Consider the following 57032-nt stretch of genomic DNA (forward strand, 5'->3'; position numbering starts at 1 on the left):
TGCGTACAGCAGTCCCACGGCCAGGAAGCCGAGGAAGATGAACATCTCGACCAGAGTCGCGGCGCCGTATCCGGCGGCGGCGAAGACCGTCGCCCACGGGAACAGGAAGATCGAGTCGACGGCGAAGATCACGTACAGGAAGGCGTAGACGTAGTAGCGGACCTGTGTGTGCGCCCAGCCCTCGCCGACCGGGTCCACTCCGCACTCGTACGTGAGCATCTTCTCCGGTGTCGGCACGACGGGCCGCAGCAGTCGCCCGGCCCCGAAGGCCACGGCGACGAACAGCACACCGACGACCGCGAGCAGCCCGACGACCGAGTAACTCTCGAAGTAGTCCGGGTACCCCGCCGCGAGATCCGTCGCGAGATCCGCGGCGGAATTCGTCGCAGAACTCGTCGCGGGATTTGTCGTGGGTTGCGCCGCAAGAACAGTCGATTCCGGCACGTCCGCCCCTCGCTCCCTGGCCTCGTTGCGTCCTGTTCGACGATCTGTACGCACGGGAGTCTAGGCCCTGGTAAAGACTCGGTAAGCAGCCGCGTCACACCGGGGTGGGGTTATCCCTACTTCCGTACACCCAGCCACCCCATGGCATCCCCGGCACCGGCCCGGCAGGCTGGGCATATGACCGCCAGCCCCAGCGACTTCCTCGCCCCGTCCGACCGGTCCGACCGGCCGCCGCCCGTGCGCTTCCCGTACGGGCCGCATGTCTGGAAGGAGATCGCGCATCTCCTTCTCAATCTGCCGATGGCCCTGCTCGGCTTCACGTTCGTCGTGGTGACCCTCCCTCTGGGCGGTGGTCTGTCCGTCACCGTCATCGGGCTGCCGCTGCTGGCCCTGAGCCTGCTGGGCGCGCGGTTCCTCGGCAGGATCGAGCGGGCACGCGCGCGTGCGCTGCTCGGCGAGTGGGTCGACGAGCCGAGTCCGGCCCAGGCGGGGCTGCGGGACCGCGGCTTCTTCCCGTGGCTGTGGGCGAGTCTGAAGGACCCGGTGGGCTGGCGGTCGGCGCTGTACGCGCTGGTCCGGCTGCCCTGGGGCGTACTGACGTTCGCGGTGGTCATGGTTGGTCTGTTCGCGCTCTGGCCGGTCCTGCCGTACCTCGTACGGGTCATAGCCAACGGCGACCGGGCGATGGTGCGGGGGCTGCTCTGCCCCTCCGACGAGTTGGAGCGGCGGATAGCCGAGCTGGAGTCGGACCGGGGCGTCGTCGTGGACACCGCCGCCGCCGACCTGCGGCGCATCGAGCGCGATCTGCACGACGGCGCGCAGGCAAGGCTCGTCGCCCTCGCCATCGGGCTCGGCATGGCCAAGGAGAAGCTGACCGGCGACTTCAAGGACCCGGTGGCCGCCGCGGCGATGGTCGACGAGGCGCACGGCGAGGTGAAGCTGGCCTTGCAGGAACTGCGGGACCTGGCGCGCGGCATCCACCCGGCCGTCCTGACCGACCGCGGTCTGGACGCGGCGCTTTCGTCCATCGCGTCGCGCTGCACGGCTCCGGTGAAGGTCACGGTCGAGCTGACCGGCCGCCCGGCCCAGGCCATCGAGGGCATCGCGTACTTCACCGTCTCCGAGCTCCTCCAGAACGTCAGCAAGCACAGCGGCGCGCGCACCGCGTCGGTCCACGTGTGGCGGTCCGGGGACCGGCTGCTGATCCAGGTGGAGGACGACGGGCGCGGCGGCGCGCGGCTGGACGGCGGCACCGGGATGTCCGGGCTCGCGGACCGGCTCGGCGCGGTCGACGGGGTCTTTGTCCTCGACTCTCCCGAGGGCGGGCCCACCACGGTCACCGCCGAACTGCCGTGGCGCGACCGCGAAGGTGACCGCGAAGGTGACCGCGAAGGTGAAGGTGAGAACACCCGTGGCCGCGAGAACACCCGTGATCACGGGGCCGGCGCGGCGAAGCGCGGTGCGGTGCGGGGGTAGGGAAAACCCCCGTTCACAAACGGTGACGGCCCTCATGGTCCCGGGCCTCGCGCCCCAGCATCCTTGAGGCAGACGCTCACTCAGGCTCCGCAGCAGCAGAGCAGAAACGGACGGCAGCGATGGCCACGGAGTACGCACCGCAGACCCGGGACCAGTGGCAGCCCGAGCACGGTTCCCCGCGAAGGCACCTGCTGCCTCCGGCGCTGCGTGCGCCCTTCGAGGCCCGCACCTGGCGCGAGCTCTGCTACCTCTTCCTCAGCGTGCCCATCAGCGGGCTGCTCTTCTCCTTCGCCGCCACGATGACCTCGCTCAGCGCGGGCCTGCTCGTCACCTTCGTCGGCGTGCCCGTGCTGGCGGCGACCCTGGCCTGCTGCCGGGGCTTCGGGGCGGTGGAGCGGGCCCGTGCCAAGGGCCTGCTGAGGGTGGACGTGGCCGATCCCGCTCCCGTACGCCCCAAGGCGAGCGGGGTGACGCCCTGGATCGGCGCGATGATCAAGAGCGGAGTGTCCTGGCGGCACCTGCTCTACGCGTTCCTGCACATGCCGTGGGCGCTCTTCGCCTTCACTCTCGCGGTGACTCTCTGGTCGTGCGGCTGGGCGCTGCTCACGTATCCGCTGTGGCAGTGGGTCTTCCCCGCGTACAGCGGGGTGGGCGGCATTCAGCTGTACGGCGACGGGGCGCACAACGTCTATCTCGACAGCTCCTTCGAGCTGGCTGTGACCAGTGCGTTCGGCCTGGTCGTCACGCTGATCGCCCCGTGGATCATCCGGGCCCTGGCCTCCGTGGACCGGGTGATGGTGACCGGGCTACTGGGCCCGTCCCGGCTCGCCAGCCGCGTCTCGGAGCTGGAGTCGGACCGGGGCGTCGTCGTGGACACCGCCGCCGCCGACCTGCGGCGCATCGAGCGCGATCTGCACGACGGCGCGCAGGCCAGGCTCGTCGCCCTCGCCATGGGCCTGGGTCTGGCGAAGGAGAAGCTGACGGAAGACCCCGAGGCCGCGGCCCGCATGGTGGACGAGGCGCACAGCGAGGTGAAGGTCGCCCTTCAGGAGCTGCGTGACCTCGCCCGCGGCATCCACCCGGCCGTCCTGACCGACCGGGGCCTGGACGCGGCGCTCTCCGCGGTCGCCTCCCGGTGCACGGTGCCGGTGCAGGTCGAGGTGGATCTGCCGACGCGGCCGGCCCAGGCCATCGAGGGAATCGCGTACTTCACCGTCTCCGAGCTCCTCCAGAACGTCAGCAAGCACGCTCGGGCGAGCCGGGCCCGGATCGACGTGTGGCAGTCGACGGACCGGCTGCTGCTTCAGGTGAGCGACGACGGGCAGGGCGGCGCGGACACCGCGTCCGGTTCCGGCCTGGCGGGGCTCACGGAGCGGCTCGACGCGGTCGACGGGATCCTGGTCATCGACTCCCCCGCGGGCGGGCCGACCACGGTCACGGCGGAGCTGCCCTGGCGCGGCTGACCCCGGCGCTCCCCGCGCAGGCTTCCCCGAGCCCCCGGCCCGAGTCGTACGCCACTATTCCCAATTCCCAACGCCCCGACGCACACCGGGTCGCGATACTGGGATGCTGGTGGGCGACGGGTGGGAAGCAAACAATTGCTGGGGGGCTACACGGTCGTGGAGGACAGAGTGCGAGTGGTCATCGCCGAGGATTCAGTGCTGCTTCGGGAGGGCCTCACTCGGCTGCTGACCGACCGCGGACTCGATGTCGTGGCGGGCGTCGGGGACGCGGAAGCGCTGATCAAGACCATCGCGGATCTGGCGGCGCAGGACGCCGTACCGGATGTGGTGGTCGCGGATGTGAGGATGCCGCCGACACACACCGACGAAGGGGTACGGGCAGCGGTGCAGCTGCGCCGGGACTACCCGGGGATCGGGGTGCTGGTGTTGTCGCAGTACGTCGAGGAGCAGTACGCGACAGAGTTGCTGGCCGGTTCGAGTCGCGGTGTCGGCTATCTGCTGAAGGACCGGGTAGCCGAGGTACGTGAATTCGTCGATGCCGTTGTCCGGGTGGCCCAGGGCGGAACCGCGCTCGACCCCGAGGTGGTGGCCCAGTTGCTGGGTCGCAGTCGCAAGCAGGACGTCCTGGCCGGACTGACCCCGCGCGAGCGGGAGGTCCTAGGACTGATGGCCGAGGGGCGGACCAACTCGGCGGTCGCCAAGCAGCTGGTGGTGAGCGACGGTGCGGTCGAGAAGCACGTCAGCAACATCTTCCTCAAGCTCGGGCTCTCGCCGAGCGTGGGAGACCACCGACGGGTGCTGGCCGTACTGACCTATCTGAATTCCTGATGAACTGACACCCTGTCAGATGCACTCGGAGCCGCGGACCGGAGACGATCCGGTCCGCGGGCCCAGAACCAAAGGATGAGTACGGAGCGTCTTCAAGGAGAGCGCCGGGGGGCGATGGAACCATGGCAAACCAGCACAATGGGTTATGTCAGAAGCAGGTCCGGATTACGAGCATCCCAGGGAACGCCACCCTCCCAGACGTAGGGTGGGCTCCAGGGCCGCCGGTGAGCCGGCCGGTCCGGAGCAGCCGCCTCAAGGGAGGTCCAGTTCAGTGACCAGCCAGGTCAGTAGCCCTACCGGGCAGACCGATGGAGCCGACGGAACCGACGAAGCCGGCGAGGCTGTCGTCGGAGAGCAGCGCGGCGCACCGACAGCGCAACCCGCGGAAAAAGAGGTCCGCCGCCTGAATCGGGTGATCATCCGGTTTGCGGGTGATTCGGGTGATGGGATGCAGCTGACGGGGGACCGGTTCACGTCGGAGACGGCGTCGTTCGGGAACGATCTGTCGACGCTGCCGAACTTTCCCGCGGAGATCCGTGCGCCGGCCGGGACGTTGCCGGGGGTTTCGAGTTTCCAGCTGCACTTCGCCGACCATGACATCCTCACCCCCGGTGACGCACCGAATGTGCTGGTGGCGATGAACCCGGCCGCGTTGAAGGCGAACATCGGGGATGTGCCGCGCGGTGCGGAGATCATTGTGAACACCGATGAGTTCACCAAACGTCCGATGGCCAAGGTCGGCTACGACACTTCTCCGCTGGAGGACGGGTCGCTGGAGGCCTACAGCGTGCATCGGGTGCCGCTGACGACGCTGACGATCGAGGCGCTGAAGGAGTTCGGGCTGTCGCGCAAGGAGGCCGAGCGCAGCAAGAATATGTTTGCGCTGGGGTTGCTGTCGTGGATGTATCACCGCCCGACGGACGGCACGGAGCGGTTTCTGCGGACGAAGTTCGCGAAGAAGCCGCAGATCGCCGAGGCGAATGTGGCCGCTTTCCGGGCGGGTTGGAACTTCGGGGAGACCACCGAGGACTTCGCGGTCTCCTATGAAGTCGCCCCGGCCACCAAGGCGTTCGGGGCGGGGACCTACCGCAGCATTTCCGGGAATCTGGCCCTGTCGTACGGGCTGATCGCGGCCGGGCAGCAGGCGGATCTGCCGCTGTATCTGGGCTCGTATCCGATCACTCCGGCCTCCGACATCCTGCACGAACTGTCGAAGCACAAGAACTTCGGGGTGCGGACCTTCCAGGCCGAGGACGAGATCGCCGCGATCGGCGCCGCCCTGGGGGCAGCGTTCGGCGGGCAGTTGGCCGTCACCACCACCTCCGGGCCGGGGGTGGCGCTGAAGTCGGAGACCATCGGGCTTGCGGTCTCCCTGGAGCTGCCTTTGCTGGTGGTGGCGATCCAGCGCGGTGGGCCCTCGACGGGGTTGCCGACCAAGACCGAGCAGGCCGACCTCTTGCAGGCCATGTATGGGCGCAACGGGGAAGCGCCGGTGCCGATCGTGGCACCCAGGACCCCGGCGGACTGCTTCGACGCCGTGATCGACGCCGCCCGCATCGCCCTGGCGTATCGGACCCCGGTGTTTTTGCTGTCCGACGGTTACCTCGCCAACGGCTCCGAACCATGGCGCATCCCCGAAGTCGACGAACTACCCGACCTGCGGGTGCAGTTCGCGAGCGGGCCCAACCACACGCTGGCCGATGGCACCGAGGTGTTCTGGCCCTACAAGCGCGATCCGCACACGCTGGCCCGCCCGTGGGCGGTGCCCGGCACCCCCGGCCTTGAGCACCGGATCGGGGGGATCGAGAAGCAGGACGGCACCGGGAACATTTCCTACGACCCGGCCAACCACGACTTCATGGTCCGCACCCGCCAGGCCAAAATCGACGGCATCGAAGTCCCCGACCTCGAAGTCGACGACCCCACCGGCGCCACAACCCTGGTCCTCGGCTGGGGATCGACCTACGGGCCGATCACCGCGGCCGTCCGCCGGCTGCGCACCGCCCAAATCCCCATCGCACAAGCCCACTTGCGCCACCTCAACCCCTTCCCCCGGAATCTCGGCGAGGTTCTGGGGCGTTACGAGAAAGTGGTCGTGCCCGAGATGAACCTCGGGCAGCTCGCCACCCTGCTCCGAGCCAAATACCTGGTCGACGCCCACTCGTACAACCAGGTCAACGGCATGCCGTTCAAGGCCGAGCAGCTCGCAGAGGCTCTCAAGGAGGCCATCAATGACTGAGGCGCTCTCGCTGGTGCCCAAGGCCGACGCCAAGCAATCCATGAAGGACTTCAAGTCCGATCAGGAAGTGCGCTGGTGCCCCGGCTGCGGCGACTACGCAGTCCTCGCCGCCGTCCAGGGCTTCATGCCCGAACTCGGCCTGGCCAAAGAAAACATCGTCTTCGTCTCCGGCATCGGCTGCTCATCGCGCTTCCCGTACTACATGAACACCTACGGGATGCACTCCATCCACGGCCGCGCCCCCGCCATCGCCACCGGACTGGCCTCCTCCCGCCGCGACTTGAGCGTCTGGGTCGTCACCGGCGACGGCGACGCCCTGTCCATCGGCGGCAACCACCTCATCCACGCCCTGCGCCGCAACGTCAACCTCAAGATCCTGCTGTTCAACAACCGGATCTACGGGCTGACCAAGGGCCAGTACTCCCCCACCTCGGAAGTCGGCAAAATCACCAAGTCGACCCCGATGGGCTCCCTCGACGCACCCTTCAACCCGGTGTCCCTGGCGATCGGCGCCGAAGCGAGCTTCGTCGCCCGCACCGTCGACTCCGACCGCAAACACCTCACCAGCGTCCTGCGCCAGGCCGCCGACCACCCGGGCACCGCCCTCGTCGAGATCTACCAGAACTGCAACATCTTCAACGACGGCGCCTTCGAAGCCCTCAAGGACAAGCAGCAGGCCGAAGAAGCCGTCATCCGACTCGAACACGGCGAGCAGATCCGCTTCGGCGCCGACCGCGCCAAGGGCGTCGTACGCGACCCGGCCACCGGCGACCTCAAAGTCATCGCCGTCACCCCGGACAACGAGTCCCAGGTCCTCATCCACGACGCCCACGCGACCAGCCCCACCACCGCCTTCGCACTCTCACGCCTCGCCGACCCCGACACGCTGCACCACACCCCCATCGGAGTGCTCCGCAGCATCCACCGGCCGGTCTACGACACGCTGATGTCGGAGCAGTTGGACGCCGCCATCGAAAGAGACGGCAAGGGCGACCTCGGCGCACTGCTCGCCGGCAACGACACCTGGACCGTGGTCGGCTGACCGCACGCAATTCCGCATAGCCCCACCACGAGGCCCGGCCCGGAGTTCACTTCAGGGCCGGGCCTCGTCGTACGTCTCACGCGCCCGGAGCACCAGTTCCATCCGTGCCTCGGCCCAGCGCGCCAGCTCCCACACCTGATCGGCCGCCTCCCGGCCGAGATCCGTCAGCGTGTAGTCGACGCGCGGCGGGATCACGGGCTTGGCGTCGCGGTCGACGAAGCCGTCGCGCTCCAGCGTCTGGAGGGTCTGGGCCAGCATTTTCTCGCTGACCCCGCCGATCTCGCGGCGGAGCTCACTGAAGCGGTACGAACGCTCAAGGAGGGTGGCGAGCACGAGCACGCCCCAGCGACTGGTGACGTGCTCCAGCACTTGCCGCGAAGGACAGGCAGCGTGATTGACGTTCGGCTCCATACATACTCCCATGGAGGTACCTTACTTTAAGGTGGGTACTTACTTCCAGTTAGTGCACATCGTAGGGTGAGTTCGCGAACCCCCGCGAACAGGAGAAAAGCACCCATGAGCATTGTTGTCACCGGAGCCACTGGCGCCCTGGGCCGTCTTGTCATCGACGAGCTGCTCGCCCAGATACCGGCGAGCACCGTCGCCGCCGTCGTACGCAGCAAGGAGAAGGCGGCGGACCTCGCGGCGCGTGGGGTGGAGATCCGGATCGCCGACTACAGCGAGCCCGCGACCCTGGTCGGCGCCTTCCGCCCCGGGGACCGCGTTCTGCTGATCTCCGGCAGCGAGGTCGGCCAGCGCGTCCCGCAGCACACCGCGGTGATCGACGCGGCCAAGGCGGCGGGGGTCGCGCAGCTCGCGTACACCGGCGTCCTCGGCGGGCCCGACGCCGACTTCCTGCTGGCCGACGACCACAAGGTCACCGAGCAGCTGATCCTCGACTCGGGACTGCCTTACACCTTCCTGCGCAACGGCTGGTACACCGAGAACTACACCGCCCAGCTGGGTGTGGTCCTTGAGCACGGCGCCGTCGTCACCAACGCGGGCGAGGGCCGGGTCGCCTCCGCGGCGCGCGCCGACTTCGCGGCCGGCGCCGCAGCCGTCCTGCTCGGCGACATCGGCACCCACCTGGGGCGCACGTACGAGCTGAGCGGCGACGTCGCCTGGAGCTTCAGCGAGTACGCGGCCGAGGTCGCCAAGGCCTCCGGCAAGGCCGTCTCGTACACCGGCGTCCCGGCCGCCGAGCACCAGAAGATCCTGGTCGGAGCCGGTCTCCCCGAGGGCTTCGCCGCGATCCTCGTCGACGTGGACGAGGCGATCGCGCGCGGGCGGCTCGCCGGGACGAGCGGCGATCTGGCACGGCTCATCGGCCGGCCCACCACCCCGCTCGCGGTATCCGTCGCCGCCGCGCTCGCCTGACCCGCGCCACAAACGGCCCCCTGTCATGACCGTCATGCGATACGGACATGACAGGCGGGCGGGGGCGGCGTTACCGTCGTCGCGACAACGGGTGCGGGGCAGGAGACTTATGAAGACGATCAGCGAGCAGCGGACCGGCCTGCTGTACGGCATCGCCGCCTACGGGATGTGGGGCCTGGTCCCGCTGTTCTGGCCGCTGCTCAAGCCGTCCGGCGCGATGGAGATCCTCGCCCACCGCATGGCCTGGTCGCTGGTCTTTGTCGCCGTCGCCCTGCTGGCGCTGCGCCGCTGGGCGTGGGTCGGCGAGCTGATACGCCAGCCCCGCCGGCTGGCGCTCATCGCCGTCGCCGCGGCGGTCATCACGGTCAACTGGGGCCTGTACATCTGGTCAGTCAACAACGGCCATGTCGTCGAGGCCTCCCTCGGCTACTTCATCAATCCGCTGGTCACCATCGCCATGGGCGTCCTGCTCCTCAAGGAACGCCTGCGGCTCGCCCAGTGGATCGCCGTCGGCATCGGCTTCGCGGCCGTGCTCGTGCTGGCCATCGGGTACGGGCAGCCGCCGTGGATCTCCCTGACGCTGGCGTTCTCGTTCGCGACGTACGGCCTGGTCAAGAAGAAGGTCAACCTCGGCGGGGTGGAGTCGCTCTCCGCCGAGACCGCGATCCTCTTCCTGCCCGCGCTCGGCTATCTGCTCTGGACGGGCTCGCAGGGCGGCTCCACGTTCGGCACGGAGGGCATGGGTCATGCGGCGCTGCTGGCCGCGACCGGGCTGGTGACGGCCGTCCCGCTGGTCTGTTTCGGCGCGGCGGCGATCAGAGTGCCGCTGTCGATGCTGGGGCTGCTGCAGTACCTCGCGCCGGTGTTCCAGTTCGTCCTGGGCATCACGTACTTCCACGAGGCCATGCCGCCCGAGCGGTGGGCGGGCTTCGCCCTGGTCTGGGCCGCGCTGGCCCTCCTGACCTGGGACGCGCTGCGTACGGCGCGACGCAGCAGGGCGGACGCGGTGCGGCTGCGGGCGGCGCGGGCGGCCACGGCCGCACTCGCGGACACCGTTTCCGCGGCCGGCCCCGAGGCTGTGGTCACGGACGGCGTGGTCACGGACGGCGTGGTCACCGAGGCCGTGGTCACGCCGCCTCGCGAGCCGGTGAAGTAGCAGCCCCGGTCAACTCCAGGCAGAGCGCGCCGGGATCGAAGACGACCGGACGGCCCTGCGGCCTACGCAGAGTCAGTCCTGGCGCGTCCATTGCGGCCGCCGCCAGGTAGCCAGTACATGTTGGTGCCATGACACTGCACTGGAAACTCGTCATCGACGCCGCCGACCCGCACGCCCAGGCCGACTTCTGGGCCGCCACCCTCGGCTACCAGGTGGAGGACAACAGCGCCCTCATCGAGCGCCTCCTCGGCCTCGGCGCCGTACCGCGTGAAGCCACGGTGAAATTCCACGGCCGCGACGCGTGGCGTGAACTGGTCGCCGTCCGGCATCCGGACGACCCGTACGACGCGGACAGCGGCACGGGCCTCGGCCGCCGTCTGCTGTTCCAGCACGTGCCGGAGGCGAAGACCGGCAAGAACCGGCTCCACATCGACGTACACACCGCCCAGGGCACCCGGGACGCCGAAGTCGCGCGCCTGGAAGGCCTCGGCGCGAGCGTCCTGCACCATGTCAAGGAGCCGGGCGGGGAGTGGCTCGTCATGGCCGATCCCGAGGGCAACGAGTTCTGCCTGCACTGACGCGGCCCACCGAGGACCCGGCGGCCCACCGGACACGACCGCCGGGGACCCGGCAGTCCGCTGAAAACGCACACAGTGCCGATATACGAACACCAGTGACCGGTTTCCGCTCTTGACTGGGCATCGGGCCCGCGCCGAATATGCAGCACGCACAGCGCACCACCAGTTCCAGTACAGCTCCTACGCCCCGCGTCACACCCATCGCGGGGCGTCTCGCACGTTCCGTCCTGTCCCCACGGAATCCGGAGCCCCCACATGAATCTCTCCACGTCCAGACGCACCGCAGCCGCGGCCGTACTCGCACTCGCCGGGCTGCTCGCCGCCACCGCGCCGTCGGCGTCCGCTGCCCCGCGGGCCGCGCTCGCCGCCCCCGACATACCGATAGCCAACGTCAAGGCGCACCTCAACCAGCTCCAGTCGATAGCCACCGCCAACGGCGGCAACCGCGCGCACGGCAGGCCCGGTTACAAGGCGTCCATCGACTATGTGAAGGCCAAGCTGGACGCCGCCGGATTCACCACCTCCGTGCAGCAGTTCACGTCCAGCGGCGCAACCGGCTACAACCTGATCGCCGACTGGCCGGGCGGTGACGCGAACCAGGTCCTGATGGCCGGCGCACACCTCGACTCGGTCACTTCGGGCGCCGGGATCAACGACAACGGGACCGGCTCGGCCGCCGTCCTGGAGACCGCGCTCGCCGTCTCCCGCGCCCAGCTCAAGCCCACGAAGCATCTGCGGTTCGGCTGGTGGGGCGCCGAGGAGCTCGGGCTCGTAGGCTCGAAGTACTACGTCAACAGCCTTCCCAGCACCGAGCGTTCGAAGTTCTCCGGATACCTGAACTTCGACATGATCGGCTCGCCGAACCCCGGCTACTTCGTCTACGACGACGACCCGGCCATCGAGAAGACCTTCAAGGACTTCTACACCGGCCTCGGCGTCCCGACCGAGATCGAGACCGAGGGCGACGGCCGCTCGGACCACGCCAGCTTCAAGAACGTCGGCATCCCGGTGGGCGGCCTCTTCACCGGCGCCAGCCGTACGAAGTCGAGCGCCCAGGCGCAGAAGTGGGGCGGCACCTCGGGCCAGGCCTTCGACCGCTGCTACCACTCCTCGTGCGACACCACGGCGAACATCAACGACACTGCCCTGGACCGCAACAGCGACGCGATCGCCCACGCGATCTGGACCCTGGGCACCGAGCCGACCACGCCGCCGGGTGACTCCTACGAGAACGCCGCCGATGTCGCCATTCCCGACAACGGCGCGGCCGTCACCTCGTCCGTCACCATCGCCGGCCGTACGGGCAACGCTCCCGCCGCGCTCAAGGTCGGCGTGGACGTCAAGCACACCTGGCGCGGCGATGTGGTGCTCGACCTGCTGGCGCCCGACGGAACGGCGTACCGGCTGAAGAACTCCAGCAGCAACGACTCGGCGGACAACGTCATCACCACCTACACGGTGAACGCGTCGAGCGAGACGGCCAACGGCATCTGGAAGCTGCGCGCCCAGGACGTGGCCGCGCAGGACACCGGCTACATCGACAGCTGGAAGCTCACCTTCTGAGAAAGCCCCCTGCGGCTCACTTCCTGACAGCACGCAGGACGTGGTCGATCAGTTCCCCGATACGCACGGGACTGTGCAGCGTCTGCCGGAGGACGTAGCGGTAGTAGAGCGGGCCGTAGAGCATCTCCGCGGCCAGTTCGAGGTCGGCGTCCTCCGGCAGTTCGCCCTGTATCTGGGCACTGCGCAAGCGGTCCTTCGCCGCGGCGAAGCGCTGCGAGATCAACTGCTCGTTGAGCGTCCGCGCCAGCGCGTCGTCGTGCAGCACCTCGGAGAGGATGCCGGCGTACGCGGGACCGTACGGCGCGGTGGCGAACAGGACCGCGAGACCCGTCATATGCGTCCGCAGATCCGCCGCGAGGTCGCCGGTGTCGACGAACGGTGTGCCGCCCTCCACCCCGTCCGTGACGGCTTCGAGCATCACCGCGCCCTTGGACGGCCACCAGCGGTAGATGGTCTTCTTGCTCACCCCGGCACTCGCCGCGATCGCCTCGACGGTGACCCCGCCGTACCCTTTTTCCGCGCACAGTTCCAGGGCCGCGATGAGGATCGCCTGTCGCGACTTCTCGCTGCGACGCTGCGGGTTGGGCGGGCCCGGCGGACTAGTTGGTGTGGCCATTCGGTGAGCATAGGGCGGTACGAACCGGTCCGTGTTGACAGCCCTTCGTCCAAACCCGAACAATGCCTTGAGGAAACGGTACGTGTCGTGTCGAGCCGAGTCGGGGGACAGCTCGACGACATCCCGTACGGGGCCCCGCCGCACAGCGGGGCCCCCTCCTTTTGCCGTGTCACGCGAACCTTCTGCGCGACTTCAGGCCGTGATGTCCTTCGTCGTGAAGCGCGCCCAGGCCGCGGAGCCGAACACCGCCACGTACAGCCCCTGGAGCCCCAGGTTCTTCTGCACCTCGTCCCAGTAGAGCGGCTCGCGCAGCAGGTCCGTGAAGGACAGCCAGTAGTGCGGGAAGAGATACGGGTGGATCGCGTGCAACTGCGGGATCGTGTCCAGGATCTGCACCGTGATCAGCAGTCCGACCGTCGCCGCCATCGCCGCGATGCCGCTGCCGGTGAGGGTCGAGATGAACAGGCCGAGGGCCGCAAGACCGGTCAGTGACGCGGCCACGACGGCCGCGATCAGCGCCGCTCGCACCATCCCTTCGCCGAATCCGATCTGCGTCCCCGAGATGGTCATGACGTCACCGAGCGGAAAGAGCAGCGCGCCGGTGGCCAGCGCGGACACCGCCACCACCAGGGTCGCGACCAGGCAAAAGGCCATGGCGGCCGCGTACTTGGCGAGCAGCAGCCGGGTACGTCCGGCCGGGGCGACCAGCAGATAGCGCAGCGTGCCGGCGTTCGCCTCGCCCGCGACCGAGTCGCCCGCGATCACGCCGACGGCCATCGGCAGGAAGACGGGCAGGGTCGCGGCGAGCGCCGCGAAGACCAGGAACAGACCGTTGTTGGTGATCTGGGCGAGGAAGGCGGGGCCCTCTCCGCCGCCACCGCCGCCGCCACCGCTTCCGATCGACGAACCGTCGCTCGTCTCGATCTTCACGGCGATGCCGATCAGTACGGGCACGGCGGCCAGCACCGCGAGCAGCGCGAGCGTGCGCCAGCGCCGGAAGGTGATGCTGAGCTCGGACCGGAAGAGGCCGAGGGTCCACAGCGCGCGGCGGCCCGTGGGGCGGCCCTGGTTCAGCGTCTCAGCCCGCGACATCGAAGCCCTCCCCGGTCAGCGCGACGAAGGCGTCCTCCAGCGAGGCCCGCTGGAGGTGGTGACGGCGAGGCGCCCGTGCGTACCGGCCGCCAGATCGGCGACCGGGCCCTGGACGAGCAGCCGCCCCTGGGCCATCACCGCCGCGTGGGTGCAGACCTGCTCGATCTCGTCGAGCAGATGCGAGGAGAGAAAGACCGTGGTGCCATCCGCCGCCAACTCCCGTACCAGCGACCGGATTTCCCGCATGCCCTGCGGGTCGAGGCCATTGGTCGGCTCGTCGAGCACCAGCAGTCTGCGCGGCTGGAGGAGCGCGGACGCGAGCCCGAGCCGCTGCTTCATCCCCAGCGAGTACGCCTTGGCCTTCTTGGCCCCGGCCGCCGTGAGACCCACCCGGTCGAGCGCCGCCGCGACCCGGATCTTCCGGGTGCGGGGGTCGGCGGCCGGGTCGGCGGAGTCGTAGCGGATGAGGTTGTCGCGGCCGGACAGGAAGCCGTACAGCGCGGGCCCCTCGATGAGCGCGCCCACCTCGGGAAGCACCGTGCGCACGGCGCGCGGCACGGGTCTGCCGAGCATCGTCGCCGTGCCCGACGTCGGCCCGATCAGGCCCATCAGCATCCGGATGGTGGTCGTCTTCCCCGAGCCGTTGGGCCCGAGGAAGCCGAACACACTGCCGGCCGGGACGGTGAGGTCCAGGCCGTCGACGGCGAGCTGCCCGCCGCGGAAACGCTTGGTGAGCCCGCGGGTATCGATCACGGCCCCACCTGCGGCGGACAGCTCCTCCATCTACCTACCTGCCTACTCTCGCTACTTGGCCTCGTTGGCGGCCTTGACCAGGGCGTCCTTGGTGACCGCGCCGACGTACACCGTGCCGTCGTCCGTCATCAGGGCGTTGACCAGGCGGGTCGAGAAGACCGTGCCCGTACCGAACTTGCCGGACACCTTGTCGCCCAGCGCGTCCAGGAACTGCCCGGCCTCCGGCGGCAGGTCACCCTTCTCACCGGTCTTGCCTTCGGCCTTGGGCGCCATGCCTTCACCCTCGGGCGACTTGATCACGGCGACCGAGGACCAGCCCTCGCCGAGGACGTTGAGCCCCTGGAGGTCATCGAGACCCTGGGGCAGATCGCCCGCGCCGCCCATGCCGCCTTCGAAGTCCTGCTTGAACTCGTCGAAGCCCTTGTCGCCCTTGCCCTGCTCCTTCACATCGTCGCCCTCGGTCACCTTCGCGCCCTTGGGCGGGCTGAACTTGAAGGTGTCCGCGGACGGCTTGCCGAAGTCGACCTTGGTGAAGCCCGCATCGATCGCGGCCTTGCCGCCACTGCTCGGCGAGAGCGTGAACTTCAGCGGTACGCCGTTGTCGGCGTCGACCGCGACCCTGATGGCGCCGATCGTCGAGCCGGCCTGCTTGGGCTTGATGAGCAGCTGGTACGCGTCGCGGCCCGCGACCTGCGTCGTGCCGTCGACGGTCACCGATGTGGTGTCGTCCGCGGCCTTCAGGACCTCTTGCGCCAGTGCCTTCGGGGTGGTCGGGACACCCTCGGGCAGCTTTTCCTGCTTGCCGGAACCCTTGCCCGAGTCCCCGGCGCCCGTAGGCGCCTTCGCGTGGAAGGCCGCGTTCGAGGCACTGTCGTACGCCCAGACCTCGCCGCCGTTGTGAATCAGGCTGTACTCCGCGGCGTCGTCGAGGATCGACACCCGCTGCTTGTCAGGACCGTCCGCCGCGACCCGCAGTGTGTGCGTGCCGGAGGCGAGCTCCATCAGCTTGTCCTTGGGGTCGGCCGACGCACCCTCGCCGCCGTCCTTGGGGCCCATGCTGCTCGCCAGACCCTCGGCCAGGCCGCCCAGCGAGGGGATGCCCAGGTCGGTGCTGATCTTCACGGTGCCGGAGAGCTGCTGGGTGTCGGACGCGGCGATCTTCTCGATCAGCTGCTGCGCGGAAATCTTCGGCAGGTCGGGGTCGCCGGAGCTGGCGAGCGCCGGTACGAGCCCGATGGTTGCCGCCGCCACCCCCGCCACCGCGACCGGGACGATGTAGCGGGCGGCCTTGCGCCGGCTCGCCACGAAGCCCTTGGTCTCCTCGGTGGGCTGCGCGCTGTCGTTCGGTGCCATGTGTGCTCTACCTCCGTGGTTGGCGGCCGTCGTCAGTTGCACTCATCCCCCACTGCCTAATGCGTGGGGGGACCCCCACTCCCCGCGCCGCCATTCTCACCCGAATTGGTGGGGAGTGGTGGTCCCAATCTGACCAAATCGGCGGGTGCAAAGCGTCAACCCCCGGGATCAACTCCGTCTACTGCTGCGGTATGACACAAAGCACCGGCGTCTCCCCCGTCGGACAGGAAAAGACGCCGGTGCCCCTTGCAGCTATCTCGTACGGTTCGTCGGCTCAGCGCTGCACGAAGACGTAGTCGGCCTGGTACGAGACCGCGGCGAGCGAGCCCTCCGTGCAGCTACCGGCCGGCGCAACGCCGCCCACCGTGTTCAGTCGCAGGATCTCGCCGGTGTGAGCGAGCAGCCCGCGCTCCTTGCCCGACTGCTGGGCCTGGAGGTCCAGCTCGGGGATGTTCGTGGCGCCGTTGGGCGTCCTGGAGATCACTGTGCCGGTGACCGCGCTGCGGTCCGGGGCGATCCACTGCGGGGTGCCGGAGTTCGGCTCGACGAAGGAGTGCGCGATGCCGCCCGCGAGTACGGCCCGTACGTCGCGCTGCTGGAACGAGAACTTCCCGTCCGTGCCCTTCTTGCACTCGTAGATCTGCTTGCCCCTGAGTACCGGGGCCTGGACGCTGTTCAGCGCGTGGCCGAAATCGAAGGCATGGGTGACCTTGTGGAACTGGCCGCGTACCGCGCCGCCCGGGAACTCCGCGGTGTGGAGGTTCGCGTAGAAGCCCGTCGGACCGGCCTTGAACGCGTCGAGCAGCGCCGAGTCCTTGACCTCGACGGACCCGGTGAGGCTGCGGCTCTTCCCCTTGCTCCCGCTCTTGCCCTTGCTCTCGCTCTTGCCGAGCTGGTCGGTCAAGTCGATCTTGACGCCGCCGTTAACGCCCTTGCCGCCCTGGTGAATATGCAGGGCGGTCGGCCGGTCGGTGCCGCGCCACTTCACGGCGAAGGACACCGTGCTGCCCTCGACCTTGAGGAACTCCAGCGCGGCGCCGTCCTTGTCGCCCGCGACGGGACCGCCCGGTACGGGTACCTCGTTGGCGCCGTTGAGGCTCGCCGCGAAGAAGGCGGCATCGCTACTGGTGGTGGTGTCGGCGATGGCCGGCAGTGCGGTGAGCGTGACGCCCGCCGCCGCCGCGACCGCGGTGGTGGCAATGAGAATGGTCCTGCGGGTACGTCGTCGCTGCACGATGTCGCTCATGACCGAAATTCTCCCCGTATCCCGTGCCATCGCCCCCTGCGACGGCATCTGGGCATATGTACGAGGTGGATCTCAGCCCGGACTCAACCCAGGAACGTGATCTGCGTCACATTCCGGCGCCATGTCATCCTGCGCGGTGCACCACGGTGTCGCACAGCTCCTCAAGAGCCGACTTCGCGTAGCACCCGGGCAGCGGTGCCAGTATGTCGCGGGCCTCCTGCGCGTACCGCACAGTGTCGCGTCGCGCCTGCTCCAGGGCCGGGTGCTCGCGCATGCGCCGCAGCACCTCCGCGAGCCTGGCGTCGTCCGTGAGGTCGCCGCCGAGCAGCTCGCACAGCTCCACGTCCCCCGGGCGCCCGTGCGCCGCCGCCTGCGCCCTCAGGTGCAGCACCGGCAGCGTGGGGATGCCCTCGCGCAGGTCCGTGCCCGGCGTCTTGCCCGACTCGTGGCCCTCGCTGGAGATGTCAAGCAGGTCGTCCGCCAGCTGGAAGGCGATGCCGAGCCGCTCGCCGTACTGCGTGAGGATGTCGACGACACCCTCGTCGGCGCCCGACATTATGGCGCCGAACCGCCCGGAGACGGCGACCAGCGAGCCGGTCTTGCCCGCGATGACGTCCAGGTAATGATCAACCGGGTCGCGGCCGTCGCGCGGCCCCGATGTCTCCAGGATCTGCCCCGTGACCAGGCGCTCGAACGCCTCCGCCTGGACACGTACGGCTTCGAGTCCGAGATCGGCCAGTATGTGCGACGCCCGTGCGAACAGGAAGTCACCGGTGAGCACCGCGACCGAGTTGCCCCAGCGTGCGTTGGCGCTGGCCACTCCGCGGCGTACATCCGCCTCGTCCATCACATCGTCGTGGTAGAGCGTCGCCAGATGCGTCAGCTCGACCACCACGGCGGAGGGCACGATGCCCGGCGCGTGGGGGTCACCGAACTGCGCGGCCAGCATGACAAGGAGCGGACGGAACCGCTTGCCGCCCGCCCGCACCAGATGTCGGGCGGCGTCCGTGATGAAGGGGACCTCGCTCTTGGTGGCGTCGAGCAGTCCCTCCTCGACAGCCGCCAATCCCGCCTGCACATCGGTCTCAAGAGCCTGGTCCCGCACGCTCAGTCCGAACGGCCCGACGACGGTCACGAGGGATACTCCTGTCTGCTGACGATCACACGGATTGTCGATCTGTCGCTGTCCACAACTCAAGTCAGCGTATCCGGTCGGCTTTCGATCACCGAGAGCGCCTTCCCGTCGCCCCGCGCACAGCCCAATGGGCCCCGGTATGTTCATATTCAGCGCATACCACCTGGAGTAAACCCTTTGTCCCGCACTGCGCCCGACACCGAAGCGGACCACCCGCCGCCCGAGGACGACCACGCCTTCTTCGGGCAGCCGCGTGGCCTGATGCCCCTCTCCGGCCTGGAGGTCTGGGAACGTTTCTCGTTCCTGGGCATGCAGGCCATCCTCGTCCTGTACTTCGCCGATGCCGTCTCCGACGGCGGCATGGGCATGGACCCGTCCACCGCCGCCTCGGTCTCCGCGGCGTACGGAACCATGGTCTATCTGGTCGCCGTGGCCGGCGGCTGGCTGGCCGACCGCATCCTCGGCTCCTACCGCGCCGTGCTGTGGGGCGGCATCCTCATCGCCTGCGGCCACTATTCGATGGCCGTCCCCACCGACGGCATGACCTGGGTGGGGCTCGGCCTGATCAGCGCCGGTACGGGCCTGCTCAAGCCCAATGTCGCCAGCATGGTCGGCAAGCTCTACCGCACCGACGACGACCGCCGCGACGCCGGCTTCGCCCTGTACTACATGGGCATCAACATCGGCGCCTTCCTCGGCCCGCTCATCACGGGCTGGCTCGGTGACCACAAGGGCTGGCACTGGGGCTTCTCGGCCGCCGCGATCGGCATGACCTTCGGTCTGATCCAGTACGTACTCGGCCGCCGTCACCTGGCCGGGCGCAAGGCCTCCGCCGAATTCGCGCTGCCGCCGGACGGCATGCGCAGAGCTGTACGCCTGATCGTCGCCGGGGCCCTGGGTTTCGCCGCCGTAGCGACTCTGCTCGCGCTCGTCGGCTGGCTGACTCGTACCGCATGGCCGTGTGGTGGATCGTCGGTTCGTATCTGCTGCTCGGGCTCGGCGACATCCTCCTGGAGACCTCCGGCATGTCCGCCACCACCAAGCTCGCGCCCAAGGCCTTCGCCAGCCAGACGATGGCCCTGTGGTTCCTCTCGCTGGCGCTCGCCAACGGCATTCAGGCGCAGGTCGTGAAGTTGTACGGCGAGGTCTCCAACCCCGCGTACTTCGGCGTCAACGGCGCCATCGCGGTGGCGACCGGCATCGCCGTGATCGCCGCCGCTCCCTGGCTCAAGCGCACCATGCACCCCGTCCACTGAGGTGACCCATGCAGATCCATGTCCGTCCCGCCGCCGACTTCCCGTACCGCACGACCCAGGAGGACGTACGGATCCCGCTCCCCGACGGGACGCGTCTCTACGCCCGCATCTGGCGCCCGGTGACCGAGGAGCCCGTACCGGCGCTGCTCGAATACCTGCCGTACCGGCTGAGCGACTGGACGGCGCCACGTGACGCGCAGCGCCACCCCTGGTACGCGGGGCACGGCTACGCCTCGGTGCGGGTCGATGTGCGCGGGCACGGCAACAGCGAGGGCATGCCGGGCGACGAGTACGACGCGACGGAGCTGGCCGACGGCGTCGCGGTGGTGAACTGGCTTGCCGAGCAGCCCTGGTGCACCGGCAAGGTCGGCATGTTCGGCATCTCCTGGGGCGGCTTCAACTCCCTGCAGATCGCGGCGCTCGCCCCCGAGCCGCTGATGGCGATCGTCACGGTCTGCTCCTCGGACGACCGCTACGACAACGACGTGCACTACATGGGCGGTTCGGTGCTCGCCGTGGACATGCACGCCTGGGCGGCGACCATGCTCGCCTTCGTCTCGCGCCCACCGGACCCGGCGCAAGTGGGCGACGCCTGGCGGGAGATGTGGCTGGCCCGCCTGGAGAAGGTCGAGCCGTTCATCCACACCTGGCTGACGCACCAGACGCGCGACGACTACTGGAAGCACGGCAGCGTCTGCGAGGACTACGACGCGATCGACGCCGCTGTGCTCGCGGTGGGCGGCTGGCACGACCCGTACCGCGACACGGCCCTGCGGCTGGTCGAGCAGCTGGATCCCAACCGGGTACGGGGCCTGATCGGCCCGTGGTCGCACCAGTACCCGGACCGGGGGCTGCCGCCGGGCCCGGCCATCGGCTTCCTCCAGGAGACGCTGCGCTGGTGGGACCACTGGCTGAAGGACGCCGACGACACCGACGTCATGGCCGAGCCGCTGCTGCGCTCCTGGATCAGCGAGTCTCATCCGCCGAAGACGGTGTACGAGGAGCTGCCGGGCCGCTGGGTCGGCGACGCGGTCTGGCCATCGCCGCACATCACCAGCGTCCCTTTCGCCCTCCAGGGCGCCCCTGTGGTCGTCGACTCGCCGCAGCACACCGGTCTGGACGCGGGCCGCTTCTTCCCCTTCGCCAACGACGCGGATCTGCCGCCCGACCAGCGGGAGGAGGACGCGAAGTCGGCGAGCTTCGAGTTCCCGGTGGGTGAGAGCGCCATCGAGATCCTGGGCCGCCCCAGGGTCCGCCTGCGCCTGACCATGGACGTCCCGTTCGGCCAGGCCGTCGCCCGGGTCTGCGACGTGGCGCCGGACGGCGCGTCAACCCTGATCACCAGGGGCGTCCTCAACCTCTCGGCGCGCAACGGGCGCGACCGGGCGGACGCGTGGCCGCTGGGCGCGACCAAGGACGTCACCTTCGAGCTGAACGGCATCGGCCACAGCTTCCCGCCCGGCCACCGCATCCGGCTGTCGGTCTCGTCGGCGTACTGGCCCTGGATCTGGCCACAGGCGGACTCGGCGGGCTTCACCCTCGCCCCCGGGGGAAGCACCCTGGAACTCCCGGTCCGGACCCCCACCCACGACTCCATCACCTTCGCCCCGCCGGAACAGTCGACCCCGCTGGCCGTCGCCTTCCCCGAAAACCCCGACCAGCGCCCCGAACGCCTCATCACCCGCGATGTGGCCGCAGGCGAATGGCGCATGGAGGTCGACCCGCGCTACGGAGGAACTCGGGTCTACCCGGACGGTCTTGAGTTCACCGAGGACGCGCTGGAGACATACACGATCAACGAATCGGACCCGCTGAGCGCGCGGACCCGCTCGAACTGGACAATCCGGCTGCACCGCCCGGAGACGGGCTGGGACGTACGCGTCACCACGCGTTCCGAGATCGCCTGTGACGCGGCGGACTTCATCACGTCGAACGAGGTGACGTGCGAGGAGGGGGACGAGGTGGTCTTCCAGCGGAGCTGGGAGAAGCGGATCCCGCGGACGGCGGGGTAGGGGGCGGGCCGGGTGGCGGGTGCGGGGCGCCTGCGGCGGGCTTGTCCCCTACCCGCCCCTTCCCGAAACCGGGGCAAGCCCCGGACCCCAGGACGCCCTTCGGGCGTGTCCTCAAACGCCGGACGGGCTGAAAGATTTCTTTCAGCCCGTCCGGCGTTTGAGGACCAGGTCTGGGTCGGAGCCCCAGTTGTGGGAAGGGGCGGGTAGGGGACAGCGCCGCAGGCAACCCGCACCCCCACCGGCCCGCACCCGCGCCCCTACCCCCGCGCCACCGCCCCCGCAACCCGCGGCGACGCATACTCCGTGCCACAAACGAACCGCATCACCGGCCCGAACGAAGCCGCCGCAGGCAACCCCGTGAAGTGCAGCCCCCGCACCGACGACCCGTACCCCGCGTCCAGCCGCGGCGCCCCCCGCGTCACCACCAGGTCCGCCCGCAGCTCAGGCCCGAGGAAGTCCAGCGCCGCCACGTCCGTCCGGTAGCCCGTCGCGGCCATCACGTGGTCGGCGGACAGCTCGCGCTGCGCGCCCTGCCCGCCGCTCAGCGTCAGGACCGGACGGCCGTCCTCCACCCGCGCGCCCTCGATCCGGCGCCCGTCCGTCACCTGGATCCGCGCCGCCAGGAAGCGCTCGCGCAGCCACCACGCGCCGAGCGGCCCCAGCACCCGGCTTACCAGGTAGTGCCGCGCGGGCGCGGGAAGGCGGCGTACATGCGTGGCGTGGTACGACAGCGCGTACAGCGACCAGGCCCGGCCGAACGGCGACTCGGGCCGCAGCCGCGACTGCCGGTCCGGGGCGTCCCCGAAGGACACCGCGCCGGGCCCACGCGCCACGATCCGCACCGACGCCGCGCCCGCCTCCGCCATCAGCACCGCGTTCTCCAGAGCCGACTGCCCGGCGCCGACGACGATGACGTCCTGCCCCGCGAAGCGCGACAGGTCGCGGTGGAACGAGGCGTGCGAGATCGGGCCGGTCGCCGAGGGGCCTTCCGGCACCGCCGCCGCGAGCTCGCGCGGCATCCGCGCCAGACCTGCCAGGCCCGTCGCCACCACGACGGCCCGCGCCGCGAACTGCTCGCCCGAGTCAAGCTTCAGCTCGAAGCCCTCACGCGACCGGTCCACGGACACCACCCGCACCTGCTCCAGATCCGGCAGCAGCTTGCGGGCGAACCACTGCCCGTACTCCGCGAACGTCTCCACCGGGATCAGGTCCCAGTCGGACTCGTACCGCCGCTCGCCGTTCTCCGCGCAGAAGTCGATCAGGTTGTGGCCCGGTTGCGGGGCGTCGATGTTGGATGCCACCGGCGTCGATTTCAGCAGCATCCCGGCGGGCATCTTCTCGCGCCAGCTCACCATCGGCGAACCGAAGACGCGAACCGGGATGCCACGGGCCCGCAGATGGGCCGCGGTGGACAGGCCGTAGGGCCCTGCCCCGATGACTACTACCGGACGAATCACGTGAAGTCCCTCCCCTGGGCGTCACTTACTCAGTACTGGTACTGCTACTGCTACTGCCACCATCGCTCGCGGGCCGCACCTTGACCGCGGGATTGCGGCGGGCCGGGCGCGTGCCCCGCCACATCTGGTACAGGTGCTTGACGCCCGGCCCCACGAGCCGCGCGAGCATCGTCAGGAACGGCCCCATGTCGTCCGCCGCGAGCCAGGCCAGCTCCGTGCTGTCGGCGCGCGCCGGCGCGTGCGGCGTCGTATAACCGCTGCGGCGGTACGCGACCAGAGCCGCCAGATCGATGTTCTCCACGACATAGCGATGACCGGCCCTCTGCTCGCCCTCCGGGACATTGCGCCCGGTCAAGTGCAGATGCTGGGCCCGTACGACGTCGATCCCGGCCTCGTTCTCGAACAGCCGGAACTGCGCGCCCATGCGCGGATTGAAGTCGAGCAGCTTGTACTGCCCGTCGCGCCGGTCGAAGCGCAGATCGAGGTCGACGACCCCGCTGAACCCGACCTGCTTGATGAACTGCGCCGCGATCTGCGCGAGTTCGGGGTTGTCCACGACGTACGCACTCGCGGTCATCCCCGCGTGCGGCGGCCAGGACCGCACCTTGACCCCGGTGAACATCGCCAGCGCCGTACTGTCCGCGTCGAAGTACGCATGGACGATCCAGTCCTCCGCCTCCTCGCGCGGCAGATACTCCTGCAGGATGACGCCCGGACGCTCACCCCAGCCGCGCGCGAGCGCGAGCAGCTGCTCGGGCCCCGCGATCCGCGTCGTCCCGCTCACGGCGGGCTGGCTGCGGCGTACGAACGCCTCCCGGTTCTTGGCCACCACCGGGAACCGCGCCACCGCGGCGTACGCCTCCACATCGGCGTACGACTCGGGGAAGGCCGCGGCGGGCGACGGCACCCCGTGCTCGACGCACAGCTCGTGCAGGCCCTGCTTGCTGGCGAGCCTGCGCGGCAACGGCGCATCGACGCGCGGGAAGAGGAAGGGCCCCGCGAGGGCGTCCTGGTGCTCGGCGATCAGCACGGCCGCCTCTTCGTCGGTGGGCAGCAGCACCGTCGGACGGCCGATTTGGCGGCCGATCCGCAGTAGCCCGTCCACCAGCCGCTCGGGGGCCTCCGTGCCGGTGGTCGGCCAGACGAAGGCACGCTCCAGATAGCGGGAGCACGCCGCCGGGGTCCACCTGTCCTCGGTGATCGCGTACATGGGCACACCAAGTCGCCCCAGACTGCGAATCGCCCCCACCCCGCCGTGGTGCAGCGGATAGTTCCCGATCTTCACGATCAGCCCGGGTACGTCCCGGTCAGCCGCGAGTGAAGCGCTACGCCTCGCCACCTGTTCCCCCCTAGCGGGCATGGCCCACCCCTGCCCACTGCCCCCAAGGACGCTAAGCCGGAAGTCCACATTCCAGCAAGGCTTTTCTGCACATTGCGAACTCTTTAGCCACTGCCATGCCGAGCGACAGCCACGTAACGTGTTCCTCTCACGACCTGGAAAGCGAGGCAGCACCGATGCCCGAGCAAACCCCGCTCGACCTGGCCGAAGGCGACCTCTTCGGCCCGCACAACCTCCCATACGGCGTCTTCTCCACCCCGGACGAGCCAGAGCGCCGCCGGGTCGGCGTCCGTATCGGCGGCCATGTGCTGGACGTGGGAGCGGCCGCGCTCGTCCTTGGCTCGCCGTACGCCGCGCTGCTCGCCCGGCCCACACTCAACCCGCTGCTCGCCGCGGGCCGCACCGCGTGGCGCGATGTGCGCCGCGCGCTGACCGCCTGGGTGACGAGCCCGGCGCACCGCGCCGAGATCGAGCCACTGCTGCACCCGCTCGCGGACGTCACGCTGCACCTGCCGTACGACGTCGCGGACTATGTCGACTTCTACGCGAGCGAGCACCACGCCACCAACGTCGGCAGGATCTTCCGGCCCGACGGGGACGCGCTGACGCCCAACTGGAAGCATCTGCCCATCGGCTACCACGGCCGGTCGGGCACCGTCGTCGTCTCCGGCACGGACGTGGTGCGCCCGTCGGGCCAGCGCAAGGCCCCGGCCGACCCGGCGCCCGTCTTCGGCCCGTCCATCAAACTGGACATCGAGGCGGAGGTCGGCTTTGTCGTCGGCACCCCCTCCGAACAGGGCACACCCGTCGCCCTCAGCGACTTCCGGGAGCACGTTTTCGGCCTTTCGCTCCTCAACGACTGGTCGGCGCGGGACATCCAGGCCTGGGAGTACGTGCCGCTCGGCCCGTTCCTGGGCAAGTCCTTCGCGACGTCCGTATCGGCGTGGGTGACCCCGCTGGAGGCCTTGGAGGCGGCCCATGTCGCACCGCCCGCCCGGGACTTCCCGCTGCTGCCGTATCTGGACGACGCGGACGAGGAGGAGCCCGGCGGCTTCGACATCCGTATCGAGGTGCGGATCAACGGCGAGGTGGTCGCCGAGCCGCCCTTCTCCACCATGTACTGGACGGCCGCCCAGCAGCTGGCCCAGATGACGGCCAACGGCGCGTCACTGCGCACGGGCGACCTGTACGGCTCGGGCACGGTCAGCGGCCCGGCCGCCGAACAGCGCGGCTCCCTGCTGGAGTTGACCTGGAACGGGCGTGACCCGCTCGACCTGACCAACGGCAAGCGCACCTTCCTGGAGGACGGCGACGAGGTCACCCTGACGGCGTGGGCGCCGGGGGCACACGGCACGCGGGTGGGCCTGGGCGAGGTGTCCGGGCGCATCAGGCCGGCAGTCTGATGCCCCCCTCCCCCTCGCTCTCCCTCCCCGAGGAACTCCTGCTGCTGGGCCTGGACCCGCAGCGGGGGAACGCGCGCGTCCGCATGCGGTACGTCGAGTACGGCGTAGCCGGCGCCGTACTCGCGGAACTGGAACTGGGCGGCCATGTCACGGAGGAGCGCGGCCGGATCCAGGTGATCAACCCACTGGCCCCCGCCGACCCGGTCGCGGCCCAGGTACTGGCGAGCCTGCCCGCGCCGGGCAAGGGGCAGCGCGGCAAGGGGGAGCGTACGAAGGGCTGGGTCAGGAGCGCCGGTCGGCACGTCACGGAGCTGTACCTGAACCGGCTGGTGGAACAGGGCGCGCTGCGCAGGGAGACCCGCCGGTTCCTGGGCCTCTTCCCGTACCACCGCCACCCTGCGGGCCCGGAGGACGTGTCGGCGGCGGTGTGGCAACGCCTGGCCGCGTCGATCCACGCCGGCTCCCCGGCCGGGCGCGACCGGGCACTCGCGGCACTGCTGTCGGCGACGGACCTGGCCAACAGATACTTCCCGGGCTTCGCCGCCCGCGCGACCCGCTCCACCCTGCGCCACCTGACCCGCGAACACTGGCCGACCGATGCGGTGCACCGCGCGGTCAAGCAGGACAAGGCGGCGGCGAACAGCGGGAACAGCGGAGGAGACGGGAACGGCGGAGGGGACGGGGGCGGCGGAGGCGGCGGGGGGTGAGGTGGGGGGGTGGGGGGGTGGGGGGGTGGGGGGGGGACTGGGGTGCGGGTTGCCTGCGGGTGCGGGTTGCCTGCGGCGCTGTTCCCCTACCCGCCCCTTCCCGCTGTGTCATGGTGCGGCTGCCGCCGCGTGGTGGGGCTCCGCCCCAGACCCGGTCCTCAAACGCCGGGCAACTTCAGCCCGTCCGGCGTTTGAGGACACGCCCGAAGGGCGTCCCAGGGGCCTGGGGGCTCGCCCCCAGTTTCGGGAAGGGGCGGGGTGGGGAACAAGCCCCGCGCAGCGGCACCCGCACCCACCCGCACCCACCCCCCGCTCACCCCTCCGGCGGCCCCGCTCACCCCTCCGGCGGCCCCGCGTCGTCCCACGCGGGCTCCCGCCCCCAGTCCAGCTCCGGGTCATGCCCAGCCTCCGCCGCAGCCACCGGCCGCGCAGCAGGCACCGGAGCGACCCGGGCGGTCTCGGCAGCCGGGGGCACCGGAGCGACCGGGACGGTCACCGCAGCCGGGGGCGTCGGCGCGACCGGGCCCGCCGGGGCCACCCGCTCCGCGGCGCCCGCCGAGTCCGCGAACCCGGCCAGCACCCCCAGCACCCCTTCCCCGTACGTAGCCAGCTTCTTCTCGCCGAGCCCGGCGATGCCACCCAGCTCCGCCACGGATCCCGGCCGCGCCGTCGCGATCTCCCGCAGCGTCGCGTCATGGAAGATGACGTACGCCGGGACACCCTGCTCCCGCGCCTGCTCCGCCCGCCACGCCCGCAGCGCCTCGAACACCGGCACAGCCTCCGGGGCCAGCTCCGCGGTCGCCGCCGCGGCCTTCGACTTGCGCTCGCTCTTCGAGGACCCGGACCGGGCCGCCACCGCCGGCTTCGTCTCCTTGCGCAGCCGCACCTCACGCTCCCGGCTCAGTACGGACGCGCTGTCCTCGGTCAGGACGAGCGTCCCGTACTCCCCCTCGACCGCTAGCAGCCCCTGCGCCAGCAACTGCCGCACCACGCCCCGCCATTCCACCTCGGCCAGCTCTTCGCCGATGCCGAAGACCGACAGCTGGTCGTGGTCGAACTGGATCACCTTGGCGGTCTTGCGTCCCATCAGGATGTCGATGATCTGCCCCGCGCCGAACTTCTGCCTGCGCTCCCGCTGCAACCGCACCACCGTCGAGAGGACCTTCTGCGCGGACACCGTCCCGTCCAGCGTCTCGGGCGGGCTCAGGCACGTGTCGCAGTTCCCGCAGGAGGACGCCGTGGGGTCCTGGCCGAAATAGGCCAGCAGCTGCGCCCGCCGGCACTCCGCCGTCTCGCAGAGCGCCAGCATCGCTTCGAGATGGGACGCCGCACGCCGCCGGAACGCCTCGTCGCCGTCACCGCCCTGGATCATCTTGCGCTGCTGCACCACGTCCTGGAGCCCGTACGCCATCCACGCCGTGGACGGCATTCCGTCGCGGCCCGCGCGACCCGTCTCCTGGTAGTAGCCCTCGACGGACTTGGGCAGGTCGAGGTGGGCGACGAACCGCACGTCGGGCTTGTCGATGCCCATGCCGAAGGCGATGGTCGCCACGACGATCAGGCCATCCTCCCGCAGGAACCGGGACTGGTGCGCCGCGCGCGTCCCCCCGTCGAGACCCGCGTGGTACGGCACGGCCGCCACGCCGTTGCGGCAGAGGAACTCCGCCGTCTTGTCGACGGAGTTGCGGGAGAGGCAGTAGACAATGCCCGCGTCCCCCGGGTGCTCCTCGCGCAGGAAGGTCAGCAACTGCTTCTTCGGGTCGGCCTTGGGCACGATCCGGTACTGGATGTTGGGCCGGTCGAAGCTCGCCTCGAAGTGCCTGGCATCGGGCATCCCGAGCCGCTGCGTGATCTCCTTGTGCGTGGCGTGCGTCGCCGTCGCCGTCAGGGCGATCCGCGGCACGTCCGGCCAACGCTCGCCCAGCACGGACAGGGCCAGATAGTCCGGCCGGAAGTCGTGCCCCCACGACGCGACGCAGTGCGCCTCGTCGATCGCGAACACGGAGATCTTGGTCCGGCCCAGCAGGGCCAGCGTGGCGTCGAGCCGCAGCCGCTCCGGGGCCAGATAGAGCAGGTCAAGCTCCCCGGCGAGGAACTCCGCCTCCATCACGCGCCGCGTGTCGTAGTCCTGGGTGGAGTTGATGAACCCGGCGCGCACGCCGAGCGCACGCAGCGCGTCGACCTGGTCCTGCATCAGCGCGATCAGTGGCGAGATCACGATCCCGGTGCCGGGCCTGACCAGCGCCGGAATCTGGTAGCACAGCGACTTTCCGCCGCCGGTCGGCATGAGCACCACGGCGTCCCCGCCGTCCACCACATGCTCGATGACCTCCGCCTGCGCCCCGCGGAACGTGTCGTACCCGAAGACGCGGTGGAGCGTCCGCAGCGCGTCGCTCTCCGTCACCCCGCCGATGTCACTCGTCGTGGTCATCCCTGCCATACCAGCCGTCCCGTTCATCGCACTGTCCCCCCGCACCTGGTCCTTCACCCCCACCCACGGTAGAGGCCCGCACTGACAACGCGGACCAAAAGCCACCGCCCGGCACCCCTCCGACAGGAGGAGCACCGGGCGACGGGGCCACGGGTGGCCATAAGCACCGCACTCAGCGTACGAAGACCCCCGCCTGGCTCGCCAGGTCCAGGAAGTACTGCGGAGCCACACCGAGCACCACTGTCACCGCCACACCCACCGCGATCGCCGTCATAGTCAGCGGCGAGGGCACGGCGACCGTGGGGCCGTCCGCCTTCGGCTCGCTGAAGAACATCAGGACGATCACCCGGATGTAGAAGAACGCGGCGATCGCCGACGAGAGCACACCGACCACGACCAGCGCACCCGCGCCGCCCTCGGCCGCCGCCTTGAACACCGCGAACTTCCCGGCGAAGCCCGAGGTCAGCGGGATACCGGCGAAGGCGAGCAGAAACACCGCGAAGACCGCGGCCACCAGCGGCGAGCGCCGCCCGAGCCCCGCCCACTGCGACAGGTGCGTCGCCTCACCGCCGGCGTCGCGCACCAGCGTGACCACGGCGAACGCGCCGATCGTCACGAAGGAGTACGACAGCAGGTAGAAGAGGACGGACGAGATGCCCTCGGGGGTGGTCGCGATGACACCGGCCAGGATGAACCCGGCGTGCGCGATCGAGGAGTACGCGAGGAGCCGCTTGATGTCGGTCTGGGTGATCGCGACGATCGCACCGCCCAGCATCGTGACGATCGCGATGCCCCACATCACCGGGCGCCAGTCCCAGGTGAGGCCCGGCAGGACGACGTACAGCAGCCGCAGCAGCGCGCCGAAGGCGGCCACCTTGGTCGCCGCGGCCATGAAGCCGGTGACCGGGGTCGGGGCGCCCTGGTAGACGTCCGGGGTCCACATGTGGAACGGGACCGCGCCGACCTTGAAGAGCAGGCCCATGAGGATCATCGCGGCGCCGATGAGCAGCAGCGCGTCATTGCCCATGGTGTCGGCGAGCGCCGGGTCGATCTGCTTGACCGAGCCGTCGACGATGCCCGCGATCTTCGCGTACGAGACGGAGCCCGCGTACCCGTACATCAGGGCGATGCCGAACAGCAGGAACGCCGACGAGAAGGCACCGAGCAGGAAGTACTTGACCGCGGCCTCCTGCGACATCAGCCGCTTGCGGCGGGCGACGGCGCACAGCAGGTACAGCGGGAGCGAGAAGACTTCCAGCGCCACGAACAGCGTCAGCAGGTCGTTGGCGGCGGGGAATACCAGCATCCCGGCCACCGCGAACAGCATGAGCGGGAAGACCTCGGTGGTGGTGAACCCGGCCTTGACGGCCGACTTCTCACTGTCGCTGCCCGGGGTCGAAGCGGCCTGCGCGGCGAAGGAGTCGACCCGGTTGCCGTGGGCGTCCGGGTCGAGCCTGCGCTCGGCGAAAGTGAACACCGCGACCAGCGAGGCCAGCACGATCGTGCCCTGCAGGAAGAGCGCCGGGCCGTCGACGGCGATGGCGCCCTCCGCCGCGATGTGCGCCTTGGTCGTGCCGTATCCGGCGGCCGCGAGCCCCACGATCGCCGCGAAGGCGGCGGCGAGGGCGACGACCGACAGGAACAGCTGGGCGTAGTAACGGGCCTTGCGCGGCACGAATGCCTCGACGAGTACGCCGATGACGGCCGCGCCGATGACGATCAGCGTCGGTGACAGCTGCGCGTACTCGATGTGCGGGGCCGTGAAACCGTCCGCGGCGCCGGGCGCCGCGACGGTCGTCCACAGGCTGTGGACAGCTGATGTGCTCACTTGGCCGCCTCCACCTCGGGCTTGGGGTCCTTCTTCTGGACGTCGGACATGGTGTGCTTCACGGCCGGATTGATGATCTCCGTCAGCGGCTTGGGATAGACGCCGAGGAGAAGCAGCAGCGCGATCAGCGGGGCGACGACCACGAGCTCACGGATCTTGAGGTCGGGCATCGCCTTGACCTCGGCCACCACAGGGCCGGTCATTGTCCGCTGGTAGAGCACGAGCGAGTAGAGCGCGCCGAGGACGATGCCCAGCGTCGCGATGATCCCGGCCACCGGATAGGCGGCGAACACCCCGACCAGGACCAGGAACTCACTGACGAACGGCGCGAGCCCCGGCAGCGACAGGGTGGCGAGGCTGCCGATGAGGAACGTACCTGCGAGCACCGGGGCGACCTTCTGCACTCCGCCGTAGTCCGCGATGAGCCGCGAACCGCGCCGGGTGATCAGGAAGCCGGCCACCAGCATCAGCGCGGCGGTCGAGATGCCGTGGTTGACCATGTAGAGCGTCGCGCCCGACTGGCCCTGGCTGGTCATCGCGAAGATGCCAAGGACGATGAAGCCGAAGTGCGAGATCGAGGCGTACGCGATCAGGCGCTTGATGTCGCGCTGGCCGACCGCGAGCAGCGCACCGTAGATGATGCTGATCAGCGCCAGGACGATGATCACGGGCGTCGCCCACTTCGAGGCCTCTGGGAAGAGCTGGAGGCAGAAGCGCAGCATCGCGAAGGTGCCGACCTTGTCGACGACCGCGGTGATCAGCACGGCGACCGGGGTGGTCGCCTCGCCCATCGCGTTGGGCAGCCAGGTGTGCAGCGGCCACAGTGGCGCCTTCACCGCGAAGGCGAAGAAGAAGCCGAGGAAGAGCAGCCGCTCGGTGTTGGCCGCCATTTCCAGCGAGCCGTTGGCGCGGGCTTCGGCGATCTCCGCGAGCGAGAAGCTCCCGGCGACCACGTAGAGACCGATGACGGCGGCCAGCATGATCAGGCCGCCGGCCAGGTTGTAGAGGAGGAACTTGACGGCGGCGTACGAGCGTTGGGTGGCCGCCGCCCCGTCGGTGCCCGCGTGCGCCCGGTCCCCGAAGCCTCCGATGAGGAAGTACATCGGGATGAGCATGGCTTCGAAGAAGATGTAGAAGAGGAAGACGTCGGTGGCCTCGAAGGAGAGGATCACCATTGCTTCGACCATCAGGATCAGCGCGAAGAAACCCTGGGTGGGGCGCCAGCGGGACGACTTGGTTTCGAGCGGGTCCGCGTCGTGCCAGCCCGCCAGGATGATGAAGGGGATCAGCAGGGCGGTGAGCGCGATCAGCGCGACGGCGATGCCGTCCACGCCCAGCTCGTACCTGACCCCGAAGTCCGGGATCCAGGCATGGGATTCGGTGAGCTGGTAGCGGTCGCCGCCGGGCTCGAAGCGGACGAGCACCAGGGCCGCCAGCACGAAGGTGCCCAGCGAGAAGGCCAGCGCCAGCCACTTGGCGGTGGTGCGGCGCGCCGCGGGGACGGCTGCGGTCAGGACCGCACCGACCGCCGGGAGCGCCGCGGCCGCGGTGAGCAGTGGGAAGGACATGGTGATCAGACCGCCCTCATCAGCAGGGTCGCGGCAATGAGGATCGCCGTACCGCCGAACATCGAGACCGCGTACGTGCGGGCGTAGCCGTTCTGCAGCTTGCGCAGCCGGCCGGAGAGCCCGCCGACGGAGGCCGCAGTGCCGTTGACCACCCCGTCGACCAGCGAGTGGTCGACGTACACGAGCGAGCGGGTGAGGTGCTCGCCGCCACGGACCAGGACGACATGGTTGAAGTCGTCCTGGAGGAGATCGCGCCGGGCGGCGCGGGTGAGCAGCGAGCCGCGCGGGGCGAGCACCGGGACGGGCCTGCGCCCGTACTGGAGGTACGCGACGGCGACTCCGGCGAGCAGGACGACGACCGTCAGCCCCGTGATCACCGGCACGCTGATCGGCGGGTGCGGGTGCTCGAACTGCGTGACGGGCTCCAGCCATCCGACGAAGCGGTCGCCGATGCTGAAGAACCCTCCGGCGAAGACCGACCCGAAGGCGAGCACGATCATCGGGATCGTCATCGACTTCGGCGACTCGTGCGGATGGGGCAGCTCGCCGGGGGTCACCCCGGCGACGGGCTCGGCACCGGCCGGGGTGGCGGGGGCCGGCTGCCAGCGCTTCTCGCCGAAGAAGGTCAGGATCATCACGCGCGTCATGTAGTACGCCGTGAGGCCCGCGCCCAGCAGGGTCACCGATCCGAGGATCCAGCCCTGGGCGCCGCCCGAGGCGAAGGCCGCCTCGATGATCTTGTCCTTGGAGAAGAAGCCGGACAGCCCGGGGAAGCCGATGATCGCGAGATAGCCGAGGCCGAACGTCACGAACGTCACCGGCATGTACTTCCGCAGACCGCCGTACTTCCGCATATCGACCTCGTCGTTCATGCCGTGCATGACCGATCCGGCGCCGAGGAAGAGGCCCGCCTTGAAGAAGCCGTGCGTCACCAGGTGCATGATCGCGAAGGCGTAACCGATCGGGCCGAGGCCCGCCGCCAGGATCATGTAGCCGATCTGCGACATCGTCGAGCCCGCCAGGGCCTTCTTGATGTCGTCCTTGGCGCAACCGACGATCGCACCGAAGAGGAGCGTCACCGCGCCCACCACGACGACCGCTGTCTGTGCGTCGGGCGCCGCGTTGAAGATCGCGCCGGACCGGGTGATGAGGTAGACGCCGGCGGTGACCATGGTCGCCGCGTGGATGAGGGCCGAGACCGGGGTCGGGCCCTCCATCGCGTCGCCGAGCCAGGACTGCAGCGGTACCTGCGCCGACTTGCCGCACGCGGCGAGCAGCAGCAGCAGCCCGATGGCCGTCAGCTTGCCCTCGCTCGCCCCGCCGTCACCGCTCGCTTCGAGGACCGGCCCGAAGGTGAAGGTCCCGAAGGTGGTGAACATCAGCATGATCGCGATGGACAGGCCCATGTCGCCGACCCGGTTGACCAGGAAGGCCTTCTTGGCGGCGGCGGCCGCGCTGGGCTTGTGCTGCCAGAAGCCGATGAGCAGGTACGACGCCAGACCGACGCCCTCCCAGCCCACGTAGAGCAGCAGGTAGTTGTCGGCGACGACCAGCAGGAGCATCGCCGCGAGGAACAGGTTCAGATAGCCGAAGAAGCGGCGGCGGCGCTCGTCGTGCTCCATGTAGCCGATCGAGTAAATGTGGATCAGCGTGCCCACACCGGTGATCAGCAGAACGAAGGTCATCGACAACTGGTCGAGCTGGAAGGCGACATCCGCCTGGAATCCCTCGACGGGAATCCAGCTGAACAGCTTCTGGTGCATGGCGCGGTCCTCCGCGCCCTTGCCCAGCATGGTCAGGAAAAGCACCGCGCCGATGACGAACGACGCGGCGGAGAGCACCGTGCCGAGCCAGTGGCCCGTACGGTCGAGCCGCCTGCCGCCGCACAGCAGCACGGCCGCTCCGAGCAGGGGCGCCGCGACAAGCAGCGCAATCATGTTCTCTGCATTCATAGTTCTAGCGCCCCCTTACAGCTTCATCAGGCTGGCGTCGTCGACCGAGGCCGAGTGGCGGGAGCGGAACAGCGACACGATGATCGCGAGCCCGACCACGACTTCGGCTGCGGCGACGACCATCGTGAAGAACGCGATGACCTGCCCGTCGAGATTGCCGTGCATCCGGGAGAAGGTGACGAACGCGAGGTTGCAGGCGTTGAGCATCAGCTCCACACACATGAAGACCACGATCGCGTTCCGCCGGATCAGCACACCTGCCGCACCGATGGTGAACAACAGGGCGGCGAGAAACAGATAGTTGACCGGGTTCACTTTGCGGCCCCCTCTTCGTGCGGTTCCTGGTCCCGGCCGAGTCGCTCCTCGGAGCGCTGCTCCAGGGCCTTGAGGTCGGCCATGGCCTCGCTCGACACATCGCGGATCTGGCCGCGGTCGCGCAGGGTCCGCATGACCGTGAGCTCGGACGGCGTGCCGTCCGGCAGCAGGCCCGCGATGTCCACCGCGTTGTGCCGGGCGTAGACACCGGGGGCGGGCAGCGGCGGGAGGTGCTTGCCGCGTACGCGCTCCTCGGACATCTCGCGCTGCGTCTTGGCGCGCTCGGTGCGCTCCTTGTGCGTGAGCACCATCGCGCCGATCGTCGCCGTGATGAGCAGGGCGCCGGTGAGCTCGAAGGCGAAGACGTACTTCGTGAAGATGAGCTCGGCCAGTCCCTCGACGTTGCCCCCGCGGGCGGCGTTGGCCTTGCCGAGTCCGTTGAAGGTCGACATCGAGGCGTTGCCGATGCCGGCGATCAGCAGGGTGCCGAAGCCGAGACCGCAGGCGAGGGCCAGCCAGCGCTGGCCCTTGAGCGTCTCCTTGAGGGAGTCCGCCGCGGTGACACCGACCAGCATGACCACAAAGAGGAACAGCATCATGATCGCGCCGGTGTAGACGACGATCTGGACGACACCGAGGAAGTACGCACCGTTGGCGAGGTAGAAGACCGCCAGGATGATCATGGTCCCGGCGAGGCAGAGCGCGCTGTGCACGGCCCGTCTCATCAGGATGGTGGACAGGGCGCCGATGACGGCGACCGATCCGAGCACCCAGAACTGCACGGCCTCCCCGGTCGAAGTGGCGGTGGCGGCAAGAGCATTCATGCCCCGACCACCCTCTTCGACGCGGGCTCGTCCTCACCGAAGGCCGAAGCGGCCTCCTGCGGCCGCTCCCCCTTGCGCAGGGCGACCTGCCGCTCGGTGCCCGGCGCCGCCTCGGTGACCAGGCCCCGGTAATAGTCCTGCTCGTCGGTGCCCGGGAAGATCGAGTGCGGTGACTCGACCATGCCTTCCTCCAGGCCCGCCAGCAGCTGCTCCTTCGTATAAATGAGGGCTTCGCGGCTGCTGTCGGCGAGCTCGAACTCATTGGTCATGGTCAGCGCGCGCGTCGGGCAGGCCTCGATGCACAGGCCGCACAGAATGCAACGGGCGTAGTTGATCTGGTAGACGCGGCCGTAGCGCTCGCCCGGGGAGTAACGCTCCTCCTCGGTGTTGTCCGCGCCCTCCACATAGATCGCGTCGGCCGGACAGGCCCAGGCGCACAGCTCGCACCCGATGCACTTCTCCAGGCCGTCGGGATGGCGGTTGAGCTGGTGACGTCCGTGGAAGCGCGGCGCCGTGGTCTTCTGCTCCTCCGGGTACTGCTCGGTCAGCCGCTTCTTGAACATGGCCTTGAAGGTCACGCCGAAGCCGGCTACCGGATTCTGAAAATCAGACACCGTCGGCCTCCTTTCCGTCACTTGTAGTGTCCGGCCCACCACTGACAATCAACTCGCGCTCCTGGCGCGGGCGCCTGCGCGGCACCGGTGGCATTTCCTGCCCGGGCAGTGGTGGCACGGGGAATCCGCCCGCCATCGGATCGAAGTCCGGTTCGGGCTCGGCCTGTGCCGCCTGTGCCTTGTCTCTCTTGTCGCGGAACATGTCCGCGACGAAGGACAGCAGCAGGATGCCGATGATCGCCCCGGCGACGTACAGCACGATGTTCTGGAAGTCCATGTTCTCGTTGCGCATCACGCGCACCGTGGCGACCAGCATCAGCCAGACCACCGAGACCGGGATCAGGACCTTCCAGCCCAGCTTCATCAGCTGGTCGTAGCGCACACGGGGGAGCGTGCCGCGCAGCCAGATGAAGAAGAACAGCAGCAGTTGGAGCTTGATGACGAACCAGAGCATCGGCCACCAGCCGTGGTTCGCGCCCTCCCAGAAGGTGCTGATCGGGTACGGGGCCCGCCAGCCGCCCAGGAAGAGGGTGACGGAGACCGCCGAGACGGTGACCATGTTGACGTACTCGGCCAGCATGAACAGCGCGAATTTGATCGAGCTGTACTCGGTGTTGAACCCGCCGACCAGGTCGCCCTCGGACTCCGGCATGTCGAAGGGGGCGCGGTTGGTCTCGCCCACCATCGTGATGATGTAGATGATGAAGGAGACCGGCAGCAGGATGATGAACCAGCGGTCCGCCTGCGCCTCCACGATCGCCGACGTCGACATCGACCCGGAGTAGAGGAACACCGAGGCGAAGGCCGCGCCCATCGCGATCTCGTACGAGATCATCTGCGCGCACGAGCGCAGACCGCCGAGCAGCGGATACGTCGAGCCCGACGACCAGCCCGCGAGGACGATGCCGTAGATGCCGACGGAGGCGATGGCCAGGACGTAGAGCATCGCGATCGGCAGGTCGGTCAGCTGCATCGTGGTGCGCTGGCCGAAGATCGAGACCTCGTTGCCCGCCGGGCCGAACGGGATGACCGCGATGGCCATGAACGCCGGGATCGCCGCGATGATCGGCGCGAGGACATAGATGACCTTGTCCGCGCGCTTGACGATCAGGTCCTCCTTGAGCATCAGCTTGACGCCGTCCGCGAGGGACTGGAGGAGGCCCCAGGGGCCGTGCCGGTTGGGGCCGATGCGCAGCTGCATCCAGGCAACGACCTTGCGTTCCCACACGATGGAGAACAGCACGGTGATCATCAGGAAGGCGAAGCAGAAGACCGCCTTGATGGCGACCAGCCACCAGGGGTCGCGGCCGAACATCGACAGGTCTTCGGCGGCGAGGTGCAGAGCGTCTTCAGCAGCGAGGTACATCATGCTTCCACCTCCGTCGCAGCAGTCGTGACCGGTGCGATGCGGACCGGATCGCCCGGACGGGCACCCGCGTCGTTGAGGACTCCGCCGCCCGTCGAGTTCAGCGGCAGCCACACCACCCTGTCGGGCATCGGCGTGACCTGGAGCGGCAGTTGGACCGTGCCCGCGGGGCCGGAGACGGCGAGCAGGTCGCCGTCCTTGACGCCCGTCTCGGCCGCGGTGGCCGCGGAGAGCCGGGCGACGGCCGCGTGCCGGGTGCCGGCGAGCGCCTCGTCGCCGTCCTGCAGGCGCCCCTGGTCGAGCAGCAGCCGGTGGCCCGCGAGGACCACCTCGCCGTCGCCGGGGCGCGGCAGTGGCCGGGCCGACTCGGCCGGGTCCGTGGCGTACGGGCCGCCCCAGGAGCCGAGCCGGTCGAGCTCGCCGCGTACGGCTCGTACGTCGCCGAGGGCAAGGCGTACGTCGAGTGCGTCGGCCAGCATGTGCAGGACGTGCGCGTCGCTCGGGGCGAGCCTGCGCGTCATCTGCTCGGGCTTGAGCGCCGCCTCGAACATCCGGGCCCTGCCCTCCCAGTTGAGGAAGGTGCCGGGCTTCTCGGCGACGGCGGCAACGGGCAGTACGACGTCCGCGCGTTCGGTCACCTCGCTGGGCCGCAGCTCCAGGGAGAGCAGGAAACCGACCTGGTCCAGGGCCTCACGCGCGCGCAGCGGGTCGGGCAGGTCGCCGACCTCGACGCCCGCGACGACCAGGGCGGCCAGTTCACCGGTGGCCGCGGCCTCGATGATCTGGCCGGTGTCCAGGCCGAAACGGTGCGGCAGTTCGGCGACGCCCCAGGCGGCCGCGACCTCTTCACGCGCGCGTGGGTCGGTGGCGGGGCGTCCGCCGGGCAGCAGGGACGGCAGCGCGCCCGCCTCGACGGCGCCGCGCTCACCGGCCCGGCGCGGGATCCACACGAGCGTGGCGCCGGTGGCGGTGGCCGCCCGTACGGCGGCGGTGAGTGCGCCGGGCACGGCGGCGAGCCGCTCCCCGACGACAATCACGGCGCCCTTGGTGCGCAGCGCATCGGCGGCCAGGCTCCCGGCGTCGTCGAGCCCGGCGTGGCCCGCGAGCGCGTCCAGCCACTCGGTCTCGGTGCCGGGCGCCGCGGGCAGCAGTGTGCCGCCCGCCTTCTCCAGGCCGCGGGTGGCGTGGGTGGCGAGGGCGAAGGTGCGCTGCCCGTGGAGCCGGTGGGCCTTGCGCAGCCGCAGGAAGACGCCGGGCGCCTCCTCCTCGGACTCGATTCCGGCGAGCAGGACGGCGGGGGCCTTTTCGAGGGAGGTGTACGTGACACCCGTACCGTCGAGGTCCCGTCCGCGCCCGGCGACGCGGGCGGCCAGGAAGTCGGCCTCCTCGCTGCTGTGGACGCGGGCCCGGAAGTCGATGTCGTTGGTGCCGAGGGCGACCCGCGCGAACTTGCTGTACGCGTAGGCGTCCTCGACGGTGAGGCGACCGCCGGTCAGCACACCGGCCCGGCCGCGGGCCGCGGCGAGACCGCGGGCGGCGACCTCCAGTGCCTCGGGCCAGCTCGCGGGTTCAAGGACGCCGTCGGCGTTGCGCACCAGCGGGGTCGTCAACCGGTCGGGGCGCTGTGCGTAACGGAAGCCGAAGCGTCCCTTGTCGCACATCCACTCCTCGTTGACCTCGGGGTCGTCGGCCGCCAGGCGCCGCATGACCTTGCCGCGCCGGTGGTCGGTGCGGGTCGCGCAGCCGCTGGAGCAGTGCTCGCAGATGCTCGGCGTCGACACCAGGTCGAAGGGCCGGGAGCGGAACCGGTACGCCGCCGAGGTGAGCGCGCCCACCGGGCAGATCTGGATGGTGTTGCCGGAGAAGTACGACTGGAAGGGGTCGCCCTCGCCGATGCCGATCTGCTGAAGCGCGCCGCGCTCCAGCATCTCGATCATCGGGTCGCCCGCGATCTGGTTCGAGAATCGGGTGCAGCGCGCGCACAGCACGCACCGCTCGCGGTCGAGCAGCACCTGCGTGGAGATGGGCACGGGCTTCTCGTACGTCCGCTTCTTGCCCTCGAAGCGGGAGTCGGAGTCGCCGTGCGACATGGCCTGGTTCTGCAGCGGGCACTCGCCGCCCTTGTCGCAGACCGGGCAGTCCAACGGGTGGTTGATCAGGAGCAGTTCCATCACACCGCGCTGCGCCTTGTCGGCGACGGGCGAGGTGATCTGGGACTTGACGACCATGCCGTCGGTGCAGGTGATGGTGCAGGAGGCCATCGGCTTGCGCTGGCCCTCGACCTCGACGATGCACTGGCGGCAGGCGCCGACGGGGTCGAGGAGCGGGTGGTCGCAGAACCGGGGGATCTCGATGCCGAGCAGTTCGGCGGCGCGGATGACCAGGGTCCCCTTGGGGACGGAGATCGCGATGCCGTCGATCGTCAGCGAGACGAGATCCTCGGGCGGGACCGCTGCCTCGCCGCCTCCCGTGGGGGCTGACGTGGTGACTGTCATGCGTTCACCCCTTGGTGAGCGTTCTTGTCGTCGGCCCAGACGGTCGACTTGCTGGGGTCGAAGGGGCAGCCCTGACCGGTGATGTGCTGCTCGTACTCCTCGCGGAAGTACTTGAGCGAGGAGAAGATCGGCGACGCGGCGCCGTCACCGAGCGCGCAGAACGACTTGCCGTTGATGTTGTCGGCGATGTCGTTCAGCTTGTCCAGGTCGGACATGCGGCCCTTGCCTGCCTCGATGTCCCGGAGCAACTGCACCAGCCAGTACGTGCCTTCGCGGCACGGGGTGCACTTGCCGCAGGACTCGTGCGCGTAGAACTCGGTCCAGCGGGTCACCGCCCGCACCACGCACGTCGTCTCGTCGAAGCACTGGAGCGCCTTGGTGCCGAGCATCGAGCCGGCCGCGGCCACGCCCTCGTAGTCCAGTGGTACGTCGAGGTGCTCGGCGGTGAACATCGGGGTCGAAGAGCCGCCCGGCGTCCAGAACTTGAGCCGGTGCCCGGCCCGCATGCCGCCGCTCATGCCGAGCAGCTGGCGCAGGGTGATGCCGAGCGGGGCCTCGTACTGGCCGGGGCTGGTGACATGGCCGCTCAGCGAGTACAGCGTGAAGCCCGGGGACTTCTCGCTGCCCATCGAACGGAACCATTCCTTGCCCTTGTTCAGGATCGCGGGAACGGAGGCGATGGACTCGACGTTATTCACCACAGTCGGACATGCGTAGAGACCCGCGACCGCAGGGAAAGGGGGACGCAGCCGGGGCTGGCCGCGCCGGCCTTCGAGCGAGTCGAGCAGCGCCGTCTCTTCACCACAGATGTACGCGCCCGCGCCCGCGTGCACGGTGAGTTCGAGGTCGAGCCCGCTGCCCAGGACGTTGTGCCCGAGGTAGCCCGCCGCGTATGCCTCACGCACGGCCTCGTGCAGCCTGCGCAGTACGGGGACGACCTCGCCGCGCAGATAGATGAAGGCATGGTTGGAGCGGATCGCGTAACAGGCGATCACGATCCCCTCGATGAGGGAATGCGGGTTCGCGAAGAGGAGCGGGATGTCCTTGCAGGTCCCGGGCTCCGACTCGTCGGCGTTGACAACTAGATAGTGCGGCTTGCCGTCGCCCTGCGGGATGAACTGCCACTTCATGCCGGTGGGGAAGCCCGCCCCGCCGCGACCGCGCAGACCGGAGTCCTTGACGTACGCGATGAGGTCGTCCGGGGACATGGCGAGGGCCTTGCGCAGTCCCTCGTATCCCTCGTGGCGCTTGTAGGTCTCCAGGGTCCAGGCGTCGGGCTGGTCCCAGAAGGCCGACAGCACGGGTGAGAGCAGTTTCTCCGGGCTGGTCTCGTTGGTGTCGATCTCGGGTGCCAACGTCATCACTCCCCCTCCTCGGCTGCCGGTCCGGCAGGGTGCGCCGGATCGGAGGCCGAGGTCTCCTGCGGCGCGGATCCGCTGCGCGGCGCCGTTCCGGCTTCATGTCGCTGTCCGGTGACGGGCTCGGCGGGGTGCTCGGGGTCCGATGCCGAAGTCCGCTGGGGCGCGTCGTTCGCGCTGAGCCCGGTCTCCGGTGCGCTGTCCTGCGGCGGCCCACCGCGCTGGGTGACGACCCGGCCGGGCGCGGTCTCGCCCTTGGCGAGCTTGAGGCCGATGAGCGAGGCGTGCCCGGCGCCGCCGGTCGCCTCGACCGCGCCGGGGCGCTCGTCGGGGAAGCCGGCCAGGATGCGGGCCGTCTCCTTGTACGTGCACAAGGGCGCCCCGCGGGTGGGGGCGACCTGCTGCCCGGCCCGCAGGTCGTCGACGAGCTGCGTCGCGGACTCGACGGTCTGGTTGTCGAAGAACTCCCAGTTGACCATCACGACCGGCGCGAAGTCGCAGGCGGCGTTGCACTCGATGTGCTCCAGGGTGACCTTGCCGTCGCCGGTGGTCTCCCCGTGGCCGATGTCCAGGTGGTCCTTGAGCGCGTCGTAGATGGCGTCGCCGCCCATCACCGCGCACAGGGTGTTGGTACAGACACCCACCTGGTAGTCGCCCGACGGCTTGCGCCGGTACATCGAGTAGAAGGTGGAGACCGCGGTGACCTCGGCCGTGGTCAGGCCGAGGAGCTCGGCGCAGAAGCGGACGCCGGTGCGGGTGACATGGCCCTCTTCGGCCTGCACGAGGTGCAGCAGCGGCAGCAGGGCGGACCGGCTGTCGGGGTAACGGGCAATCACCTCCTTGGCGTCGGCTTCGAGCCGGGCACGCACATCGGCCGGATAGTCGGGGGCAGGGAGCTGGGGCATCCCGAGGCTGACGTCTGTCACCGGTCGACGCCTCCCATCACAGGGTCGATGGACGCGACAGCGACGATGACGTCGGCGACCTGGCCGCCTTCGCACATGGCCGCCATGGCCTGCAGATTGGTGAACGACGGGTCACGGAAGTGGACCCGGTAGGGGCGGGTGCCGCCGTCGGAGACGACATGCACGCCCAGTTCGCCCTTGGGCGACTCGACCGCGCTGTACGTCTGCCCGGCGGGGACCCGGAAGCCCTCGGTCACGAGCTTGAAGTGGTGGATCAGGGCCTCCATGGAGGTACCCATGATCTTCTTGATGTGGTCGAGCGAGTTGCCGAGGCCGTCCGGGCCGAGCGCGAGCTGCGCGGGCCAGGCGATCTTCTTGTCCGCGACCATGACCGGGCCCGGCGCGAGCCGGTCCAGGCACTGCTCGACGATCCGCAGCGACTGGCGCATCTCTTCGAGCCGGATCAGGAAGCGGCCGTAGGAGTCACAGGTGTCGGCGGTGGGGACGTCGAAGTCGTACGTCTCGTAACCGCAGTAGGGGTCGGTCCTGCGCAGGTCGTGCGGCAGGCCCGCCGAGCGCAGCACCGGGCCTGTGGCACCGAGCGCCATGCAGCCGGTCAGGTCGAGATATCCGACGTCCTGCATGCGCGCCTTGAAGATCGGGTTGCCGGTGGCGAGCTTGTCGTACTCCGGCAGGTTCTTGCGCAGGGTCTTCACCAGCTCGCGCAGGTGGTCGACGGCGCCCGGAGGCAGGTCCTGGGCGAGGCCGCCGGGGCGGACGAACGCGTGGTTCATCCGCAGGCCGGTGATCAACTCGAAGGCATCGAGAATCAGTTCACGATCGCGGAAGCCGTAGATCATGATCGTGGTGGCGCCGAGCTCCATGCCGCCGGTGGCCAGGCACACCAGGTGCGAGGAGATCCGGTTGAGCTCCATCAGCATGACGCGGATGACGGTCGCGCGGTCCGGGATCTGGTCCGTGATGCCGAGCAGCTTCTCGACGCCCAGGCAGTACGCCGTCTCGTTGAAGAACGGCGTCAGATAGTCCATGCGCGTGACGAATGTGGTGCCCTGCGTCCAGTTCCGGTATTCGAGGTTCTTCTCGATGCCGGTGTGCAGATAACCGATTCCGCAACGGGCCTCGGTGACCGTCTCGCCGTCGATCTCCAGGATGAGCCTCAGGACGCCGTGCGTGGACGGGTGCTGCGGGCCCATGTTGACGACGATGCGCTCGTCGTCGGTCTTGGCGTGGGCCTGGACGACCTCGTCCCAGTCGCCGCCGGTGACCGTATATACGGGACCTTCGGTGGTCGCGCGTGCAGATGCGGGTGGAGTTGTCACGAGTACGACCTCCGCTGGTCCGGAGCCGGGATCTGGGCGCCCTTGTACTCGATGGCGATGCCACCGAGCGGGTAGTCCTTGCGCTGCGGGAAGCCCTGCCAGTCGTCCGGCATCATGATCCGGGTGAGGGCGGGGTGCCCGTCGAAGATGAGGCCGAAGAAGTCGTACGCCTCGCGCTCGTGCCAGTCGTTGGTCGGGTAGACCTCGACCAGCGAGGGGACGTGCGGATCACTGTCCGGCGCGCTCGCTTCGATGCGGATCACTCGGCTGTGGGTGATCGACCGCAGGTGGTAGACGGCGTGCAGCTCCCGGCCCTTGTCCTCCAGGTAGTGCACCCCGCTGACGCCCGTGCAGAGCTCGAAGCGCAGCGCGGGGTCGTCGCGCAGCGTCCTGGCCACCTGGAGCAGGTGCTCGCGCGCGATGTAGAAAGTGAGCTCGTCGCGGTCGACGACGGTCTTCTCGATGGCGTTGGCGGGGAGCAGTCCCTGCTCCTCCAGTGCGCCTTCGAGCTCGTCGGCGACTTCGTCGAACCAGCCGCCGTACGGGCGCGACGTGGCGCCCGGCAGGGTGACGGTCCGTACGAGACCGCCGTAGCCGCTGGTGTCGCCGCCGTTGCTGGCGCCGAACATGCCCTTGCGTACGCCGATGACCTCACCGGTCTCGTCGCGCTGGGCGGGGACGCCGTTCTGCTCGGTCACCGCAGCAGCCCCTTCATCTCAATGGTGGGGAGCGCCTTGAGGGCTGCTTCCTCCGCCTCGCGGGCCGCTTCCTCCTGGTTCACCCCGAGCTTCGAGTTCTGGATCTTTTCGTGAAGCTTGAGAATCGCGTCCAGCAGCATCTCGGGGCGGGGCGGGCAACCGGGCAAATAGATGTCAACGGGAACAATGTGGTCGACACCCTGCACAATTGCGTAATTGTTGAACATTCCACCCGAGGATGCGCAAACCCCCATGGAAATGACCCACTTGGGGTTGGGCATCTGGTCATAAACCTGCCGCAGCACCGGCGCCATCTTCTGGCTGACCCGGCCGGCCACGATCATCAGGTCGGCCTGACGCGGTGAACCGCGAAAGACCTCCATACCGAAGCGGGCCAGGTCGTAACGGCCTGCGCCGGTCGTCATCATCTCGATGGCGCAGCACGCGAGGCCGAAGGTCGCGGGGAAGACGGAGGACTTCCGCACCCACCCCGCGGCCTGTTCGACGGTGGTCAGCAGAAAGCCGCTCGGCAGCTTCTCTTCGAGTCCCATTGGTGACCCCTCAGCCCCTCTAGTCCCATTCCAGGCCGCCGCGCCGCCACACGTATGCGTAGGCAACGAAAACGGTGAGCACGAAGAGCAGCATCTCCACGAGCCCGAAAATCCCGAGAGCGTCAAAGGAGACGGCCCAGGGATAGAGGAAGACGATCTCGATGTCGAAGACGATGAAAAGCATCGCCGTCAGGTAGTACTTGATGGGAAAGCGGCCGCCTCCGGCCGGCGTGGGCGTCGGCTCAATGCCGCACTCGTATGCTTCAAGCTTTGCCCGGTTATAGCGCTTTGGCCCGATAAGCGAGGCCATGACCACGGAAAAGATCGCAAACGCTGCCCCGAGGGCGCCGAGCACGAGGATGGGCGCGTAGGCATTCACGCTCCTCGCTCCTTCCAGTCGTCCTTGACCGTTGGACCCGCAACGGGTCTTGCGATTCCCGCCTCGCCATCCCGCCATCTCCGTCACGCGAAGATCACGTTCATGTGAAGCAGGTCACAAGCCCGACTGCCCCGCATCCTATGCCTGTCGGTCTGTGATCTGCGACACGGGGTGCGACAACGCCTTTGTGATCTCCACCACCTGCCGAAGGATCATGAAGTCGGATGAGCGGTGATCCTCATACGCGAAGCGCTCGGGCGATCACGAGACGTGACAGGCGCAGGTGTTACCGCTGGTCGCAGGGGGTGTTGTCGAGGCGCTGTCGGGGTGCTGCCGGAGCGCCGCCCTATCAAGAGATGGCCTGTACAGGCAAATTAGAGATGGGCAGCTTGGGGTGATAGGGAACGTCGGCTCACCTGAGCGAGGGAGCTTCGGGGACGAATGTGGACGCGTGCATGCGTTCACGAGCGTTCACGAGCGTTCACTGCCGCGAGGGGTGACCGTCCTGTGACCTGCGCCACTCCAGGACGCCGCCAACAAAAGCGGGCTTGGCCATCGGTGTGAACGGATGGTAGTCGTCGGGCAATTCGGGCGTATTGCGGAAAGCCAGTGATCACAGCGTTGCTTGCCGGTGCCCGTATTGCCCGTTACGCCGTCAATAAAGGCCGCCCGGTGCCGGATTCGAGGAGTCGTTACACAACTGTGGCGCAGCACACGTTTCTTGAAGGAACCCCCATAGCCCTGGTAGCGGTTGACCCATGTCCCTCACCGCTCACATACCCAGCCACCGGAAGCCCCGTCGCAGTGCCTCGAAAATGGCGCTCCGAGCCGGAGTTGCCGGTGGCGTCCTCAGCACGATCGCGGTGGCCGGTGCTGCCGGTCCGGCGAATGCCGAGCCGGTGACCGAGACCATCGAGATGCCCACCCTCACTGCGGACCTCGCGAACACCATCGCCGCCTCCGCCGACGCCACCCAGCAGGTCGCGCACACCTACGACCTGCGCGCCCAGCAGGACGCCGCAGCCGACCAGGCGGCGAAGGCCGCGAAGAAGGCCAAGGCCGAGGCGGACCGCAAGGCCGAGGCCAAGGAGAAGGCCGAGAAGGCCGCCGCGAAGAAGGCAGCCGAGGCGAAGGCCGCCGAGCAGGAGCGCGCCTCGCGTTCCGCGGAGCGCACCACGCTCAGCGCCGCCGCCACCTCGTCCAACGACTCCGGCAGCTCCGCGTCCTCGTCCGGCTCCTTGTCCTCCTCGCAGGCGACGGGCTCCGCAGCCGCCGTCGTCGCGTTCGCCCGCGCCCAGGTCGGCGACGCGTACGTGCTCGGCAGCACGGGGCCCAACTCGTGGGACTGCTCCAGCCTGATGCAGGCCGCGTTCGGCTCAGTCGGCGTGGACCTGCCGCGTGTCTCGCAGGACCAGTCGACGGCCGGCACCCAGGTCGGGCTGAGCAACCTCCAGCCGGGCGACATCCTGTACTGGGGCAGCGCGGGCAGCGCGTACCACGTAGGCATCTACGTGGGCGGCGGCAAGTTCGTCGGCGCGCAGAACTCCGGCACCGGTGTGGTCGAGAGGTCCCTGGACTACGACCCGCCGTCGGGCGCGGTTCGCGTTCTCTGAGGGACCCCCGCACTTCGTACGTCTGAGGGCCGCCGTTCCCACGCTCGGGAGCGGCGGCCCCTCGGCGTTCCCGAGCGGCCGGTCCGTGAGGGCGACCCGCCGGTGCCCCACGGGCGGCCCGTCCGTGGGGCACCGGCGGCCCCGTCCGTGGGGCACTGGCGACCCCGTCCGTGGATCCCGAGCGGCCCGTCCGTGGGGCCCGACAGCCCGTCCGTCGGGCCCCACGGACGGGCGGCTAGTCGGTCCGTCGGGGAGCCAGTCCGTCGGGATTCCACGCGTCCATCAGCGTGCGCAGCCGCTGTCGGTGATCCGCGATCCAGCCGTCAGGGAGAGCGATGGGTACCCGAACGGTCACCATCGACCTGTTCACTTCCTCCAGGACCACCTCCGGGCAGTCCCGCTCGCCCGTGAGCCGGATGAACAGCGACAAGCCGCTGCCCATGGTCATCCACCCGGCGTCCTCACCGGCTTCCAGCCTGTCCAGCGCCCGCGCCCACTCCTCCAGGCGTGAATTCCACAGCGGGAGTTCTTCCCGACCGCCCACAAAAGGGGTTTCCAGCACAATCAAGGCTCTGAGCATGGGCGGCAGTTCGGATTCATCATGACTTTTCGGGTATTCCCCCAGAACGGAAATGCTGACGCTGTTCCCTTCCCCGTCCTCTAGCAGAACAAGATCCATTGGCGCGACGTCGACCACGTTCTCTCCCCCATGCCGGATGTCCGAATACCCAGGCAGTATTAGTTACGAGAGAGGCCCCGCACGCACCATTTTCGGTACGCACGGGGCCAAGGCGACGGCAAGTGGGCTACCCCCCGGTCCCACCCCCGCCCCCGATCAGGGGAGCCGCCGGTGAAGTGACCGGCCGATCGCTCAGTACGGCTCTCGGTTCAGCTCTCAGTTCAGTTCTCGGTACGGCTCTCAGTAGAGCTCTCAGTAGAGCTTGCCGACCGCGACACCCGCGGTCTTCTTGAAGCCCGCCAGCGGCGCTGCGTCGAGCGAGCCCATCTGACCCCACTGGACGACCGTCACGGCCTTGCCGTCACGGCCGATCGCGAAGAGGTTGATGTCGACGGTGCCGACCTCCGGGCTGTTCGTGTCGAGGCTGTGGATGTGCGCACCGGCCGCCACATTGACCTTGCCGTGGTAGAACGCCTCGCCCTCCAGGCCCGGGTCCGCCATCTGGAGCCGGTGGAGGCAACCGGTGATCGAGGTACGGATCTTGGCGGCGAGCGCCTTCGCCTTGGCCTCGGTGGCAGCGACCGTGATCGTCTGACGGGCGCCGGTGTCCAGGTCCGTCCGGAAGTCGCGGTACTTGGTGCCCGCCTTCGGTACGGACCCCGCCGTGCAGGGCGACTGGGAGGCGGGCAGCCCCTGCTTCACCGCGCCGGCCACCCAGGCGGGGCTGGCGGCGGGGAGCTGAGAGGCCGACAGGAACTTCGGTGCGGCGGAAGCGGCCGGAGCAGCGGCGGTGGCCGAGCCGAGCGAGACAATGGTCATGCCCACGGCGGCGGCGGTCACAACAGCGGTGCGGATGATGTTCATGGAAGGTCTTCCCCCGTTTTGATGTGGTGAATGCGGCCGGCCTGTACGACCGGTCGATATGGCCGGTCGATATCACTGAGTCGATATGACTGACCGGCGTATTCGGCCGCCAGGTCCTGTGTGTTCGGCCGGTGTGGCCGGCTGAACGATCACTAGCTTGGGCGGCTCGGCGGGCACCGGCAAGCACCACAGGCCCTGGTGGAACGCTGGAACCGTTCCACCCCCATTGACGTGGGGTTTATACAGGGGGTTGGAACGCCGTCCTGGGACGGTCGGGAGGAGTTGAACCGCTTGGGAACACGGAAGGACACCGACACCGAGGCGTTCGCGCAGCGCTTGCACGAAATCCGGGAAGGGTCGGGCCGGAGTTACGGCGCCCTGGCCCGCCGAGTGGGCGTCAGCGCGTCGACCCTGCACCGCTACTGCTCGGGCCACGCGGTGCCGATGGAGTTCGCCCCGGTGGAGCGGCTGGCACGCTTGTGCGGATGCAAGGGCGAGGATCTGATCGCGCTGCACCGGCTGTGGGTCATGGCGGACACCCAGCGCCGCAGGCGCCAGGAAGCGGCGGCGGACGCGGCGGCGGGGCGGGGTGCGGCAGCGATGACGGGTCCGGCACCGACTCCGGTGCCGGCAACACCGGAAGCCGTCGACGACGTACGGCCGATCGAAGAGCCCGTGGGGGACGACACCACGGCGACGGTGCACGAGGTGACGCCCGTGGGGGATCACGTCGTCCCGACCGTCACCCCGTGGCACCGGCGCCGCGCCACCTACGCCTCCGCCGCTCTCGTAGCGGTCGTCGTCACCCTCGCCCTCGCGGCCTTCGTCGACTCCCCGGGGTCGAAGCCGGACCGCCGCAGCAACGCGGTGCGCGACGCAGGCGGTACGGCCACCGAGTCCGCCACACCCAAGAGCAAGCGCTCCGGCTCCGCCTCCCCCTCGGCCTCCCCCAAGCCCACGGCCTCCGGCGGCAAGGCCGCCAAACACCCCGGCGCCGCCGGCAAGGGCCCCGGCCCCAAGGCTTCCGCCTCCGCCGGCCGTTCGGGCGACGCGCCCTCCGCACCGCGGCAGGGCGGCGCCGCCTGGACCTGTACCCGAACGTCGTCACCGTCGAGCACAGCCGCACCGAGCTGGACGCCGCAACGCAGACGACGAACTACTTCGACAAGACGGGCCAGCCCATGACCATGGGCGAGCACGGCACGAGTCAGGCCACGGCGAGCCAGACCCAGACCGGGGACGTAACGGCGATCGAGACCGACGCCGCCGCGGCTGAGCGCGCCCGTAAGGCCCTCGCCGCGGCTGGCTACGCCCCGACCCTTATCACGGCCGACGGCTTGCGCGGCTACCCCGACCGGGCCCCCTACGACATCGCGTTCTGCTCGATGCGACACGTCCCCTACGGCCTGCTACAGCAGATCAAGGCCGCGGGAACCCTGCTCGTCACCCTGGCCGGATGGGGATTCGGACACGGCCTCGTTCGCCTCACGGTCGAGGCGGACGGCGTCGCGGAAGGCCGCTTCCTACCCGGATACACCTCATTCATGATCGCCCGCCCTCACGACCGGCCGCCGCACGGACCGTTCGAGCTGCTGCCCTGGGACGAACGCCCGAGCCGAATCGACCCCGCCCTGCTCGATGACTGGACCGGTCGATTCGTCGCACAGCTCGCCGCGCCCTCGGCCGAGCGCCTCGGCGCGGGAGCCGAGCAGATCCTGCTCGACGTGGCCACCGGTTCGCAGGCACGGACACGCGCCGCGGACGACGGCGAGGGCTGGACCACCGTTCAGCGTGGACCGCTGCACTTGTGGACTGCGATCGAGGATTCGCTCATGCGGTGGCAGAGCTACGGCTCACCGCACCTGTCCGAGTTCGGAATGGCGATCACGCCGGACACCCAGAAGGTCTGGCTCGACGGGCCGCACGGGGCAAGCTGGACGCTCCCCATCTAGAAGGCTGCTGAAAATCTTGTTGAGGGGGCTGTCCGGCCGTGGGCCGGGTGGCCCTCTTTGTTATGGGGTGGCCGGGATGAGGGTCCAAGTGCCGTTGACTCGGGTGAGTCCGAGTTTGATCAGTCGGCGGAGGTTGAGTGCGGCGGCGCGGTGGTGGAGGGCGATGTTGTTGGCGATGACGCCTCGGTGGCGGACGCGGCGGTGGCCGTGGGCGACGAGCCAGGCGATGGCGCGTTCGACCGGGGGCCGCCAGCGGCGGTACTCCTCCTGCCAGGTGGTGTCGGTGGCGGCCTGGTGCCGGGCGGCGGCGAGGAGTGCGTGCTGGGCGTGGACGTTGAGGGCGCGTCCGGTCTTGGAGGTCGTGCAGCGTTCCCGCAGCGGGCAGCCGGCGCACTGGCGCTTGAACTGGGCCGTCCGGTTGCCGTCGGCTTTGACGCGGCCCAGGTTCGCGGTGTTGCCGGCCGGGCAGGTCACCGTGCCGGCCTCGGTGTCGACGTGGAAGTCGTCGATGGTGAAGCCGCCGGGGACGGTCTGCCGCAGCGGTGGCGGTTTGATCACCGCTGTGTGGCCGGCCTCGGTGAGTTGTTCGCGCAGGGCGCCGGTGCCGTAGGCGGCGTCCCCGAGCACGGTCAGTGTCTGGCCGTCGGCAGTGTCCTCGTCGGCCAGCAGGTCGAGCGCGACGGCGGCTTCGTGGTTGCCGGGGCCGTGGCCGCTGGTCAGGGCGACGGCGGTGAACAGTCCGGCCTCGGGCTCGAAGGAGACGTGTCCCCGGAAGCCCTCCTGGTGGCGGGTGCGGTTCTTGTGGATGTGCCGGGCGTCGGGGTCGACAGTGGACACGGTGCGGTCGGGCACGGTGCCCCGGGTGATGCGCCAGCGTCCGTCGGATCCGTCGGAGTCCTCGGCGGGCTCCACGTCCTGCCCGGCGACCAGGGCGAGCAGGCCCATCGCGTTCGCCGCTCTCTCGCCCAGCTCGCGTTCGGGCAGACGGCCCAGGAGGTTGAGGGCGTCGGTGACCAAGGCGTCCACCAGCGCGGCCCGGGCCGCCCCGTCGTTCCAGGCGATCTTCGGTTTGCCCGGGTCGGTGTAGTCGTGGGCGGTGCACCACTGTCCGGCGACCGTGACGGCGCCGGGGACCTCGCGGATCACCCGGCGGATCGCCGAGACGATCTGGGTGACGGTGTCCTGGGTGGCCACAGCGTCGTCCAGGACGGTGGAGTCCAGCGCCCGCCGCGTCCTGCCCTTCAGCACCCCGGTCGCGGCCACGACCTCTTTGACCTTGGTAAAGATCCGCGTCGGGTCGCCGGAGCGGGCAAGCCGACGCCGGAAGTAGGTCAGCAACGACGGATCGAAGGCCATGTCGTGCAGGCCCAGCCCGCAAGCCGCCTTCCACCGCAGATCACAGCGGAGTTCCTGGACCGACTCGAAGTCCGACAGCCCGGTCAGGGACTGCAGCACCACCGTCGAGGCCAGCACCTGCGGCGGCAGCGACGGCCGCCCGTTGGCCGACGGGTACATGTCCGCGAAGAACTCCGCAGGGAACAACGCCTCCCGGTACTCGGCCAGGAACGCGTACACGCTCCCTGCCGGGATCAACTCCCGGCAGGTCTCCCACACATCCGGCCCGACCGGCTCCCCGGCCCATTCCCCCTGCATGCCTACAAGGCTGGCCCCGGACCTGCCGGCCCGGGGCCAGAACGCAAAAGATTTTCAGCAGCCTTCTAGCGCCCTCTCCCGAACATGACTCCGGCTTGAAGGCGCCAACACCGTAGGCCGCGGTGCTTCGAATCAGCGTGGGTGCCGTGATCCCGGTTGAATCATCAGGAATTCGGGGCCACCTTCGACAGCCCGTTGATGATCCGGTCCATCGCGTCGCCGCCCGTCGGTTCCGTCAGGTTGGCCAGCATCTTCAGCGTGAACTTCATCAGCACCGGGTGCGAGAGGCCGCGCTGGGTCGCGATCTTCATGACCTTCGGGTTGCCGATGAGCTTCACGAAGGCGCGGCCCATCGTGTAATAGCCGCCGTACGTCTCCTTGAGGATCTTCGGGTACGCGTGCAGCGCCATCTCGCGCTGCGCCGGAGTCGCCCGTGCCTGCGCCTGGACGATGACGTCCGCCGCGATCTGGCCGGACTCCATCGCGTACGCGATGCCCTCACCGTTGAACGGGTTGACCATGCCGCCCGCGTCACCCACAAGCAGCAGGCCCTTGGTGTAGTGCGGCTGGCGGTTGAAGGCCATCGGGAGCGCCGCGCCCCGGATCGGCATCGTCATGTTCTCCGGGGTGTAGCCCCAGTCCGCCGGCATCGACGCGCACCACGCCTTGAGCACCTCGCGCCAGTCCAGCTCCTTGAACGCCTTGGAGGAGTTCAGGATGCCGAGCCCGACATTCGACGTACCGTCGCCCATGCCGAAGATCCAGCCGTAGCCGGGGAGCAGCCGGTCCTGGGGGCCGCGGCGGTCCCACAGCTCCAGCCAGGACTCCAGGTAGTCGTCGTCGTGACGCGGGGACGTGAAGTACGTACGCACGGCGACGCCCATCGGGCGGTCCTCGCGGCGGTTCAGGCCCATGGCCAGGGACAGCCGGGTGGAGTTGCCGTCGGCCGCGACCACCAGGGGGGCGTGGAAGGTGGCCGCGGTCTTCTCCTCGCCCATCTTCGCGTTGACGCCGGTGATGTGGCCCGTACGCGCGTCGACGATCGGCGCGCCCACGTTGCAGCGCTCGTACATCCGCGCGCCGGCCTTCTGCGCCTGGCGGGCGAGCTGCTCGTCGAAATCGTCGCGCTTACGGACGAGTCCGTAGTCGGGGTACGAGGCCAGTTCCGGCCAGTCGAGCTGGAGGCGGACGCCGCCGCCGATGATGCGCAAGCCCTTGTTGCGCAGCCAGCCCGCCTCTTCGGAAATGTCGATTCCCATGGAGACGAGCTGCTTGGTGGCGCGCGGGGTGAGGCCGTCGCCGCAGACCTTCTCGCGCGGGAACGCGGTCTTTTCCAGCAGCAGGACGTCAAGTCCCGCCTTCGCCAGGTAGTACGCAGTCGTGGAGCCGGCGGGTCCGGCCCCGACGACGATCACATCTGCGGTGTGCTCGGAGAGGGGCTCGGTCACGGCGGAATCTCCCGAAGACTCGATATCGCGTGCTGAAGGGCACAGGGCAAGGGCAGTCTAAGGGGGCGTACTGATCACCGACTCGAAGGGTTGCCCCCGATGACCGACATGACCGAGCGACCCCCTGTCGTACAGCTGCGCGTGCCCACCGAGGAGGACGCCCTGGCCTGGTATCGCATTTTCGACGATCCCGAGGTCATGGAGTTCCATGGGGCTACGTCGGCGGAGCTTTCCGCGTACGACGAGCTGACCGCCCGGCAGCGCAGACATGACGCCGAACGCCGTATCTGTCTGTGGACGATGCTTGACGAGTCGGGCGAGGTCATCGGCTTCACCGGCGCCCAGCCCTGGCCGCACACCTCTTTCGGCCCGGTCGGCGAGATCGAGATCGGGTGGCGGCTCGGACGGGCGCACTGGGGCAAGGGCTATGTGACGGCCGCGGCGCGGGCCACGCTGGAGCGGGTGCGGGCGGCGGGGGTGACGGAGGTCATGGCGATGGTCGACTCCCTCAACGAGCGGTCGATCGCGGTGACGCGGCGGCTGGGGATGGAGCAGGCGGAGACGTACACCTCACCGTCGGGGAGGACTGCGTACTGCTTCCGTCTGAAGCTGGATGAGGTGGGTGAGGTGAAGCCGGCGACGGCCTTGGGGGCCGTCTGACCGTCCTGTCCCCCGCCAGTGGCTCAGTCGAGCGTCCAGGTGGCCAGGGCCGTGTCGAACGTCTGCCGCGCGTACTGCCAGTCCCGGTCCCGGCTCTTGGTGTAGATCGAGTAGTCGATGCCGTTCTCCGCGATGTAGCCCTGGTCGATGGCGTGCAGTGTCTCGCCCGACTGCTTGTCCGTGAACGTGAACTCCCAGAGCGCACCCGGGCGGCCCTGGAAGGTGTTCTGCTCCAGACGCAGACGCTGGTAGTTCCGCTGGTTGGCCTTGGACTTCTTCTCGATCCCTACGAAGTTGTCGTAGGAGGAGGCGTACGGCGGATTCCGGACGACGCCGACGAGCAGGTGCTCCAAGCCGGTGGAACCCGCGTACGTGATCTGCCCGTTGACGGCCTTCTCGCGCGTCCAGAGATTGGGGATGGCGAACGAGAATCCGGCCGGGTCCGCCACCTGCCGGAATCCGCTGGGCACTTCGGGGGAACCGGGCGGGCTCAACGGAGTGACGGACGGGGACGGGTTGAAGGACGGGGGTGGGGAGGACGGCGAAGGGGCGGACGGGAAAGGGGTGGACGGGGACGAGGTCTGCGCATTGGACGGCTGGACACTCAGGCCGCCGCTCTGGGCCACGGCGGGCTTGTCGTCCTTCAGCGTGTCGCTGCCACCGTCGTCCTTGTTTTGGAGAAGCAGAGCTCCCGCGGTGGCGCCGCCGCCGATGATGACTGCCGCGACGAGCGTGCCCGTCCAGACGAGGACGCGCTTTCTGCGCTCGGGATTCGGGGCGGGGCGCGTGTACGGGATGGGGGTGGGGGTGGGGGTAGGAGTGAGGCCCGGAACGTAGGTCTGCGCCTGGGCGTTGGCCCGCGCCTGCGCGTTTGCCTGCGCGTCTACTTCCGGGGGGACGGGTGCGGGGCCGAACACCGGTGCCGGCGCGGGTACGACGTACATCGTGTCCGGGTGCCCCTGCTGCTCCGGCGTCGCCGGCTCCGGGGCCTCGGCCGGTGCCTGGGTCGGAGGCGTGTCCGCCAGAGGCGGCTGCGCGGGCAACTCTGCCGCAAGCGGCGGCTGTTCGCGCCTGCACGTCATGCAGAAGAGTGCCCCTGCGGGGGAGTGGGTTCCACAATGCGGACAGTTCGTCGTCACGGGGACTCCGGAGCGGGAGAGAGGAGCGGTTCCTGTGTGAACGGACACCGTTTCCATGCCCGTCGGTTCCCGTCGGTTCCCGTCAGCTCACGCTCCGGAGTGGCGGTGTGCGGGTGGGGTGCGGGTGTGGGGGCGGTGCGGGTTGCCTGCGGCGCTGTTCCCCTACCCGCCCCTTCCCGAAACTGGGGCTCCGCCCCAGACCCCGGTCCTCAGACCCCGGTCCTCAGACGCCGGATGGCTCGAATGACCGGGCGAGACGGGACGGGGTACGAGAGACGTGGCCCGCCCACGGGCCGGTCCTGGTCCTCAAACGCCGGACGGGCTGAATGGTTGCCGCAAAACTGAAGCGCTGCGGCGCGCTGCACTCACAGCCGCAGAAAATCCAGCCCGTCCGGCGCTTGAGGACACCTCTAGAACACCGACAGTCCCGTCAGTGTCGTGAAGCGGTCCAGCGCCGCAACTCCCGCCACCGAGTTGCCCCGTTCGTCCAGGCCTGGGCTCCATACGCCCAGCGTGCAGCGGCCCGGGACCACCGCTACGATTCCGCCGCCGACTCCGCTCTTGCCGGGCAGGCCGACCCGGTGGGCGAATTCGCCTGCCGCGTCGTACGTACCGCAGGTCAGCATCACCGCGTTGATCTGCTTCGCCTCGCTGCGGGTCAGCAGTCTCGTGTCGTCGGCGCGCAGGCCGTGGCGGGCCAGGAAACGGGCCGCCAGGGCGAGGTCGGCGCAGCTCATCTCGATCGCGCACTGCCAGAAGTAGTGGTCGAGGAGGGTCGGGACGGGGTTGGCGATGTTGCCGTACGACGCCATGAAGTGGGCCAGGGCCGCATTGCGGTCGCCGTTCGCCGTCTCCGACTGCGCGACCTCCGGGTCGAAGGCCAGGTCCGGGTTGCCGCTCTCCTGGCGGAGGAATTCCAGGAGTTCACTGCTCGCGTCGCCGGTGAGGCTCTGCAGTCGGTCGGTCACTACGAGCGCGCCCGCGTTGATGAAGGGGTTGCGCGGAATGCCGTGCTCGTACTCCAGCTGCACCAGCGAGTTGAACGGGTTGCCGGAGGGCTCGCGGCCGACGTGCTCCCAGAGGGTGTCGCCGGCCTGGGCCAGGACCATCGCGAGCGCGAAGACTTTGGTGATCGACTGCGCGGAGAAGGGCTGCTGCCAGTCCCCGACGCCGTACACCTTGCCGTCGACGTCCGCGATGGCCATGCCGAAGCGGCGCGGGTCGACGGAGGCGAGCGCCGGGATGTACTCGGCGAGCCTGCCGCGGCCGACCTGCGGGGCGACGTCCTCCGCGATCCGCTCCAGAATCGCCTGGTAGTCCATGGCTGTGACGGGCTTACTGGGGCTGGGGCTGGGGCTGGGGCTGGGGCCTGGTGCCGCGGTGCAGGGCCACCACACCGCCCGTCAGGTTGCGCCAGGCCACCTTCGACCAACCGGCCTGCTGGAGGCGCGCCGCCAGCGCGGGCTGGTCGGGCCACGCGCGGACCGACTCGGCGAGGTAGACGTACGCGTCCGGGTTGGAGGCGACCGTGGAGGCGACGGGCGGCAGCGCGCGCATCAGGTACTCCAGGTACACCGTCCGGAAGGGCTTCCAGGTGGGCTGCGAGAACTCGCAGATCACGACCCTCCCGCCGGGCTTCGTCACCCGGTACAGCTCACGCAGCGCCTGGTCCGTGTCCTGCACATTGCGCAGCCCGAAGGAGATGGTGACCGCGTCGAAGGTCTCGTCACGGAAGGGCAGCTTCGTGGCGTCACCGGCCGTGAAGGGCAGGTGGGCGTGGCGCTTCTTGCCCTCCCGCAGCATGCCGATCGAGAAGTCGCACGGCACGACATACGCACCGGTCGCGGCGAACGGCAGCGACGAGG

Annotated in this window: 47 protein-coding genes and 2 pseudogenes (2 of these 49 cut by a window edge); 17 read left to right on the plus strand and 32 right to left on the minus strand. The window is 69.3% G+C overall.

Going from position 1 to position 57032, the window contains the following annotated elements; translation table 11 throughout:
• A protein-coding gene (locus ABCR94_RS25965; protein WP_347122428.1) for an NADH-quinone oxidoreductase subunit A crosses the window boundary here: on the minus strand, positions 1 to 444 show its 5' portion. Its footprint begins 30 nt before the window's first position; only the first 444 of its 474 coding nucleotides appear in the window; the start codon lies at positions 442 to 444; the stop codon falls past the left edge of the window.
• A gap of 177 nt (positions 445 to 621) precedes the next feature.
• Between ABCR94_RS25965 and ABCR94_RS25970 the strand changes: the two genes are divergently transcribed.
• The 5 genes from ABCR94_RS25970 to ABCR94_RS25990 all read left to right on the plus strand — a co-directional run bounded on the left by ABCR94_RS25970 (position 622) and on the right by ABCR94_RS25990 (position 7492).
• Complete coding sequence (locus ABCR94_RS25970; protein ID WP_347122429.1) at positions 622 to 1920, plus strand: sensor histidine kinase; 1299 nt, start codon at positions 622 to 624, stop codon at positions 1918 to 1920.
• A gap of 119 nt (positions 1921 to 2039) precedes the next feature.
• Entirely contained in the window at positions 2040 to 3383 is a 1344-nt protein-coding gene (abrC2, locus tag ABCR94_RS25975; protein WP_347122430.1) for a sensor histidine kinase AbrC2, read from the plus strand.
• Between the two features lie 168 nt (positions 3384 to 3551).
• Positions 3552 to 4211 (plus strand): response regulator AbrC3, encoded by a 660-nt coding sequence (abrC3, locus tag ABCR94_RS25980; protein WP_347122513.1) that lies wholly within the window; start codon positions 3552 to 3554, stop codon positions 4209 to 4211.
• Between the two features lie 271 nt (positions 4212 to 4482).
• On the plus strand, positions 4483 to 6450 hold the full coding sequence (locus ABCR94_RS25985) for a 2-oxoacid:acceptor oxidoreductase subunit alpha (RefSeq protein WP_347122431.1): 1968 nt from the start codon (positions 4483 to 4485) through the stop codon (positions 6448 to 6450).
• Positions 6443 to 7492 (plus strand): 2-oxoacid:ferredoxin oxidoreductase subunit beta, encoded by a 1050-nt coding sequence (locus ABCR94_RS25990; RefSeq protein WP_347122432.1) that lies wholly within the window; start codon positions 6443 to 6445, stop codon positions 7490 to 7492. Before ABCR94_RS25985 ends, ABCR94_RS25990 begins: the two co-directional genes overlap by 8 nt.
• A 51-nt stretch (positions 7493 to 7543) precedes the next feature.
• On the opposite strand, the gene ABCR94_RS25995 is transcribed toward ABCR94_RS25990, so the two are convergent.
• A complete protein-coding gene (locus ABCR94_RS25995; protein ID WP_347122433.1) occupies positions 7544 to 7915 on the minus strand; it encodes a winged helix-turn-helix transcriptional regulator in 372 nt (123 codons plus the stop codon).
• Positions 7916 to 8008: 93 nt separating this feature from the next.
• On the opposite strand from ABCR94_RS25995, the gene ABCR94_RS26000 reads away from it, so the two are divergent.
• From ABCR94_RS26000 to ABCR94_RS26015, 4 genes are all read left to right on the plus strand, one after another.
• A complete protein-coding gene (locus tag ABCR94_RS26000) occupies positions 8009 to 8869 on the plus strand; it encodes an SDR family oxidoreductase (RefSeq protein WP_347122434.1) in 861 nt (286 codons plus the stop codon).
• A 109-nt stretch (positions 8870 to 8978) separates the two neighbouring features.
• Complete coding sequence (gene rarD, locus ABCR94_RS26005) at positions 8979 to 10025, plus strand: EamA family transporter RarD (RefSeq protein WP_347122435.1); 1047 nt, start codon at positions 8979 to 8981, stop codon at positions 10023 to 10025.
• A gap of 128 nt (positions 10026 to 10153) precedes the next feature.
• Positions 10154 to 10603: a VOC family protein gene (locus tag ABCR94_RS26010; protein WP_347122436.1), complete on the plus strand. Its 450-nt coding sequence runs from the start codon at positions 10154 to 10156 to the stop codon at positions 10601 to 10603.
• Between the two features lie 255 nt (positions 10604 to 10858).
• Positions 10859 to 12166, plus strand: a complete 1308-nt coding sequence (locus ABCR94_RS26015) for a M28 family metallopeptidase (RefSeq protein WP_347122437.1) — start codon at positions 10859 to 10861, stop codon at positions 12164 to 12166.
• Between the two features lie 16 nt (positions 12167 to 12182).
• Here the strand turns inward: ABCR94_RS26015 and ABCR94_RS26020 are convergent, their stop codons facing one another.
• The 6 genes and pseudogenes from ABCR94_RS26020 to ABCR94_RS26045 all read right to left on the minus strand — a co-directional run bounded on the left by ABCR94_RS26020 (position 12183) and on the right by ABCR94_RS26045 (position 18361).
• Positions 12183 to 12782: a TetR/AcrR family transcriptional regulator gene (locus tag ABCR94_RS26020; protein ID WP_347122438.1), complete on the minus strand. Its 600-nt coding sequence runs from the start codon at positions 12780 to 12782 to the stop codon at positions 12183 to 12185.
• Positions 12783 to 12974: 192 nt separating this feature from the next.
• On the minus strand, positions 12975 to 13874 hold the full coding sequence (locus tag ABCR94_RS26025) for an ABC transporter permease (protein WP_347122439.1): 900 nt from the start codon (positions 13872 to 13874) through the stop codon (positions 12975 to 12977).
• A pseudogene (locus tag ABCR94_RS26030) lies at positions 13861 to 14657 on the minus strand (ABC transporter ATP-binding protein). The gene ABCR94_RS26025 and the pseudogene ABCR94_RS26030 overlap by 14 nt, the downstream one beginning before the upstream one ends.
• A gap of 21 nt (positions 14658 to 14678) precedes the next feature.
• A complete protein-coding gene (locus ABCR94_RS26035; RefSeq protein WP_347122440.1) occupies positions 14679 to 15980 on the minus strand; it encodes a LolA family protein in 1302 nt (433 codons plus the stop codon).
• Positions 15981 to 16254: 274 nt separating this feature from the next.
• Positions 16255 to 17226, minus strand: coding sequence for a CHRD domain-containing protein (locus tag ABCR94_RS26040; protein WP_347122441.1), 972 nt, complete (start codon positions 17224 to 17226; stop codon positions 16255 to 16257).
• 124 nt (positions 17227 to 17350) lie between these two features.
• On the minus strand, positions 17351 to 18361 hold the full coding sequence (locus ABCR94_RS26045; RefSeq protein WP_347122442.1) for a polyprenyl synthetase family protein: 1011 nt from the start codon (positions 18359 to 18361) through the stop codon (positions 17351 to 17353).
• Positions 18362 to 18538: 177 nt separating this feature from the next.
• On the opposite strand from ABCR94_RS26045, the pseudogene ABCR94_RS26050 reads away from it, so the two are divergent.
• Positions 18539 to 19617 (plus strand): annotated as a pseudogene (locus tag ABCR94_RS26050) (peptide MFS transporter).
• 8 nt (positions 19618 to 19625) lie between these two features.
• The gene (locus tag ABCR94_RS26055) at positions 19626 to 21629 is read left to right on the plus strand and encodes a CocE/NonD family hydrolase (RefSeq protein WP_347122443.1); all 2004 of its coding nucleotides are present in this window, start codon (positions 19626 to 19628) and stop codon (positions 21627 to 21629) included.
• A 257-nt stretch (positions 21630 to 21886) separates the two neighbouring features.
• On the opposite strand, the gene ABCR94_RS26060 is transcribed toward ABCR94_RS26055, so the two are convergent.
• Together ABCR94_RS26060 and ABCR94_RS26065 are read right to left on the minus strand one after the other, a co-directional pair.
• Complete coding sequence (locus ABCR94_RS26060; RefSeq protein WP_347122444.1) at positions 21887 to 23086, minus strand: FAD-dependent oxidoreductase; 1200 nt, start codon at positions 23084 to 23086, stop codon at positions 21887 to 21889.
• A 25-nt stretch (positions 23087 to 23111) separates the two neighbouring features.
• Positions 23112 to 24446, minus strand: a complete 1335-nt coding sequence (locus tag ABCR94_RS26065; RefSeq protein ID WP_521977817.1) for a carboxylate--amine ligase — start codon at positions 24444 to 24446, stop codon at positions 23112 to 23114.
• Between the two features lie 155 nt (positions 24447 to 24601).
• Here ABCR94_RS26065 and fahA point away from each other — a divergent pair, with 155 nt between their 5' ends.
• The gene (gene fahA, locus ABCR94_RS26070) at positions 24602 to 25828 is read left to right on the plus strand and encodes a fumarylacetoacetase (protein WP_347122446.1); all 1227 of its coding nucleotides are present in this window, start codon (positions 24602 to 24604) and stop codon (positions 25826 to 25828) included.
• Positions 25828 to 26535 (plus strand): GOLPH3/VPS74 family protein, encoded by a 708-nt coding sequence (locus ABCR94_RS26075; protein ID WP_347122447.1) that lies wholly within the window; start codon positions 25828 to 25830, stop codon positions 26533 to 26535. Before fahA ends, ABCR94_RS26075 begins: the two co-directional genes overlap by 1 nt.
• Before the next feature lie 334 nt (positions 26536 to 26869).
• Here ABCR94_RS26075 and recQ read toward each other — a convergent pair whose 3' ends face one another.
• The 15 genes from recQ to ABCR94_RS26150 form a co-directional block, all read right to left on the minus strand.
• On the minus strand, positions 26870 to 28975 hold the full coding sequence (gene recQ / locus ABCR94_RS26080) for a DNA helicase RecQ (RefSeq protein ID WP_347122448.1): 2106 nt from the start codon (positions 28973 to 28975) through the stop codon (positions 26870 to 26872).
• 163 nt (positions 28976 to 29138) lie between these two features.
• On the minus strand, positions 29139 to 30794 hold the full coding sequence (gene nuoN, locus ABCR94_RS26085; protein WP_347122449.1) for an NADH-quinone oxidoreductase subunit NuoN: 1656 nt from the start codon (positions 30792 to 30794) through the stop codon (positions 29139 to 29141).
• The gene (locus tag ABCR94_RS26090; protein ID WP_347122450.1) at positions 30791 to 32362 is read right to left on the minus strand and encodes an NADH-quinone oxidoreductase subunit M; all 1572 of its coding nucleotides are present in this window, start codon (positions 32360 to 32362) and stop codon (positions 30791 to 30793) included. Before ABCR94_RS26090 ends, nuoN begins: the two co-directional genes overlap by 4 nt.
• Before the next feature lie 5 nt (positions 32363 to 32367).
• Positions 32368 to 34314, minus strand: a complete 1947-nt coding sequence (gene nuoL, locus ABCR94_RS26095; RefSeq protein WP_347122451.1) for an NADH-quinone oxidoreductase subunit L — start codon at positions 34312 to 34314, stop codon at positions 32368 to 32370.
• A gap of 15 nt (positions 34315 to 34329) precedes the next feature.
• A complete protein-coding gene (gene nuoK, locus ABCR94_RS26100; RefSeq protein ID WP_347122452.1) occupies positions 34330 to 34629 on the minus strand; it encodes an NADH-quinone oxidoreductase subunit NuoK in 300 nt (99 codons plus the stop codon).
• Positions 34626 to 35453: an NADH-quinone oxidoreductase subunit J gene (locus tag ABCR94_RS26105; protein ID WP_347122453.1), complete on the minus strand. Its 828-nt coding sequence runs from the start codon at positions 35451 to 35453 to the stop codon at positions 34626 to 34628. Before ABCR94_RS26105 ends, nuoK begins: the two co-directional genes overlap by 4 nt.
• Entirely contained in the window at positions 35450 to 36067 is a 618-nt protein-coding gene (nuoI, locus tag ABCR94_RS26110) for an NADH-quinone oxidoreductase subunit NuoI (protein WP_521977822.1), read from the minus strand. The genes ABCR94_RS26105 and nuoI overlap by 4 nt, the downstream gene beginning before the upstream one ends.
• On the minus strand, positions 36060 to 37436 hold the full coding sequence (gene nuoH / locus ABCR94_RS26115; RefSeq protein ID WP_347122455.1) for an NADH-quinone oxidoreductase subunit NuoH: 1377 nt from the start codon (positions 37434 to 37436) through the stop codon (positions 36060 to 36062). The genes nuoI and nuoH overlap by 8 nt, the downstream gene beginning before the upstream one ends.
• On the minus strand, positions 37433 to 39928 hold the full coding sequence (locus ABCR94_RS26120; protein WP_347122456.1) for an NADH-quinone oxidoreductase subunit G: 2496 nt from the start codon (positions 39926 to 39928) through the stop codon (positions 37433 to 37435). The genes nuoH and ABCR94_RS26120 overlap by 4 nt, the downstream gene beginning before the upstream one ends.
• A complete protein-coding gene (gene nuoF / locus ABCR94_RS26125; protein ID WP_347122457.1) occupies positions 39925 to 41289 on the minus strand; it encodes an NADH-quinone oxidoreductase subunit NuoF in 1365 nt (454 codons plus the stop codon). The genes ABCR94_RS26120 and nuoF overlap by 4 nt, the downstream gene beginning before the upstream one ends.
• Positions 41289 to 42191 (minus strand): NADH-quinone oxidoreductase subunit NuoE, encoded by a 903-nt coding sequence (nuoE, locus tag ABCR94_RS26130; protein WP_347122514.1) that lies wholly within the window; start codon positions 42189 to 42191, stop codon positions 41289 to 41291. The genes nuoF and nuoE overlap by 1 nt, the downstream gene beginning before the upstream one ends.
• Before the next feature lie 17 nt (positions 42192 to 42208).
• Positions 42209 to 43531: an NADH-quinone oxidoreductase subunit D gene (locus tag ABCR94_RS26135; protein ID WP_347122458.1), complete on the minus strand. Its 1323-nt coding sequence runs from the start codon at positions 43529 to 43531 to the stop codon at positions 42209 to 42211.
• Positions 43528 to 44229: an NADH-quinone oxidoreductase subunit C gene (locus tag ABCR94_RS26140; RefSeq protein ID WP_347122459.1), complete on the minus strand. Its 702-nt coding sequence runs from the start codon at positions 44227 to 44229 to the stop codon at positions 43528 to 43530. Before ABCR94_RS26140 ends, ABCR94_RS26135 begins: the two co-directional genes overlap by 4 nt.
• Positions 44226 to 44780, minus strand: a complete 555-nt coding sequence (locus ABCR94_RS26145) for a NuoB/complex I 20 kDa subunit family protein (protein ID WP_283520223.1) — start codon at positions 44778 to 44780, stop codon at positions 44226 to 44228. The genes ABCR94_RS26140 and ABCR94_RS26145 overlap by 4 nt, the downstream gene beginning before the upstream one ends.
• 19 nt (positions 44781 to 44799) lie before the next feature.
• Positions 44800 to 45159: an NADH-quinone oxidoreductase subunit A gene (locus tag ABCR94_RS26150; RefSeq protein WP_347122460.1), complete on the minus strand. Its 360-nt coding sequence runs from the start codon at positions 45157 to 45159 to the stop codon at positions 44800 to 44802.
• A 758-nt stretch (positions 45160 to 45917) separates the two neighbouring features.
• Here ABCR94_RS26150 and ABCR94_RS26155 point away from each other — a divergent pair.
• A complete protein-coding gene (locus ABCR94_RS26155; RefSeq protein ID WP_347122461.1) occupies positions 45918 to 46772 on the plus strand; it encodes a C40 family peptidase in 855 nt (284 codons plus the stop codon).
• Positions 46773 to 47007: 235 nt separating this feature from the next.
• Here the strand turns inward: ABCR94_RS26155 and ABCR94_RS26160 are convergent, their stop codons facing one another.
• Together ABCR94_RS26160 and ABCR94_RS26165 are read right to left on the minus strand one after the other, a co-directional pair.
• Positions 47008 to 47469 carry a DUF5959 family protein gene (locus ABCR94_RS26160; RefSeq protein WP_347122462.1) on the minus strand — a complete coding sequence of 154 codons (462 nt, stop codon included), beginning with the start codon at positions 47467 to 47469 and terminating at the stop codon, positions 47008 to 47010.
• A gap of 234 nt (positions 47470 to 47703) precedes the next feature.
• A complete protein-coding gene (locus tag ABCR94_RS26165) occupies positions 47704 to 48315 on the minus strand; it encodes a hypothetical protein (RefSeq protein ID WP_347122463.1) in 612 nt (203 codons plus the stop codon).
• Between the two features lie 291 nt (positions 48316 to 48606).
• Here ABCR94_RS26165 and ABCR94_RS26170 point away from each other — a divergent pair, with 291 nt between their 5' ends.
• Both ABCR94_RS26170 and ABCR94_RS26175 read left to right on the plus strand, forming a co-directional pair.
• Positions 48607 to 49500 carry a helix-turn-helix domain-containing protein gene (locus ABCR94_RS26170; RefSeq protein ID WP_347122464.1) on the plus strand — a complete coding sequence of 298 codons (894 nt, stop codon included), beginning with the start codon at positions 48607 to 48609 and terminating at the stop codon, positions 49498 to 49500.
• Complete coding sequence (locus ABCR94_RS26175; RefSeq protein ID WP_347122515.1) at positions 49446 to 50267, plus strand: putative ATP-grasp-modified RiPP; 822 nt, start codon at positions 49446 to 49448, stop codon at positions 50265 to 50267. The genes ABCR94_RS26170 and ABCR94_RS26175 overlap by 55 nt, the downstream gene beginning before the upstream one ends.
• A 60-nt stretch (positions 50268 to 50327) precedes the next feature.
• On the opposite strand, the gene ABCR94_RS26180 is transcribed toward ABCR94_RS26175, so the two are convergent.
• Positions 50328 to 51920 carry an IS1182 family transposase gene (locus ABCR94_RS26180; protein ID WP_347118091.1) on the minus strand — a complete coding sequence of 531 codons (1593 nt, stop codon included), beginning with the start codon at positions 51918 to 51920 and terminating at the stop codon, positions 50328 to 50330.
• A gap of 164 nt (positions 51921 to 52084) precedes the next feature.
• The gene (locus ABCR94_RS26185; RefSeq protein ID WP_347122465.1) at positions 52085 to 53368 is read right to left on the minus strand and encodes a geranylgeranyl reductase family protein; all 1284 of its coding nucleotides are present in this window, start codon (positions 53366 to 53368) and stop codon (positions 52085 to 52087) included.
• 108 nt (positions 53369 to 53476) lie between these two features.
• On the opposite strand from ABCR94_RS26185, the gene ABCR94_RS26190 reads away from it, so the two are divergent.
• On the plus strand, positions 53477 to 54028 hold the full coding sequence (locus ABCR94_RS26190; RefSeq protein WP_521977861.1) for a GNAT family N-acetyltransferase: 552 nt from the start codon (positions 53477 to 53479) through the stop codon (positions 54026 to 54028).
• Between the two features lie 23 nt (positions 54029 to 54051).
• On the opposite strand, the gene ABCR94_RS26195 is transcribed toward ABCR94_RS26190, so the two are convergent.
• The 3 genes from ABCR94_RS26195 to ABCR94_RS26205 form a co-directional block, all read right to left on the minus strand.
• On the minus strand, positions 54052 to 55110 hold the full coding sequence (locus ABCR94_RS26195) for a serine/threonine kinase C-terminal domain-containing protein (RefSeq protein ID WP_347122467.1): 1059 nt from the start codon (positions 55108 to 55110) through the stop codon (positions 54052 to 54054).
• A gap of 467 nt (positions 55111 to 55577) precedes the next feature.
• Positions 55578 to 56489 (minus strand): glutaminase, encoded by a 912-nt coding sequence (locus ABCR94_RS26200; protein WP_347122468.1) that lies wholly within the window; start codon positions 56487 to 56489, stop codon positions 55578 to 55580.
• A gap of 13 nt (positions 56490 to 56502) precedes the next feature.
• Positions 56503 to 57032 carry the 3' portion of a demethylmenaquinone methyltransferase gene (locus ABCR94_RS26205; RefSeq protein WP_347122469.1) on the minus strand. Its footprint extends 190 nt past the window's final position, so 530 of the gene's 720 nt are visible here — the last part of the coding sequence; its start codon lies off the right edge, out of view; its stop codon occupies positions 56503 to 56505.

It is taken from the genome of Streptomyces changchenzhani (assembly GCF_039766235.1).
GTDB lineage: Bacteria > Actinomycetota > Actinomycetes > Streptomycetales > Streptomycetaceae > Streptomyces.

What these genes read in the sequence shown, in the direction of transcription:
- ABCR94_RS25970 (WP_347122429.1), top strand. Translation starts at nt 622, where the DNA reads ATGACCGCCAGCCCCAGCGACTTCCTCGCCCCGTCCGACCGGTCCGAC.
- abrC2 (WP_347122430.1), top strand. Translation starts at nt 2,040, where the DNA reads ATGGCCACGGAGTACGCACCGCAGACCCGGGACCAGTGGCAGCCCGAG.
- ABCR94_RS25990 (WP_347122432.1), top strand. Translation starts at nt 6,443, where the DNA reads ATGACTGAGGCGCTCTCGCTGGTGCCCAAGGCCGACGCCAAGCAATCC.
- ABCR94_RS25995 (WP_347122433.1), bottom strand. Translation starts at nt 7,915, where the DNA reads ATGGGAGTATGTATGGAGCCGAACGTCAATCACGCTGCCTGTCCTTCG.
- ABCR94_RS26000 (WP_347122434.1), top strand. Translation starts at nt 8,009, where the DNA reads ATGAGCATTGTTGTCACCGGAGCCACTGGCGCCCTGGGCCGTCTTGTC.
- rarD (WP_347122435.1), top strand. Translation starts at nt 8,979, where the DNA reads ATGAAGACGATCAGCGAGCAGCGGACCGGCCTGCTGTACGGCATCGCC.
- ABCR94_RS26010 (WP_347122436.1), top strand. Translation starts at nt 10,154, where the DNA reads ATGACACTGCACTGGAAACTCGTCATCGACGCCGCCGACCCGCACGCC.
- ABCR94_RS26015 (WP_347122437.1), top strand. Translation starts at nt 10,859, where the DNA reads ATGAATCTCTCCACGTCCAGACGCACCGCAGCCGCGGCCGTACTCGCA.
- ABCR94_RS26020 (WP_347122438.1), bottom strand. Translation starts at nt 12,782, where the DNA reads ATGGCCACACCAACTAGTCCGCCGGGCCCGCCCAACCCGCAGCGTCGC.
- ABCR94_RS26025 (WP_347122439.1), bottom strand. Translation starts at nt 13,874, where the DNA reads ATGTCGCGGGCTGAGACGCTGAACCAGGGCCGCCCCACGGGCCGCCGC.
- ABCR94_RS26035 (WP_347122440.1), bottom strand. Translation starts at nt 15,980, where the DNA reads ATGGCACCGAACGACAGCGCGCAGCCCACCGAGGAGACCAAGGGCTTC.
- ABCR94_RS26040 (WP_347122441.1), bottom strand. Translation starts at nt 17,226, where the DNA reads ATGAGCGACATCGTGCAGCGACGACGTACCCGCAGGACCATTCTCATT.
- ABCR94_RS26055 (WP_347122443.1), top strand. Translation starts at nt 19,626, where the DNA reads ATGCAGATCCATGTCCGTCCCGCCGCCGACTTCCCGTACCGCACGACC.
- ABCR94_RS26065 (WP_521977817.1), bottom strand. Translation starts at nt 24,446, where the DNA reads ATGCCCGCTAGGGGGGAACAGGTGGCGAGGCGTAGCGCTTCACTCGCG.
- fahA (WP_347122446.1), top strand. Translation starts at nt 24,602, where the DNA reads ATGCCCGAGCAAACCCCGCTCGACCTGGCCGAAGGCGACCTCTTCGGC.
- ABCR94_RS26075 (WP_347122447.1), top strand. Translation starts at nt 25,828, where the DNA reads ATGCCCCCCTCCCCCTCGCTCTCCCTCCCCGAGGAACTCCTGCTGCTG.
- recQ (WP_347122448.1), bottom strand. Translation starts at nt 28,975, where the DNA reads ATGGCAGGGATGACCACGACGAGTGACATCGGCGGGGTGACGGAGAGC.
- ABCR94_RS26090 (WP_347122450.1), bottom strand. Translation starts at nt 32,362, where the DNA reads ATGTCCTTCCCACTGCTCACCGCGGCCGCGGCGCTCCCGGCGGTCGGT.
- nuoL (WP_347122451.1), bottom strand. Translation starts at nt 34,314, where the DNA reads ATGAATGCAGAGAACATGATTGCGCTGCTTGTCGCGGCGCCCCTGCTC.
- ABCR94_RS26105 (WP_347122453.1), bottom strand. Translation starts at nt 35,453, where the DNA reads ATGAATGCTCTTGCCGCCACCGCCACTTCGACCGGGGAGGCCGTGCAG.
- nuoH (WP_347122455.1), bottom strand. Translation starts at nt 37,436, where the DNA reads ATGATGTACCTCGCTGCTGAAGACGCTCTGCACCTCGCCGCCGAAGAC.
- ABCR94_RS26120 (WP_347122456.1), bottom strand. Translation starts at nt 39,928, where the DNA reads ATGACAGTCACCACGTCAGCCCCCACGGGAGGCGGCGAGGCAGCGGTC.
- nuoF (WP_347122457.1), bottom strand. Translation starts at nt 41,289, where the DNA reads ATGACGTTGGCACCCGAGATCGACACCAACGAGACCAGCCCGGAGAAA.
- nuoE (WP_347122514.1), bottom strand. Translation starts at nt 42,191, where the DNA reads ATGCCCCAGCTCCCTGCCCCCGACTATCCGGCCGATGTGCGTGCCCGG.
- ABCR94_RS26145 (WP_283520223.1), bottom strand. Translation starts at nt 44,780, where the DNA reads ATGGGACTCGAAGAGAAGCTGCCGAGCGGCTTTCTGCTGACCACCGTC.
- ABCR94_RS26155 (WP_347122461.1), top strand. Translation starts at nt 45,918, where the DNA reads ATGTCCCTCACCGCTCACATACCCAGCCACCGGAAGCCCCGTCGCAGT.
- ABCR94_RS26165 (WP_347122463.1), bottom strand. Translation starts at nt 48,315, where the DNA reads ATGAACATCATCCGCACCGCTGTTGTGACCGCCGCCGCCGTGGGCATG.
- ABCR94_RS26180 (WP_347118091.1), bottom strand. Translation starts at nt 51,920, where the DNA reads ATGCAGGGGGAATGGGCCGGGGAGCCGGTCGGGCCGGATGTGTGGGAG.
- ABCR94_RS26190 (WP_521977861.1), top strand. Translation starts at nt 53,477, where the DNA reads ATGACCGAGCGACCCCCTGTCGTACAGCTGCGCGTGCCCACCGAGGAG.
- ABCR94_RS26195 (WP_347122467.1), bottom strand. Translation starts at nt 55,110, where the DNA reads ATGACGTGCAGGCGCGAACAGCCGCCGCTTGCGGCAGAGTTGCCCGCG.
- ABCR94_RS26200 (WP_347122468.1), bottom strand. Translation starts at nt 56,489, where the DNA reads ATGGACTACCAGGCGATTCTGGAGCGGATCGCGGAGGACGTCGCCCCG.